At 60.6% G+C, this 56,790-nt stretch carries 56 protein-coding genes and 1 tRNA gene (2 of these 57 cut by a window edge); 27 read left to right on the top strand and 30 right to left on the bottom strand.

The window, feature by feature from the left end; all coding sequences use genetic code 11:
* Positions 1-2,282: the 5' portion of a DNA topoisomerase (ATP-hydrolyzing) subunit B gene (gene gyrB, locus K3166_RS11760; RefSeq protein ID WP_221422395.1), read on the bottom strand. 259 nt of this gene lie to the left of the window's left edge; the window shows 2,282 of its 2,541 coding nt (coding positions 1-2,282); the start codon lies at positions 2,280-2,282; its stop codon lies beyond the left edge, outside the window.
* Positions 2,283-2,410: 128 nt separating this feature from the next.
* On the opposite strand from gyrB, the gene K3166_RS11755 reads away from it, so the two are divergent.
* Complete coding sequence (locus K3166_RS11755) at positions 2,411-3,796, top strand: L-serine ammonia-lyase (RefSeq protein ID WP_221422394.1); 1,386 nt, start codon at positions 2,411-2,413, stop codon at positions 3,794-3,796.
* 1 nt (position 3,797) lies between these two features.
* Here the strand turns inward: K3166_RS11755 and K3166_RS11750 are convergent, their stop codons facing one another.
* Positions 3,798-4,691 carry an alpha/beta fold hydrolase gene (locus K3166_RS11750; RefSeq protein ID WP_247714640.1) on the bottom strand — a complete coding sequence of 298 codons (894 nt, stop codon included), beginning with the start codon at positions 4,689-4,691 and terminating at the stop codon, positions 3,798-3,800.
* Positions 4,692-4,881: 190 nt separating this feature from the next.
* Between K3166_RS11750 and K3166_RS11745 the strand changes: the two genes are divergently transcribed.
* A complete protein-coding gene (locus K3166_RS11745; RefSeq protein ID WP_221422393.1) occupies positions 4,882-5,250 on the top strand; it encodes a PilZ domain-containing protein in 369 nt (122 codons plus the stop codon).
* On the opposite strand, the gene nadB is transcribed toward K3166_RS11745, so the two are convergent.
* Positions 5,251-6,828 carry an L-aspartate oxidase gene (gene nadB / locus K3166_RS11740; RefSeq protein WP_247714639.1) on the bottom strand — a complete coding sequence of 526 codons (1,578 nt, stop codon included), beginning with the start codon at positions 6,826-6,828 and terminating at the stop codon, positions 5,251-5,253. It abuts the gene before it with no gap.
* A gap of 356 nt (positions 6,829-7,184) precedes the next feature.
* Positions 7,185-8,123, bottom strand: coding sequence for an ABC transporter ATP-binding protein (locus tag K3166_RS11735; RefSeq protein ID WP_221422391.1), 939 nt, complete (start codon positions 8,121-8,123; stop codon positions 7,185-7,187).
* 54 nt (positions 8,124-8,177) lie between these two features.
* Here K3166_RS11735 and K3166_RS11730 point away from each other — a divergent pair, with 54 nt between their 5' ends.
* From K3166_RS11730 to K3166_RS11715, 4 genes are all read left to right on the top strand, one after another.
* Complete coding sequence (locus tag K3166_RS11730; protein WP_221422390.1) at positions 8,178-8,438, top strand: zinc-finger domain-containing protein; 261 nt, start codon at positions 8,178-8,180, stop codon at positions 8,436-8,438.
* Positions 8,439-8,491: 53 nt separating this feature from the next.
* Positions 8,492-9,916 carry a metalloprotease TldD gene (gene tldD, locus K3166_RS11725; protein ID WP_221422389.1) on the top strand — a complete coding sequence of 475 codons (1,425 nt, stop codon included), beginning with the start codon at positions 8,492-8,494 and terminating at the stop codon, positions 9,914-9,916.
* 73 nt (positions 9,917-9,989) lie between these two features.
* Entirely contained in the window at positions 9,990-10,403 is a 414-nt protein-coding gene (locus K3166_RS11720; RefSeq protein ID WP_247714638.1) for a hypothetical protein, read from the top strand.
* Positions 10,404-10,416: 13 nt separating this feature from the next.
* Positions 10,417-10,968, top strand: coding sequence for a DUF924 family protein (locus K3166_RS11715; RefSeq protein WP_221422388.1), 552 nt, complete (start codon positions 10,417-10,419; stop codon positions 10,966-10,968).
* Here the strand turns inward: K3166_RS11715 and K3166_RS11710 are convergent.
* The 7 genes from K3166_RS11710 to K3166_RS11680 all read right to left on the bottom strand — a co-directional run bounded on the left by K3166_RS11710 (position 10,958) and on the right by K3166_RS11680 (position 19,196).
* Positions 10,958-11,653 carry an endonuclease III domain-containing protein gene (locus tag K3166_RS11710; protein WP_247714637.1) on the bottom strand — a complete coding sequence of 232 codons (696 nt, stop codon included), beginning with the start codon at positions 11,651-11,653 and terminating at the stop codon, positions 10,958-10,960. The genes K3166_RS11715 and K3166_RS11710 overlap by 11 nt on opposite strands.
* On the bottom strand, positions 11,617-12,342 hold the full coding sequence (locus K3166_RS11705) for an endonuclease III domain-containing protein (RefSeq protein WP_247714636.1): 726 nt from the start codon (positions 12,340-12,342) through the stop codon (positions 11,617-11,619). Before K3166_RS11705 ends, K3166_RS11710 begins: the two co-directional genes overlap by 37 nt.
* A 55-nt stretch (positions 12,343-12,397) precedes the next feature.
* The gene (locus tag K3166_RS11700) at positions 12,398-12,850 is read right to left on the bottom strand and encodes a CHRD domain-containing protein (protein WP_221422387.1); all 453 of its coding nucleotides are present in this window, start codon (positions 12,848-12,850) and stop codon (positions 12,398-12,400) included.
* 80 nt (positions 12,851-12,930) lie between these two features.
* Complete coding sequence (gene guaA / locus K3166_RS11695; RefSeq protein ID WP_221422386.1) at positions 12,931-14,505, bottom strand: glutamine-hydrolyzing GMP synthase; 1,575 nt, start codon at positions 14,503-14,505, stop codon at positions 12,931-12,933.
* Between the two features lie 115 nt (positions 14,506-14,620).
* Positions 14,621-15,103: a hypothetical protein gene (locus tag K3166_RS11690; RefSeq protein WP_221422385.1), complete on the bottom strand. Its 483-nt coding sequence runs from the start codon at positions 15,101-15,103 to the stop codon at positions 14,621-14,623.
* Between the two features lie 38 nt (positions 15,104-15,141).
* Entirely contained in the window at positions 15,142-17,178 is a 2,037-nt protein-coding gene (locus tag K3166_RS11685) for a toll/interleukin-1 receptor domain-containing protein (protein WP_221422384.1), read from the bottom strand.
* 461 nt (positions 17,179-17,639) lie between these two features.
* Positions 17,640-19,196 carry a class I adenylate-forming enzyme family protein gene (locus K3166_RS11680; protein ID WP_221422383.1) on the bottom strand — a complete coding sequence of 519 codons (1,557 nt, stop codon included), beginning with the start codon at positions 19,194-19,196 and terminating at the stop codon, positions 17,640-17,642.
* 519 nt (positions 19,197-19,715) lie between these two features.
* Between K3166_RS11680 and K3166_RS11675 the strand changes: the two genes are divergently transcribed.
* From K3166_RS11675 to K3166_RS11665, 3 genes are all read left to right on the top strand, one after another.
* On the top strand, positions 19,716-20,216 hold the full coding sequence (locus K3166_RS11675) for an energy transducer TonB (protein WP_221422382.1): 501 nt from the start codon (positions 19,716-19,718) through the stop codon (positions 20,214-20,216).
* 586 nt (positions 20,217-20,802) lie between these two features.
* The gene (locus tag K3166_RS11670; protein ID WP_221422381.1) at positions 20,803-22,848 is read left to right on the top strand and encodes a ribonucleoside-diphosphate reductase subunit alpha; all 2,046 of its coding nucleotides are present in this window, start codon (positions 20,803-20,805) and stop codon (positions 22,846-22,848) included.
* 297 nt (positions 22,849-23,145) lie between these two features.
* Positions 23,146-24,417 carry a glycosyltransferase gene (locus tag K3166_RS11665; protein WP_221422380.1) on the top strand — a complete coding sequence of 424 codons (1,272 nt, stop codon included), beginning with the start codon at positions 23,146-23,148 and terminating at the stop codon, positions 24,415-24,417.
* An 87-nt stretch (positions 24,418-24,504) separates the two neighbouring features.
* Here K3166_RS11665 and K3166_RS11660 read toward each other — a convergent pair whose 3' ends face one another.
* Complete coding sequence (locus K3166_RS11660) at positions 24,505-24,750, bottom strand: DUF2171 domain-containing protein (protein WP_221422379.1); 246 nt, start codon at positions 24,748-24,750, stop codon at positions 24,505-24,507.
* Positions 24,751-25,246: 496 nt separating this feature from the next.
* Here K3166_RS11660 and K3166_RS11655 point away from each other — a divergent pair, with 496 nt between their 5' ends.
* Both K3166_RS11655 and K3166_RS11650 read left to right on the top strand, forming a co-directional pair.
* Positions 25,247-26,311, top strand: a complete 1,065-nt coding sequence (locus K3166_RS11655) for a ribonucleotide-diphosphate reductase subunit beta (protein WP_221422378.1) — start codon at positions 25,247-25,249, stop codon at positions 26,309-26,311.
* 6 nt (positions 26,312-26,317) lie between these two features.
* Complete coding sequence (locus tag K3166_RS11650; RefSeq protein ID WP_221422377.1) at positions 26,318-27,043, top strand: toll/interleukin-1 receptor domain-containing protein; 726 nt, start codon at positions 26,318-26,320, stop codon at positions 27,041-27,043.
* A gap of 160 nt (positions 27,044-27,203) precedes the next feature.
* On the opposite strand, the gene K3166_RS11645 is transcribed toward K3166_RS11650, so the two are convergent.
* Positions 27,204-27,524, bottom strand: a complete 321-nt coding sequence (locus K3166_RS11645; RefSeq protein WP_221422376.1) for an HNH endonuclease — start codon at positions 27,522-27,524, stop codon at positions 27,204-27,206.
* Positions 27,525-27,551: 27 nt separating this feature from the next.
* The gene (locus K3166_RS11640) at positions 27,552-28,043 is read right to left on the bottom strand and encodes a thermonuclease family protein (RefSeq protein WP_221422375.1); all 492 of its coding nucleotides are present in this window, start codon (positions 28,041-28,043) and stop codon (positions 27,552-27,554) included.
* 121 nt (positions 28,044-28,164) lie between these two features.
* Here K3166_RS11640 and K3166_RS13470 point away from each other — a divergent pair, with 121 nt between their 5' ends.
* From K3166_RS13470 to K3166_RS11615, 4 genes are all read left to right on the top strand, one after another.
* Positions 28,165-28,629, top strand: a complete 465-nt coding sequence (locus K3166_RS13470; protein WP_247714635.1) for a DUF1294 domain-containing protein — start codon at positions 28,165-28,167, stop codon at positions 28,627-28,629.
* Positions 28,630-28,721: 92 nt separating this feature from the next.
* Entirely contained in the window at positions 28,722-28,988 is a 267-nt protein-coding gene (locus K3166_RS11625; protein WP_221422374.1) for an HP1242/YdcH family protein, read from the top strand.
* Positions 28,969-29,292 carry a hypothetical protein gene (locus K3166_RS11620; protein WP_247714634.1) on the top strand — a complete coding sequence of 108 codons (324 nt, stop codon included), beginning with the start codon at positions 28,969-28,971 and terminating at the stop codon, positions 29,290-29,292. The genes K3166_RS11625 and K3166_RS11620 overlap by 20 nt, the downstream gene beginning before the upstream one ends.
* A 117-nt stretch (positions 29,293-29,409) precedes the next feature.
* The gene (locus tag K3166_RS11615; protein WP_221422373.1) at positions 29,410-30,324 is read left to right on the top strand and encodes a sulfotransferase domain-containing protein; all 915 of its coding nucleotides are present in this window, start codon (positions 29,410-29,412) and stop codon (positions 30,322-30,324) included.
* A gap of 40 nt (positions 30,325-30,364) precedes the next feature.
* On the opposite strand, the gene K3166_RS11610 is transcribed toward K3166_RS11615, so the two are convergent.
* A complete protein-coding gene (locus K3166_RS11610; protein WP_247714633.1) occupies positions 30,365-31,003 on the bottom strand; it encodes a hypothetical protein in 639 nt (212 codons plus the stop codon).
* Positions 31,004-31,127: 124 nt separating this feature from the next.
* Between K3166_RS11610 and argB the strand changes: the two genes are divergently transcribed.
* The 5 genes from argB to K3166_RS11585 all read left to right on the top strand — a co-directional run bounded on the left by argB (position 31,128) and on the right by K3166_RS11585 (position 34,641).
* A complete protein-coding gene (argB, locus tag K3166_RS11605) occupies positions 31,128-32,012 on the top strand; it encodes an acetylglutamate kinase (RefSeq protein WP_221424092.1) in 885 nt (294 codons plus the stop codon).
* Between the two features lie 73 nt (positions 32,013-32,085).
* Positions 32,086-32,382, top strand: a complete 297-nt coding sequence (locus K3166_RS11600) for a YggT family protein (RefSeq protein WP_221422372.1) — start codon at positions 32,086-32,088, stop codon at positions 32,380-32,382.
* Entirely contained in the window at positions 32,379-33,272 is an 894-nt protein-coding gene (folD, locus tag K3166_RS11595; RefSeq protein WP_221422371.1) for a bifunctional methylenetetrahydrofolate dehydrogenase/methenyltetrahydrofolate cyclohydrolase FolD, read from the top strand. The genes K3166_RS11600 and folD overlap by 4 nt, the downstream gene beginning before the upstream one ends.
* Positions 33,269-34,015, top strand: a complete 747-nt coding sequence (locus tag K3166_RS11590) for a hypothetical protein (RefSeq protein ID WP_221422370.1) — start codon at positions 33,269-33,271, stop codon at positions 34,013-34,015. The genes folD and K3166_RS11590 overlap by 4 nt, the downstream gene beginning before the upstream one ends.
* Positions 34,016-34,017: 2 nt before the next feature.
* Positions 34,018-34,641, top strand: coding sequence for a MarC family protein (locus K3166_RS11585; RefSeq protein WP_221422369.1), 624 nt, complete (start codon positions 34,018-34,020; stop codon positions 34,639-34,641).
* Positions 34,642-34,644: 3 nt separating this feature from the next.
* Here the strand turns inward: K3166_RS11585 and K3166_RS11580 are convergent, their stop codons facing one another.
* Positions 34,645-35,256 carry an LON peptidase substrate-binding domain-containing protein gene (locus K3166_RS11580; protein ID WP_221422368.1) on the bottom strand — a complete coding sequence of 204 codons (612 nt, stop codon included), beginning with the start codon at positions 35,254-35,256 and terminating at the stop codon, positions 34,645-34,647.
* 4 nt (positions 35,257-35,260) lie between these two features.
* Entirely contained in the window at positions 35,261-36,184 is a 924-nt protein-coding gene (locus tag K3166_RS11575; protein WP_221424091.1) for a tetratricopeptide repeat protein, read from the bottom strand.
* A 197-nt stretch (positions 36,185-36,381) separates the two neighbouring features.
* Between K3166_RS11575 and K3166_RS11570 the strand changes: the two genes are divergently transcribed.
* Positions 36,382-36,456 (top strand) — tRNA-Gly (locus tag K3166_RS11570).
* A gap of 192 nt (positions 36,457-36,648) precedes the next feature.
* A complete protein-coding gene (locus tag K3166_RS11565) occupies positions 36,649-38,763 on the top strand; it encodes a TonB-dependent receptor (RefSeq protein ID WP_345719133.1) in 2,115 nt (704 codons plus the stop codon).
* Between the two features lie 5 nt (positions 38,764-38,768).
* Here the strand turns inward: K3166_RS11565 and K3166_RS11560 are convergent, their stop codons facing one another.
* The 4 genes from K3166_RS11560 to K3166_RS11545 form a co-directional block, all read right to left on the bottom strand.
* Positions 38,769-39,944 (bottom strand): saccharopine dehydrogenase family protein, encoded by a 1,176-nt coding sequence (locus K3166_RS11560; protein ID WP_221422366.1) that lies wholly within the window; start codon positions 39,942-39,944, stop codon positions 38,769-38,771.
* 88 nt (positions 39,945-40,032) lie between these two features.
* On the bottom strand, positions 40,033-40,587 hold the full coding sequence (gene dcd, locus K3166_RS11555; protein ID WP_221422365.1) for a dCTP deaminase: 555 nt from the start codon (positions 40,585-40,587) through the stop codon (positions 40,033-40,035).
* An 81-nt stretch (positions 40,588-40,668) separates the two neighbouring features.
* Complete coding sequence (locus K3166_RS11550) at positions 40,669-42,621, bottom strand: hypothetical protein (protein ID WP_221422364.1); 1,953 nt, start codon at positions 42,619-42,621, stop codon at positions 40,669-40,671.
* A complete protein-coding gene (locus K3166_RS11545) occupies positions 42,618-43,049 on the bottom strand; it encodes a hypothetical protein (protein ID WP_221422363.1) in 432 nt (143 codons plus the stop codon). The genes K3166_RS11550 and K3166_RS11545 overlap by 4 nt, the downstream gene beginning before the upstream one ends.
* Before the next feature lie 104 nt (positions 43,050-43,153).
* Here K3166_RS11545 and K3166_RS11540 point away from each other — a divergent pair, with 104 nt between their 5' ends.
* Positions 43,154-44,395 (top strand): glycosyltransferase family 4 protein, encoded by a 1,242-nt coding sequence (locus K3166_RS11540; RefSeq protein WP_221422362.1) that lies wholly within the window; start codon positions 43,154-43,156, stop codon positions 44,393-44,395.
* Here K3166_RS11540 and K3166_RS11535 read toward each other — a convergent pair.
* The 7 genes from K3166_RS11535 to K3166_RS11505 are packed head-to-tail and all read right to left on the bottom strand — an operon-like array spanning position 44,392 to position 50,883.
* The gene (locus K3166_RS11535) at positions 44,392-45,621 is read right to left on the bottom strand and encodes a WcaI family glycosyltransferase (RefSeq protein WP_221422361.1); all 1,230 of its coding nucleotides are present in this window, start codon (positions 45,619-45,621) and stop codon (positions 44,392-44,394) included. The genes K3166_RS11540 and K3166_RS11535 overlap by 4 nt on opposite strands.
* Entirely contained in the window at positions 45,618-46,277 is a 660-nt protein-coding gene (locus tag K3166_RS11530) for a hypothetical protein (RefSeq protein WP_247714632.1), read from the bottom strand. The genes K3166_RS11535 and K3166_RS11530 overlap by 4 nt, the downstream gene beginning before the upstream one ends.
* 56 nt (positions 46,278-46,333) lie before the next feature.
* Positions 46,334-47,131 carry a DUF1295 domain-containing protein gene (locus K3166_RS11525; RefSeq protein WP_221422360.1) on the bottom strand — a complete coding sequence of 266 codons (798 nt, stop codon included), beginning with the start codon at positions 47,129-47,131 and terminating at the stop codon, positions 46,334-46,336.
* The gene (locus K3166_RS11520) at positions 47,128-47,754 is read right to left on the bottom strand and encodes a 1-acyl-sn-glycerol-3-phosphate acyltransferase (protein ID WP_221422359.1); all 627 of its coding nucleotides are present in this window, start codon (positions 47,752-47,754) and stop codon (positions 47,128-47,130) included. The genes K3166_RS11525 and K3166_RS11520 overlap by 4 nt, the downstream gene beginning before the upstream one ends.
* Before the next feature lie 47 nt (positions 47,755-47,801).
* Positions 47,802-49,412, bottom strand: a complete 1,611-nt coding sequence (locus K3166_RS11515) for a carboxyl transferase domain-containing protein (protein ID WP_221422358.1) — start codon at positions 49,410-49,412, stop codon at positions 47,802-47,804.
* Positions 49,409-49,714: a DUF1330 domain-containing protein gene (locus K3166_RS11510; protein WP_221422357.1), complete on the bottom strand. Its 306-nt coding sequence runs from the start codon at positions 49,712-49,714 to the stop codon at positions 49,409-49,411. The genes K3166_RS11515 and K3166_RS11510 overlap by 4 nt, the downstream gene beginning before the upstream one ends.
* On the bottom strand, positions 49,714-50,883 hold the full coding sequence (locus tag K3166_RS11505; RefSeq protein ID WP_221422356.1) for an isovaleryl-CoA dehydrogenase: 1,170 nt from the start codon (positions 50,881-50,883) through the stop codon (positions 49,714-49,716). The genes K3166_RS11510 and K3166_RS11505 overlap by 1 nt, the downstream gene beginning before the upstream one ends.
* A gap of 158 nt (positions 50,884-51,041) precedes the next feature.
* Between K3166_RS11505 and K3166_RS11500 the strand changes: the two genes are divergently transcribed.
* The 4 genes from K3166_RS11500 to K3166_RS11485 are packed head-to-tail and all read left to right on the top strand — an operon-like array spanning position 51,042 to position 55,402.
* A complete protein-coding gene (locus K3166_RS11500) occupies positions 51,042-52,571 on the top strand; it encodes a sensor histidine kinase (protein WP_221422355.1) in 1,530 nt (509 codons plus the stop codon).
* Between the two features lie 46 nt (positions 52,572-52,617).
* Complete coding sequence (locus K3166_RS11495; RefSeq protein ID WP_221422354.1) at positions 52,618-53,106, top strand: hypothetical protein; 489 nt, start codon at positions 52,618-52,620, stop codon at positions 53,104-53,106.
* Complete coding sequence (locus K3166_RS11490) at positions 53,103-53,870, top strand: ATP-binding cassette domain-containing protein (protein WP_221422353.1); 768 nt, start codon at positions 53,103-53,105, stop codon at positions 53,868-53,870. Before K3166_RS11495 ends, K3166_RS11490 begins: the two co-directional genes overlap by 4 nt.
* A complete protein-coding gene (locus K3166_RS11485; protein WP_221422352.1) occupies positions 53,867-55,402 on the top strand; it encodes an ABC transporter permease/substrate-binding protein in 1,536 nt (511 codons plus the stop codon). The genes K3166_RS11490 and K3166_RS11485 overlap by 4 nt, the downstream gene beginning before the upstream one ends.
* A gap of 1 nt (position 55,403) precedes the next feature.
* On the opposite strand, the gene K3166_RS11480 is transcribed toward K3166_RS11485, so the two are convergent.
* Both K3166_RS11480 and K3166_RS11475 read right to left on the bottom strand, forming a co-directional pair.
* The gene (locus K3166_RS11480) at positions 55,404-55,814 is read right to left on the bottom strand and encodes a DUF2147 domain-containing protein (RefSeq protein WP_221422351.1); all 411 of its coding nucleotides are present in this window, start codon (positions 55,812-55,814) and stop codon (positions 55,404-55,406) included.
* A gap of 74 nt (positions 55,815-55,888) precedes the next feature.
* Positions 55,889-56,790, bottom strand: the 3' portion of a protein-coding gene (locus K3166_RS11475; RefSeq protein ID WP_247714631.1) for a class I SAM-dependent methyltransferase. The gene runs 154 nt beyond the window's last position; 902 of the gene's 1,056 nt are visible here — the last part of the coding sequence; its start codon lies off the right edge, out of view; the stop codon is at positions 55,889-55,891.

Genomic DNA, 56,790 nt, shown 5'->3' with positions numbered 1-56,790 from the left:
GGCAGGGTGATTGCACTGTCGTCGGCAAAAGCTGGCGCATCGGCATCCGTTTCATCCGCGCTGTCGGGATCAATCGGCTCTTCTTCTCCGCTTTCACCCTTCAGGAGATGTACCGGCGCACCATACACTTCTGCGTGTTCGGATGCGATCCGGTGCAGTTTGCGGGCTTCGGCGCTGTCCATGAATGTGGCTTCGATTTCGTGGACGTCCGTGACGCCGCGCCAGACGCGGAAGAAGCGGACTACGCCGTCGTCGCCTTGCTCGGCTGACCACTTGGCCTCGGGATCACCCATGTGGAGGTGCTTTGCAGCACGTTCGAGACCTTCCTTGTGATCGGCATCGGGATTGAACGCCCCGGCAATCGCCATCGCTTCGATCAGGTCGAGCTTGTACTTGCGCGGCACGAAGGCCAGCAGGTTACGCATTCTCAGGCCATGTTCGACCAACTGGCCCATGCCGGTGGCCGGGATGCTGCCTTCCCTGGTTTCAAGGCGGTGGCCGGAAAGCCCCTGATCGATCAGGTAGCGGTCATAGGCTGCCTGGTCCTTCAGGTAGACTTCGCTCTTGCCGCGCGCCACCTTGTAGAGCGGCGGCTGCGCAATGAAGAGGTGCCCCGCCTTCACGATTTCCGGCATCTGCCGGTGGAAGAAAGTAAGCAACAGCGTGCGGATATGTGCGCCATCGACGTCGGCGTCAGTCATGATCACGATCTTGTGATAGCGCAGCTTTTCGAGGTTGAACTCATCGCGCAGGCCGGTGCCCATCGCCTGGATCAGCGTTCCGACTTCCTTGGACGAGATGATCCGGTCGAAACGCGCACGCTCGACGTTGAGGATCTTGCCCTTGAGCGGAAGGATCGCCTGGGTTTTCCGGTCGCGGCCCTGCTTGGCTGAGCCGCCTGCGGAATCGCCCTCGACCAGGAAGAGTTCGCAATTCTCGGGATTGCGGTCCTGGCAATCGGCCAGTTTACCCGGAAGCGAGGCGACGCTCATCGCGCCCTTGCGGCTCATCTCGCGGGCACGGCGTGCGGCTTCGCGGGCAGCGGCCGCATCGATGACCTTCTGGATGATCAGTTTCGCATCATTGGGATTTTCTTCGAGCCACTCGCTCATCTTCTCGCCCATCAGGCTTTCGAGCGGCTGTCGCACTTCGGAAGACACCAGCTTGTCCTTGGTCTGGCTGCCGAACTTGGGGTCGGGCAGCTTGACGGATACGATTGCGGTCAGGCCTTCGCGCATATCTTCGCCCGACAGCGTGACCTTTTCTTTCTTCATCAGGCCCGATGAAGTGGCGTAATTGTTGAGCGTGCGAGTCAGCGCGGCGCGGAATGCAGCCAGATGGGTGCCGCCATCGCGCTGCGGGATGTTGTTCGTGAAACACAGGACGTTTTCATAATAGCTGTCGTTCCACTCCAGCGCGACGTCGATGCCGATCCCTTCCTTTTCCGCGCTCACGGAAATGGGTTCAGGGACCAGCGCCTGCTTGTTGCGGTCAAGATACTTCACGAACGCCGCAATGCCGCCCTCGTAAAACAGGTCGTGTTCCAGCACTTCTTCCCGACGCTTGTCGCGCAGCAGGATGCGAACACCTGAATTCAGGAATGCCAGTTCGCGGTACCGATGTTCAAGCTTGTCGAAATCAAACTCGGTGACGTTCTTGAACGTGTCTTCGGACGCCATGAAAGTGACGCGCGTGCCCTTTTTCAGGCCATTGTCATCGCCGTTCGAGGCGACTGGCGGCGCATCGCCAGTGACGCGCAGGCTTTCGACTGCATTGCCATGTTCGAACCGCATCCAATGGGTCTGGCCGTCGCGCCAGATTTCCAGTTCGAGCCATTCGGACAGTGCGTTCACTACTGAAACGCCCACGCCGTGGAGGCCGCCAGAGACCTTGTAGGCGTTGTCGTCAGAGGTGTTTTCGAACTTACCGCCAGCGTGCAGCTGGGTCATGATGACCTCGGCTGCCGAGACGCCTTCTCCCTTGTGCATTCCCACGGGAATGCCGCGCCCGTTATCCTCGACCGAAACCGATCCATCGGCGTTAAGTTCGATCAGGACCAGATCGCAGTGTCCGGCCAGCGCTTCGTCGATGGCGTTGTCCGACACCTCGAAAACCATGTGATGCAGGCCCGATCCGTCATCGGTATCACCGATATACATGCCAGGCCGCTTGCGCACCGCATCCAGGCCCTTGAGGACCTTGATGGAATCAGCGCCATATTCGTTGGAATTGCGGGCTTGTTTGCCCATTTCGGGCGCGCCGTCAGAAGTGTTCTCGTTCATGCTGATTATATAGGCGCTGTGGGGCAGAAAACCAAAGTTTCCGTGACCTTTTTACCCACAGACAAAAGGCCGGACGGTTTCAACTGCAACCGGTTGATTTCATCGGCCGTAAGGCGCATTCGTGAGCCATGCTTTCTGTGCTCGACATCTTCCGGATCGGGATCGGCCCGTCGTCCTCTCATACCGTCGGTCCGATGCGGATCGGAGTGTTGTTCGTGCGGGCATTGGCCAAGGCGGGAAAGCTCGATCGCACGGCGCGTATCACGGTCGAATTGCAGGGCTCGCTGGCGCTTACCGGCATTGGGCATGGGACCATTGATGCGAGTATTCTCGGGCTGGCCGGGTTCGCGCCGGAACGCACTTGCCCTGACGAAGCTGCCGCAGCTTTGCGCGCAATCCGCGAGAGCCAGACGATCCTGCTTGGCGGCAAACGCGAAATTTCTTTCGACCAGCAGCGCGATATCGACCTTGCCGGCCACATTATCCCTGATCTGCACCCCAACGGGATGAAGCTGCAGGCGCTGGATGCGCAAGGCGAAGTGGTCCTGGAGCGTACCTATTACTCCACCGGCGGCGGCTTCGTGGCGTCTGAGGCGCAACTCAAGCGCAAGCCAAAGAACGATCGGATCGGGGCAGGAACACTTGCGCCATTCGATTTCGGGTCGGCAGAAGAACTGCTTGGAACCTGCAAGGCGACCGGAATGTCCATCGCGGACCTGGTCCTCGCCAACGAAGACGCCTTTCGACCGAGAGACAAGACGCTCGCCGGAATAGACAAGATTGCGAAGGCGATGGACCAATGCATCGACCGGGGACTGTCGCAGCGCGGTATCCTGCCGGGCGGATTGAAGGTCGAACGCCGGGCGCCGGACTTGTGGGACAAGCTTTCCGCCAATCCCCAATCAAACGAGCGTGAACAATTGTTCGACTGGCTCAACTGCTTTGCCATGGCGGTGAACGAGGAGAATGCGGCTGGCGGGCGGGTCGTTACCGCGCCCACCAACGGAGCGGCTGGCATAATTCCCGCGGTCATCCGGTTCTATTGCGTCACCGCAGACGAGGATCCGTGCAGCGATGCACGCCGGACCTTCCTGCTCACGGCTGGCGCAATCGGCCTGCTTTATAAACAGCGCGCGAGCATTTCGGGCGCGGAAATGGGCTGTCAGGGTGAAGTCGGCGTGGCTTGCTCGATGGCGGCGGGCGGCCTGGCGGCACTATGGGGCGCCAGTCCCGACCAGATCGCCAGCGCAGCGGAAATCGGGATGGAACACAATCTAGGCCTGACGTGCGATCCGGTAGGCGGGCTGGTCCAAGTGCCTTGCATCGAACGCAATGCCATCGGCGCGGTCAAGGCGGTGAACGCTGCACGTCTCGCGCTTCATCGCACCGGCGCCGAGGGCTGCGTCAGCCTGGATCAGGTGATCGAGACCATGCGCCAGACCGGGCTCGATATGTCGAGCAAATACAAGGAAACCAGCCAGGGCGGACTGGCGGTCAACGTCATCGAATGTTGATCTAGGCCGCGGCGCTGGCCTGGGCGTGTCCGGCAATCTCTCCGGCAATCTCGTCAACCAGTTCCAACGGCAGGTCATGGCCCCATCCGGGAATGGTCTTGAGCTTGGCGTTCGGAATACACTCAGCTGTATGACGTCCGCCGTCACACGGGACGAGCGGATCGTCTTCGCCATGTAGAACCAGCGTCGGCACGGAAATATCGCGCAGCATTTCGCTGCGATTACCGTCTGCGACAATGGCCGAGAGGTGGCGGGTCGGCCCTTCGGGATAGAAGCTGCGCCGAATACTGGTGCGCGCTCGGTCGCGGAGGCGGTCTTCGGGTGAAGGGTATCTGGGGGAACCGATAGTGCGGGCCAGCATAACGCCGTGATCGACCAAGGCATCTTCTTCGCTGCTTGCCGGGCGAGTGACGAGCGCCTTGAGCGCCTCTTTCTTCGCGGCGGGAAGCTTGGGGTCGCCGGTTGTCGAGAAAACCTGCGTGAATGACAGGCAGCGTTCGGGATGTTTCGCCGCCACGTGCTGTGCGATCATTCCGCCCATGCTGGCGCCGACGATGTGGGCTTTCTCGATCCCCAGCGCGTCGAGCAGTCCGATGCCGTCCGCGGCCATATCGGCCAGCGTATAGGGGACGCGCGGGGTGAGACCGATCTTGCTCATCAGGGTCATCTTGATCAGTCCGGGCGCTTTGACGCCATCGAACTTGTGGCTCAGGCCAATATCGCGGTTGTCATAGCGGATCACGCGGAAGCCGCGGCCGACCAAATCTTCGACGAGTTCATCGGGCCACAAGGTCAATTGCGCACCGAAACCCATGATCAGCAACATCGCCGGATCGGAGGCTTTGCCATGCTCTTCGTAGTGGATTTCAATTCCATTGGCGGTTGCTGCCGGCACGCGTCGCTCTCCCTGTGAAATGACTTCACTGTAGTGTGTGGACGCAAACCTGCACCCGTGTCCATCAGCAAACTTCACACTGGCGGTTGCCCCGGTCCAGGTTCGAATCGGCGGTCAGTCGCATTCATACAAGTCATTTCGCGGCTTTGTGGTATTACTCGCCGAGTACTGACTGGGGGTCATACCTTAAATGGAACGCCGTGATGCCGAACGCTTTGATGCTTCGGCCACAATAAAATTCAGAAGCGGCGCGAATAGCGGCACAGTCGAGTTGCGCGATATTTCCGTGGGCGGATGCCGCCTTGCCGATTTGCATGAAGACGTTGTGCAGGGTGACGACGTAACTCTCACTTTACTCGAAGGTATTGTAACGGGTGGTTTTGTTCATTGGCGAACCGAAGAATTGGCAGGCGTCAGTTTCGACCAGCCGATCGACGATACTACTCTGAACTATTTCCGTTTCGCCGCCGGGATCGTTGCTGCGGACGACATCAACGTCGACCAGTTTGGCCGTCCGCTGCCGCCGATCAACGGGCGCGCTGGCTCGCGCCGGAACTGATTACGGTACCAGCACGGTATCGCGGGCAACCGGATCGGTTTCCGGATAATCCAGGATAAAATGCAGCCCGCGGCTTTCGTGGCGTTTCAAGGCGCTGTTCACGATGAGGTCCGCGCAATCGAGCAGGTTGCGTAGCTCGATCAGGTCGGTTGTGACCCGGAAATGGCCGTAATAATCCTCGACCTCTTCACGCAGGAGGCGGATGCGGTGCGCGGCGCGCTCGAGCCGCTTGGTGGTGCGAACGATCCCGACATAATTCCACATGAACCGGCGAATTTCAGTCCAGTTTTGCTTGATGATGACCTCTTCATCGGAATCGGTGACGCGGCTTTCGTCCCACGGCAGGATTTCCGGCGGATCGTCCAGCTCGTCCCAGCAGGCGAGGATGTCGTCGGCCGCAGCTTCTCCAAAGACAAAGCATTCGAGCAGGCTGTTGGATGCCAGGCGATTGGCACCGTGCAAGCCGCTTTCGGTGCATTCGCCGGCGGCCCACAGCCCCGGTAGGTCCGTACGGGCATCGAGGCCGACTTTAACCCCGCCGCAGGTGTAATGCTGTGCAGGCACGACCGGGATCGGGTCCGTCGTCATGTCGATGCCAAGGCCCAGCAGTTTCTCGTGGATCGTGGGGAAATGTTCCTTCACGAATTCGGGCGGCTGGTGACTGATGTCGAGATGGACATAGTCGAGGCCGTGGCGCTTGATCTGGTCGTCATTGGCGCGGGCCACGATATCGCGCGGAGCCAGCTCCATCCGCTCGGCGTCGTATTTTTCCATGTAGCGTTCGCCGGTGGCGGGATTGAACAATCGCCCGCCTTCGCCGCGTACGGCTTCTGTAATGAGGAAGTTCTTGACCTCGAGATTATAGAGGCAGGTCGGGTGGAACTGCATCATCTCCATGTTGGAAACGCGTGCGCCTGCACGCCAAGCCATGGCAATGCCGTCACCCGTTGCGCCGCGCGGTGCAGTCGAGAACAGGTAAACGCGCCCTGCGCCGCCAGCGGCCATCACGGTTGCGCGGGCGAGGTGGGTGACCACTTTGCCGCTTTTCTCGTCGAGGGCATAAGCTCCCCAGACCCGGCCCGATCCAGAGTATTCCTTCTGGTTGCGGCCCGTTACCAGGTCGATGCAACTTTGACCCGGCAGCAAGGTGATGTTCGGGTTTTCCTCCGCCGCCTTCAGCAGGGCCGCCTGCACGGCCCAGCCGGTTGCATCGTCGACATGGACGATGCGGCGATGGGAATGTCCGCCTTCGCGGGTGAGATGAAGATCGCCTTCGGTGCGGTTGAACGGGACGCCCAGTTCGCACAGCCGGTCGATGGCCTTGGGTGCGCGCTCGATAACGAATTCGACTGTCTCGAGGTCGTTGAGCCCTGCGCCGGCCACCATCGTATCACGAATATGATCTTCGAAGGTGTCGCCTGCATCCAGGACAGCCGCGATACCGCCCTGCGCCCAGGCGGTCGATCCGCTGGTGAGCTTGCCCTTGGCGAGAACGAGCACTTTCTTGTGCTCCGCCAATTCAAGCGCTGCGGTAAGGCCGGCGGCGCCGGATCCGATGACGAGTACGTCGTGATTCATGCCCCGTCTCATGCCCATGCATTCGCCATGCGGCAAGAACAGAACGACTCGCCGAAAACAGGGTTAATCTTCGCGCCGGTCAGAGATATGCGCCGAATCGACAGGGGTCGGGCCAACGGAGGGTCGCAATAAAAATGAAAATGGGATTGCTCGCCTGTGCATTCGGGCGTCATCGGGTCGATGCGGATAAAGTCCGCCACATCCACGGAAGCAATGTAGGCCGCTGCCGGTGCTGTTCCACACCGATGGAGGAGGTCGAACCTCACACCTGGCAGGTGCAGCAAGTGCACGATGCAGGCTTGGGGCCGCGCAACTTCATCTGATGGCGGTTTAAATTCGAATAATGCTGCCGGCGCCTAACCCGCGCCGGTTAGCTGCACGAACACGTCTTCAAGATCCGCCTCGCGGGTGGTGACATCCTCGATGCCGTAGCCATGCGACTGCACGATCGCGAGCACTTGGCCCGCGCTTGTCTGGTCGCGGTTATACGTGATGTCCAAACGCCTTGGCTCGACGACTTCGGCCTTGAGAAAGGCCTCTTCCATCACCGGGCCTGCCAGGTCCTTGTCGACCGACACGGAGACTATCTTCTCGCGCGCCATGCCGATGAGGTCCTTGGTCGGCTTGTTGGCGATCAATTCGCCGTGGTTGATGATGGCGATCTGGTCGCACAGTTCCTCGGCTTCTTCGAGGTAATGCGTGGTCAGCACGACGGTCACGCCCTCGGCGTTCATTTCGCCCACCAGCTCCCATAATTGACGGCGCAGCTCGACATCGACGCCCGCAGTCGGCTCGTCCAGAACGAGGATCGGCGGTGAGTGGACCATCGCCTTGGCGATCAGCAGGCGGCGCTTCATTCCGCCCGAAAGCGAGCGAGCATATGCATTGCGCTTGTCGGACAAATGGACAGCGGCCAGCAGCTCCTCGCTGCGGCGATCTCGCTTGGGGATCCCGTAGAAGCCGCCCTGGTTTTCCAGCACCTCGAAGGGTGTAAAGAAGGGATCGAACACGATCTCCTGCGGCACGATCCCGATGGACCGCTTCGCATTGCGCGGGTTTTCGTCGATGTCGAAACCCCAGATATTCGCGCTTCCGCCGGTTTTGCGCACCAGTCCTGCCAGGATGTTGATGATGGTCGACTTGCCCGCGCCATTGGGGCCGAGAAGGCCGAACACGCCGCCTTGCGGAACATCGAAACTCACCCCCTTCAGGGCAAGCTTGCCTTCTTCGCCGGGACCGCTTGGGTCATAGCGTTTGACGAGGTTGTCGATGCGAATTGCCGGCGGTGTACTCATGCCAATGCCTCTAGGCGCTTGAGGCCTGCATAAAAACCCATTATCGCGCGCTCCATGAGCCTACCCCCTCCTGAAGTGTCCATGGTCACCACGCGCCGCGTGTGGTGCGACGGTGCAACCGACATCCGTAGCGGTGAAAATTACAAGCCGATCGCGCTTGGCCACCCCAAGGTTTATCTCGAGATCGACGAGCATGGCTATGTCGACTGCGGATACTGCGACCGGCGTTTCGTGCTCGAAGGCGGCCCCGCCGACGGGGTCGACCAGTCGACGCTGATGGATATTTCCGAAGGCGGCGATCCCGGACATCGCTGAGCTGCGCCGCTTAGCCCCTCGCTAATCGCGGGCGTCGTGCCTACATTGATGGCATGACAACAGCTCTCGATCCGCAAGCACTCATCTATGGCCACAAGCTCTCGCCCGACGAGGCGCAGGCGCTGACAAGGAAACTCCTGTCGTCCTGCGACGATGGCGAGCTTTACATGCAGTTCATCGCCTCCGAGGCGTTCGGCTTCGATGACGGCCGGTTGAAGACAGCGGACTACAGCCGCGACTCGGGCTTCGGCCTGCGCGGCGTATCCGGCGAAACGACCGGGTTTGCCCACGCGAACGAGATCAGCGGTGCTGCAATCATGCGCGCCGGCGAGACGCTGCAATTGCTGGATGCGACAAAGAGCCCGCTGGCTGCGCCGCCGGAGCGGACCAATCGCCACCTCTACACCGATGCCTGCCCGCTCGACCTCGTGCCGTTCGCGGAGAAGGTGGCGTTGCTGGAAAAGATCGACGCGGTGGCACGCGCTAAGGATCCGCGCGTCGCACAGGTTTCCGCAAGCCTGCTGGCCAATTGGAGCGTGGTCGAGATCGTCCGCCCCGATGGATACGTGGCGCGCGACATCCGCCCGCTGGTCCGGTTGAATATCCAGATCGTGGCCGAACAGAACGGACGCCGCGAAACCGGCTCATTCGGTCTTGGCGGGCGTTATCTTTATGACCAATTGTTCGATGAAGGCGCTTGGATGCGCGCTATCGACGAAGCTGTGAGGCAGGCATTGGTCAATCTCGACAGCGTTGCCGCCCCCGCTGGCGAAACAACCGTCCTGCTTGGCTCTGGCTGGCCCGGCATCCTGCTGCACGAAGCAGTTGGGCACGGCCTCGAAGGTGATTTCAACCGCAAGGGCACCAGCGCTTTCTCAGGCCGCGTCGGCGAACGGGTCGCCGTGCCCGGTGTGACCGTGATCGATGACGGCAGCATCGCGCAGCGACGCGGGTCGCTCAGCATCGATGACGAAGGCACGCCGACGCGTGAAACCGTGCTCATCGAAGACGGCATCCTCAAAGGCTATATGCAGGACCGGCTCAATGCGCGCCTCATGGGTGTGGAGCCGACCGGCAACGGTCGCCGTGAAAGTTACCAGCACGCACCGATGGTGCGCATGACCAACACTTTCATGCAGAGCGGTCAGGATGATCCGGACGAATTGCTGAGCCGGGTCGATGACGGCATCTACGCCACCAGCTTCGGCGGCGGACAGGTCGACATCACCAGCGGCAAGTTCGTCTTCGCCTGCACCGAGGCTTACAAGGTCGAGAAGGGCAAGATCGTCGCCCCGATCAAGGGCGCTACACTGATCGGTGACGGCCCAACTGTGCTTACGCGCCTCAAGGGTATCGGCAACGACATGGCGCTCGATGAAGGCATCGGCATGTGCGGCAAGGGCGGACAGAGCGTGCCGGCAGGCGTGGGTCAGCCAACCTTGCTGATCGATGGCCTGACAGTCGGCGGCACCGGATAATCGCAAACAGCGGGCGGCTCATCGCGGGTTCAGACGTATTGTGATACACAATTCCATTCTGAGGAGAATCTCCATGATGAAACGCTTCGCCCTCGCAACTGCCGCCCTCGGCCTTCTGGCCGCACCAATCGTCCATGCGGACGAACAGGTCGAAATGACCAAGGGTGAGAAGCGACTGTCCAAGATGATCGAAGGCCGCGTTGCCGGAAAGCCTGAAAGCTGCATCACCATGGTCGGATCGCGATCGCTTACGCGGATTAACGATACGGCCCTCGTTTACAAATCGGGCAACACGGTCTGGGTGAATTACACCAAGACACCCGATGCAATCGATAACCGAGATTACCTGGTGATCCGCAAGTTCAGCGGATCGCAGCTGTGCCGGACGGATAACATCACCTTGCGCGATCGGTTCTCCAACATGTTCAGCGGCATTATCTTCCTTGATGATTTCGTGCCTTACCGCCTGCCGGAAGGCGAAGGATAAGGTTCTTCGGGCAGTGACCGGAGAGGCGCGCGCGTGGGTCAGCAGCCTTTTGCGCACTTGGTTCGACGAGCTCTCCAGCTCAGACTGGTACAATTCTTCTCCCAAACTCGACCAGATGCTGCGAGACCGCTTCGGGGATGAGCTGGACCGCCAAGGCGGGAATCCGCCAGATGACCTCCTCGACGACCCCGAAACCGCGCTGGCGGGCATCTTGTTGTTCGACCAGATCCCGCGCAACATCCACCGCGGCACTGCCAAGGCCTTTGCGTGGGACGAGCAGGCCCGAGCGCTGACGAATGGCATGATCGAGCGTGGATGGCTCGATGATCTCGACAGTTCGCGGTGTCAGTTTGCGCTCATGCCGCTGATGCATAGCGAGCATTTGTCCGACCAGGATTTCTCGATCGAGATGTTTTCACAATACGCCCCCGGCGCGCTCGACTTTGCGAAATCGCACCGCGAGATGATTGCGCGGTTCGGCCGTTTCCCGCACCGCAATGAAGTCCTGGGCCGTGAGACGACCGAGGAAGAAGCCGCTGCCATCGCCGAAGGGTTTAGCTGGTAGAGGCCGCGTAATATTCGCAAAGATCGCTGACCGGGCATCGCTCGCACTTTGGCGCGCGCGAAGTGCAGACGCGTTTGCCGAATTGGATCAGCCAGAAGTGCCCGTCCCGCAATGCCCAATCCGGGCTGCGTTCCGCCAGTTGCTGCGCCGTCTTGTCGGCCGTCTTCGCGGCGGTGAGACCGATCCGATTGCAGACCCTGTGAACATGCGTGTCGACAGCAATCACGTCCTTGCCGAACGTGAAGCTGAGGACGATGTCGGCGCATTTGCGGCCAATGCCGGGCAGGCTCAACAGACCTTCGCGCGTGCTGGGAACAACGCCGCCGTGCTCCTCAAGCAAAGCCGAACAGAAGGCGCGGATATTGCGCGTTTTCATGTTGTAGAGGCCGCAGGGCTTGATCGCACTGGCGATCTGCTCGTCGTCCAGCGCCAGCATCTCCTCGGGCGTGGTCGCGAGCGCGAACAGTGCGCGGCTGGCCTTGGCAGTATTACGGTCGAGCGATTGCGCCGACAGCATGCACGAAATGCACGAGCGGAAGGCGTCCGGCTGGCCCTTTGGCCCCTTCGCGTCCGGCGTACGACCAGGCATCGCGTCTGCCAGGCGGCGATAGACTTCTTCGGTTTCGGAAAGCGACAGCATCGCCTCATCTAGCGGGTGGCGGCGCGCTTGGTTCCGGTCACGCATAGCGACTGGGCCGGGCAGCTCTCGCAGTCCGGTGCGGAGGGCCGGCACCATGTCTGGCCCAGCTTCTTCATCAGCAAGTGATGTTCGTCAAAATCCGCCGCGCTCCAATCCTGCGGCATGGCGGGCATTATCGCATCGAAAGCGCGGTCCGTATTCGCCTTGGGCGGGACGAGGCCCATGCGCTGAAGAATGCGCGCGTGATGGCTGTCCAGAACGATCGCGCGCCGGTCGAGCGTGCTGGCATTCATCACCCCGGCTGCGATCTTGCGCCCGATCCCGGGCAGCTGTTCAAGCCAGCGCATGGCCTCGCCGGTTTCCATTTCGGCAAGATGCGAGAGATCCACTGACCCGCGAAGTCTGACGAGCGCAGTCAGGCTCGCCTTGAGCCGCTCGGCAGCGATATTGGGATAGGTCTGGGTGACCAGTTCGGCCTGCAATTCATCCAGCGGAGCGTCGGCCACCGCCTCCCAAGAACCATAGCGCGATCTTATCCGTTCGGTCGCCTCGTTCGATACTTCGGATTTGGTGCGTGCACCAATCACGCCTTGCACCAGCACCCACTCCGGCAGCCGCCATTCCGCCGCTGCCCGCTCGATCCGACCGAAGCGCTGGACCAGCAGAGCCTGCAGGCGTTGTAGTGTTTCAGTGCGCGGATCGGGGCCTAGGGAGAGTTGAATCGTCTGCTCCATCTAGTGGAAGGCCCGGCCTACATCGTAAGCCGGGCCTCCTAACTACTGGCGTTTTCTAGCGGCGGAGCTGCCCGCGGATGGCACCGTTGGGATACTCCGCAGTGTGGACATTGACATAGAAGGCTTCCGGATTGCCGGCGATGCGGTCCTGTGTCCATTCCGAACCATCTGCGCAGCCCTTGTAACCGCCCTCATTGGCCTTGCGCAGTGTGAATACCGGCGGGCCATTGGTCCCGGCGGCACCCACGTGGATATGCGCGGCAGTAATCTGGCCAATATTCGAGATGTCATTCAGGTCCCAGCAGACCTGCCCGAATTCGTCGGAGATCGAGATTTCGGCTTTACCTGCCCCATCGGTGTCACCGCCGCCAACTTCCTGTGCGCCGGTCAAGGTCGCATAGTACGTTTCCGCAGTTTCTTCGGCGATAGTTTCTTCAAGCGTGGCGCAGCCCGCTAGGGCAACGCACCCAGCCAAGGTCGCAAGCATGGGAAGGTTCTGAATTTTCATGGTATTTCCTCTTGGTTTTTGATGCAAAATAGCATCCCACCTGGAGGATAAAGCGATGAGCTGCCGCTAGTGTTCCCCTGTCACTCCCACTCGATCGTGCCGGGCGGCTTGCTCGTATAGTCATAGACCACCCTGTTGATGCCTTGGACCTCGTTGACGATGCGCGTGGCGCAGCCGGTCAGGAAGCTGGCGTCGAAGGGATAGACATCGGCGGTCATGCCGTCGGTGCTGGTCACCGCGCGCAGGCCGCAAACGCTGTCATAGGTGCGGTGATCGCCCATCACGCCAACGGTCTTCACCGGCAACAGCACGGCAAAGGCCTGCCAGATCGCGTCGTAGAGGCCGGCCTTGCGGATCTCGTCGAGATAGATCGCGTCGGCCTTGCGCAGGATGTCGCAGCGTTCCTTGGTCACTTCGCCAGGGATGCGGATGGCAAGGCCGGGTCCGGGGAAGGGGTGACGGCCCACGAACATGTCGGGCAGGCCCAGCTCGCGGCCCAACTCGCGCACCTCGTCCTTGAACAGTTCGCGAAGCGGTTCGACCAGTTTCATGTTCATGCGTTCGGGCAGGCCGCCGACATTGTGGTGGCTCTTGATCGTGACCGAAGGTCCGCCAGTGAAACTGACGCTTTCGATCACGTCGGGATAAAGCGTGCCCTGGGCGAGGAAATCAGCACCGCCGACGTTCTTGGCCTCGGCATCGAACACGTCGATGAAGGTTTTGCCGATGAACTTGCGCTTGGCTTCGGGGTCGGTAACCCCGGCGAGGCCGTCCATGAACATCTCTTCGGCGTCCACCACGACAAGCGGGATGTTGTAGTGGTCGCGGAACATGGTTTCGACCTGTTCACGCTCGTTCTGACGCAGCAGGCCGTGATCGACGAAAACGCAGGTCAGCTGGTCGCCAATCGCTTCGTGGATGAGGATTGCGGCAACCGAACTGTCGACCCCGCCCGACAGGCCGCAGATGACCTTCTTGTCGCCCACCTGCTCGCGGATTTCGCGAACCTTGGTTTCGCGGTAGGCGGCCATGGTCCAGTCGCCGGCAAGCCCGCAGACATGGCGCACGAAATTGGCGATCAGCTTGCCGCCGTCCGGAGTGTGCACAACTTCAGGGTGGAACTGCGTGCCATAGAACTTGCGCTTTTCGTCAGCGATGACCGCGAAAGGTGCGCCGTCTGAAATGGCGACAATCTCGAAGCCGGGAGCAAACTTGGTGACCTTGTCGCCGTGGCTCATCCAGACCTGGTGGCGCTCGCCCTCTTTCCAGAGACCGTCGAACAGCGCGCATTCCTTGGTGACGGTGAGAAACGCGCGGCCGAACTCGCCGCCTTCGCCGGTTTCATGGCCCGGGCGAACTTCTCCGCCGAGCTGGTGACTCATCACCTGCTGGCCGTAGCAAATGCCGAGGATCGGGATGCCCGCCTCGAACAGCAGTTCCGGCGCGCGCGGACTGCCTTCCTCGGGAACGCCAGCGGGCGAACCGGACAGGATGATGCCCTTGGGCTTGAGGCGGTGAAACGCCTCTTCGGCCTGCGTGAAGGGCGCGATCTCGGAATAGACCCCTGCCTCGCGTACGCGGCGCGCGATCAGCTGGGTGACCTGGCTGCCGAAATCGACAATGAGGATGGAATCGGGAAGGTGCGTGTCGTCCATGCGCAAGCGGTTAGGGTTGCCCGCCCCCGGTGTCCAGATGGAGGCGGGCATCGCAACCTAAATTCCGCGCACTTCCTAGCCCGACCGCACGAGCCTGGATGGCCGCGAAATGCAATCAGTCGGGGCGATTGTAGATTTTCGGGTCGTCGATGATCTGGCCGCCGCCTGGAACATTGACATAGGCCGCCATGCAATAGGCGTACTTTTTAAGATCCGAGTTCTTGTCTTTCAGGGTGAAGTCGGCCGGCGTGGGGGCCATGTCGACCGTGAATTCATCATCACCCGAAAGCGGCGGATTTTTCCCCTTCGTGCGCGGATCGCTATCCTTGCCTTCGGCGATGATGATATTCAGCCCGGTTTGATCGCCGTAATAGTAACTCGCGGCATAGTCTTGCCCGTCGATTGTCACTTCTGGTGAGCCCCATTGAAATGTGATGTCCGCTTCGCCGCTGACATCCTTGAGATCGATGTTGCCCTTTGAATCGATAATATCGGGCGTTCCGGAAGTCTGCTCGTACGAGAAGTCACCCTTGTAGGTTGAGCCCTTGTCTTTCTTCACATCGTCAACAGTAACGTTGACTACAAATTCAGTACTCATGCGCTTACTCCTCTTGCTCTGGTTCGTACGGGGGTGCTTCAGGGCAGGCGGTCGTCGATCACCGGATCGACTTCCAGCTCAGCCAGTTTCTTGTTCATTCTCGCAGCGATCTTCGCTTGTCCTGCTTTCTCGGCAGCCTTCGCCCTCAATGCGATGGCATTAAGGTCTATTCTCTCTCCCTTCGTTTCAGGGACCGTTGCGGCATTTCGGAAGGACTCCCGGGCCGCTTTGAAATTGTTTTCTCGCTCGTAGGCGAACCCATCAATCAGCGAAGCTGCGACAAGCATCCATTCGCTTTCACGGTCAGCCTTGCGGGCGATATCGCGAGAATTGCCGGTCATTCGGCGCAAGCTTTCCGGAGGGGCCTGGCTTCGGTCGGTAAGAGCTCTTTTGAGTTCGAGGTTGGCGGGGTCGGCAATGTTCCATTGGTAATTCTTTGGGTCGCGGCGCCGCAGATCGTTTTGCAATCGCTCAAGTCGGTCGAAGTTTCTGGTGGCGAGCGCGTGGTCGCCCTGAGACCATGCGAGCATAGCCCGATGGGAGATGCCGCCGCGTGTCAGCTCGTGCAGCAGTGTATTATCCGGATCACTTGCGATGAGCCTGTCGGCTTCGGTGATCGAGCTATCGAGATGAGACCTCGCATCTGACTTGTTACCCTGGAGCATCAGCATTTGCCCAAGCCCCGATGCTGCGAATATACGGCCTTTTCTCGCCTCATTATTTGCCGGGTCGGCAGCAATGATCGTGTCGTAGATTGCGAGCTCATCCCGCCGCACGTCGATCGCTTCGGAAATGCGGCCCAATTGCTTGAGGGTAGTGGCAATCCAGGAAAGGCATCCTGCCAGTTCGATCTGCCGCGCATCTGGCCGGCCCTCTGCCAGGGCCACCCTGTCGGTATCTTCGGCACTGCGCTCGAAGTAACGCAGCGCCCGGGATAGTTCGCCGTCATCTACGGCCATCGTGCCAAGATTGCTCAGCGAGTACGCTTCCTCCATCTGCCATTCGAGGTTGGACCGATCCATGGCCGCCAATCGCGTCGAGATATCGGCATATGCCTCCATGGCTCGTTTCGCTTCGTCCATCTGGCCGTGTTGCCAAGCGATATAGCCCACCCAGAACAGGCTCTGGCCATGATTGAACATGGCCTCGGGATTGTCGGGGTCGCGGGCGAGTAATTCCTCGGTGGTCCGGGCCGCCTGGCGGAAGGCAGGCAGCGCTTCCTCGTTGTTGCCGCGCAGGTTCTGCACTTCTGCGACCAATTGCACTGCGCGCACCCGCCGGCCCAATTCGGTCGCCGAAAGATCCGCGAGCTTCTGGCGGGCGTAATAGTCCATCGCCCTTTTCCCGACACCGTCGAGCAATTCCAGCCTTCCGACCGGCTCCAGCTGTTCACGCAGATCGGTGAGCATGTATTCGATAAGCCCGTCAGCCTCCGCCCGCTGTTCGCGGGCCTCGTTGCGCTGGTCGATGGCATAAAGCGCGAGGCCGGATGTACCGACCATGCCGAACACAGAGGCCGCAGCGACCATGGCCAGCCTTTTCTGCCGCCGTGCAGAATCGCGCTGGACCAGAGTGTCGAGGTCGACATGGGCGAGGCCGGCGACAAGCTTTAGTTTGGCCAGTTTCTTCCCATCCCCCTCCGGCCGCAAATCGGCGGCGATAGGTTCGGACTTCGCTTCGGTAGGCTGCCCATCCTCATAGTGGACAAGAAGCGGGGCCGGGAAATTGTCCGGTGGTTCACCATCGACGATTACCGGGAAGACCCCGCGATCTCCGTTCAGCCGTTTGTAGAGATCAATTTCGCGCGCGATCCATGGCGATTTGGCGGCGGCAGGAGAGCATAGGACGATGAGGGCGTCGCTGGATTCGATGGCCAGGGCGATGGCATCACCGAGGCTGTCGGCAGCGGGCAATTCTTCCCGGTCTTTGAAAATGGGGTGAAGTCGTTCGGCCTTGCCCGAATCGAGCAGGTGCTTGGGCAATCGGTAGGTTTCAAGCGCACGATGCAACCATCCCGCAATCGCCTTGTCGCGATGCGAATAGCTGATGAATGCCTTGTATCGACGCTCGGCCAAGCTTCCCCTCCGGATGCGACCCCGGATACGACTCGGCAACCCCTATTTTTTCAATTACTTGTAACATTCTGCGGATTCTTGCAACTGAGCCGCAGGACACACGCCAGAATGGCATGCCGGCTGACCGTTGCGCAAAACGCAACAAGTCCTGACGTTTTCTCACTTTCGTTCGCAAGCCCGCAACATTATTACACGACCCACAGCCGGCGACGGGACAGTTCTCCCAACCCTCCCGACCGGCACAGAGATGGCGTCAGGCTTTTCCGAATTGGAACCTGTCGTCGCCTTCCTCGCACGGAACCGCATGGCGAAATGCCCACGCGTCTCCTAGCGCAGAGCCCTTCCGGCGCGAGGTGATATGGCAGCGAGTAGAGACGCGGCCGCCCACACTCCCTCTCCCCCCTCCCCCCGTGTCGGCGCCGCGTCTCGAACGCGTTTGCCACCGATCAGGGCGAGGTCGTTTAATCCGGCGCGCCGCCCTGCGCCGCCAGATCCCGAAGCTCTGTCTTGAGCAGTTTGCCGATATGGCTACGCGGCATTTCATCAATCGTGTGCAGCTGGGCGATGCGCTGCGTCTTGCCCAGCCGGGCATTGACCGCCTCGCGGATTTCCTCGGCACCGCGCGCGTCGGCGCTAACCATGACGAAGCCCACTGGTGTCTCGCCCCACTTTCGTGATGGCATTCCGATGACGGCCGCCTCCGTCACATCGCTTTCCCTGAGCAGCTCGTTCTCGAGGTCGACGGGATAGATGTTGAAGCCGCCAGAGATGATCATGTCCTTCGCGCGCCCGACCAATTCGACGAAGCCTTCATCATCGACGCGTCCGATGTCGCCCATGCGCTGCCAGGTCTCGCCGCTATCGGGATCGGTCCAATATCCCTCGCGCGTCTGGTCGGGGCGGTTCTTGTAGCCGCTCATCATCGTATGGCTGCGGCCCACGAGATTACCGGGAGTGCCTGGCGGGACCTCGCGGTCCTCGTCATCAAGCACCCTCAGTTCGCTGCCCGGAGCAGGGCGTCCCACCGTGTGCAGCTTGTCCGGGAATTTGTGCGCTTCGAGCAGGCAGACAACGCCCCCTTCGGTCATAGAATAGATTTCGATCAGCGCGCCCGGCATGCGCTCCAGCACCTCGCGCTTCAATTCCGCGGAGAACGGGGCAGAGGTGCAATATTTCAAGGTGAGCGATGACAGGTCGAAATCGCCAAACCGCGGTTCGTCCATCAGTCTCTGATACTGTACCGGCACGAGCATCGTGATCGTCGTGCGGTCGGCCTCTGCGTGAGTGAGCCACCCGAGGGTATCGAACTTGCCCATGATGCGAACCGTGCCGCCGGCGAGCAATGCGGGAAGGAAAGCGACCATCGTCGTGTTCGAATAAAGCGGCGTCGAGGCGAGGGTGCGGACAGGCAGTCCGGCCTCCAGCCAGCTACCGGCGGTCGCTGCGAATTGGCGCCACCGCATTTGGTGCGAATGAACGATGCCTTTGGGCGTGCCGGTCGTGCCGGAAGAATAGATGATGTTGAACGGATCGCCTGGCCCCGGCGTGATGTCTGGTGCGCGAGTGCCCTCTGGCCCCATCCAGTCATCAAGCTGTTCGTCCAGGACTATGACATCAAGCGATGCAAAGGCCTCCGGTCCAAGTTCATCGAGTTTCGCCCGAGTTACGAAGATGTGCTGCGCACCCGAATCCCTGGCCATCGCTTCAAGCTGATCTGCGCTTGCGCTGGTGGTTAGAGGCGCTGCAACCCAGCCTGCACGCACGGCGGCGAGGAAGACGATTGCATAGGGGATGGAGGAAGCCCCGAGGATCGCGACCGCTTGCCCGCGTTCAAGCCCTGTACCGACAAGGCGCGCAGCGGTTCGCTCGACACGGTCGTGAAGCGCGGACCACGACAAGCTGGACTGTTCATCGCGCAGTGCGATCGCGTCAGGTTGCCGCTCCGCCCAATCAGCAAGAACCTGCGAGAAATTGCCGAACGGTGCGGCCAAGGCGGATTGCGGTGCGATATCTCCCATTGGCGGCAAACTAGGGCCATTCCGCCCGCTGTCCAGCTTGAGATATTGGCGCGCAAAACGCGTATCTCCAGCTCCACCGCCCGGATTCGGCGGTCGGCGGAGGCCACCAAATGCAGTTCGTAGGTGCGTGCAGGCAGTTTATCGGGCCGCAACCGTAGCTTATCGATCAAAGTGGTTTTTTCGCAATATTGCAGGCGAAATTATCCGGTGCGCGGGACGCTTCATCGATTGCCTGACCGTATGCAATCGTTCTTTGCGCAAGACCTGAAGCGTTAACCATTGGCGTATGATTGTACGACGAATAGTAATTAAGTTACGCGTAAATGTGTCACAATCGACCACATAATTCACCGCGTTGACATATTGTGGAATGAGGCTAGGGTTCGGGTCGCTCGGAATGTCCCGCAGACCTTTTCGAGTCGGATCGACCATAGACCGTCATCGCATACAACACACAGTCGCACCTTTGTGTGATACTCTCTGCGGCCGGTCATCCCGCCTAACGAAAGGATGATCACCATGTTTAAACCAACGATATTGATACTTTCTACCGCTGCGGCAGCGTCCATGCTCGCCGTTCCCTTGTCATCGCAGGAAATCATCGTGTCTCCGCAAAGCGAGAAGACATTTGTTGAAGAGGTGACAAAGGACCTCGACACCCAGCTCCGCCGCATGCGCCTTGATCCGCGCTGGACGCCTTCCGGCATCGTGAAGGTGCGCTTCCACGCAGAAGCAGACGGAACGCCGCGCGATCTCGTGACGTACGAATCCTCGGGTAGTCGCCGGCTGGACCGGGAAGTGATGAGAGCTGTCAGCAAGCTCGATTCGCTCGCACCGCTGCCGGCCAGCGCGGGGTATGATCCCATAATCCAGGCAAATGTCATCGTTGCCGACAGCAAGTCAGAGCTCGAACATTTGAGTAAAGATCTCGCCGAATCGGAAGCGAGGCGACTTGCCTCGGGCGATGCCGGGGAGCGGGCCGTTCTCGCTCTCAATATGACGCCTCGACCCAGTTCCTGACCCTCCCCCCAGGGTAGGAGCCGTCTCGGCGTGGGGCGGTGTCTGTCTGCGGGGTGCCGCCCCCGCGTCGGGACTGTTGAAAGCAAAAGGGCTCCGCTTGGTGCGGGGCCCTTTTCGCTTCCTGGGGATTCGAAAATTGCGCGTCCGGATTCGGTTCGTACGCAATGACCGGAAGCCACATTTGCCCGCAAAAATTTTTTCGCAGATTCATTTTGGGGCTTGCGCGCTGGCAAAGTCCAGCTTGGTCCACGCGTCGCTGCGTTGCATCAACATCATACACCGCTTCAAAAGGCCGTTTTGCATCGTTAAAAATTCATTGACCCTCTTGCGCCGGACACACGTCTGATTCACTATCTAGTAGTCGGTCACCGGGGGGTACCCACAAGACCTAGCGAATTTGGCATTCGATCCTATATCGGGTGAGTGCCGCTTTCGCCTTGGTCCTGTGGGGAAAAACTGGATAAGTTTTCACCCCGATGGCCTGCGAAATTGCTAGGCAGGCACATACCGTTTGCCGAATCGAGAACGAGCCGAATGGGCAAGCGGGACACGCCCGCTATTTAAGAAAATGAGAGTGGGGCACGACATGGATTTCAAGAGCGGGGATGAAGAGACGATGGGACTGGATCTGGATATGCAGGACAGCGTTGAAGACACCGCCCCCGCCGCGAAGTCGGCCAAAAAGCCGGAAAAGGCAGTAGAAATGAAAAGCCAGGACAAGGGCTCCGAAGAGCTGGTCGCCGAAGCCGCGGGCGAAGCGATGGCCGGAGCCATGGCTGAAGTTGCCAAGGCTACTGTCGAGAAAGAGGATTCCAAGAAGATCCTCGATCGCCGGTTCGATGTGAAGACCGATAGCTCGCGCGATGAATTGCTGACAGTGTTCGGCAAGGAAACGCTGGAAGACCGCTATTTGCTGCCCGGCGAAAGCTACCAGGACCTGTTTGCCCGCGTTGCCGACGCCTATGCCGACGATGCAGAGCATGCGCAGCGCCTTTATGATTACATCTCGCGCCTGTGGTTCATGCCCGCCACTCCCGTTCTTTCGAACGGCGGCACGCATCGCGGCCTGCCGATCTCCTGCTACCTCAATTCCGTGTCCGACAGCCTTGATGGCATCGTGAACACCTGGAACGAGAATGTCTGGCTCGCCTCCAAGGGCGGCGGCATCGGCACTTACTGGGGCAATGTTCGCGGTATCGGCGAGCCGGTCGGCCTCAACGGCAAGACCAGCGGCATCATTCCCTTTGTGCGTGTGATGGACAGCCTTACTCTCGCCATCAGCCAGGGTTCGCTGCGCCGCGGTTCTGCCGCATGCTACATCGACGTGCATCACCCCGAGATCGACGAATTCCTCGAAATTCGCAAACCTTCAGGCGACTTCAACCGCAAGGCGCTGAACCTGCACCACGGCGTGCTGCTGACCGACGCCTTTATGGAAGCAGTCCGCAATGGCGAGGAATTCGACCTCATCAGCCCCAAGGACGGCAGCGTTCGCAAGACGGTTGACGCGCGCGGCCTGTTCCAGAAGCTGGTTGAAACCCGCCTTGCCACGGGCGAGCCTTACATCGTCTTCTCAGACACTGTGAACCGCATGATGCCCAAGCATCACCGCGAACTGGGCCTCAAGGTCTCGACCTCGAACCTGTGTGCGGAAATTACGCTGCCAACCGGTGTCGACCATCTCGGCAACGACCGTACAGCCGTATGCTGCCTCTCCTCGCTCAACATCGAGAAGTGGGACGAATGGAACGCGGACAAGCGGTTCATCGAGGACATCATGCGTTTCCTCGACAACGTCCTGCAGGACTATATCGACCGCGCGCCAGAAGAGATGGCCCGCGCGAAATATTCGGCCATGCGCGAACGCAGCGTCGGCCTGGGCGTGATGGGTTTCCACTCCTTCCTCCAGCAGAAGGGCATCGGCTTTGAAAGCCCGATGGCCAAGGTCTGGAACCTGAAGATGTTCAAGCACATCCAGGGCAAGGCCTCCGAAGCTTCGATGGTGCTGGCGCAGGAACGCGGCGCATGTCCAGATGCAGAAGAAATGGGCGCGATGGAGCGTTTCAGCTGCAAGATGGCGATCGCGCCGACCGCGTCGATCAGCATCATCTGCGGCGGCACCAGCGCCTGCATCGAGCCGATCCCGGCCAATATCTACACGCACAAGACGCTGTCGGGCAGCTTCATCGTGAAGAACCCCTATCTGGAAAAGCTGCTCGACAAGAAGAGCAAGAATTCCAACGCGATCTGGAATTCGATCCTGGAAAAGGGCGGCAGCGTCCAGCACCTCGACTTCCTGACGCCGGAAGAAAAGGCCGCGTACAAGACCAGCTTCGAAATCGACCAGCGCTGGCTGCTCGAATTTGCTGCCGACCGCGCGCCCTACATCGATCAGGCTCAGTCGCTGAACCTGTTCATCCCGGCCGATGTCGACAAGTGGGACCTGATGATGCTGCACTTCCAGGCTTGGGAGAAGGGCATCAAGTCGCTTTACTATCTCCGCTCCAAGTCGGTGCAGCGCGCCGGTTTCGCTGGCGGAGTGGAAGCGGACAACACCGCTGACGCTGCCAAAATCGAACTGATGGCGGGCGCAGAACAGACTGACTACGAGGAATGCCTCGCCTGTCAGTAGAAGACGGTCACGATAAGCCCAAAGGCACCGCCGCACCCGTCAATCGATGGACCCTGCTGGCGGTGCCTTTGGCTTTTCTGGCCTGGGCGATCATCGACGCAATCATCGACTGATTGCCATCCCGGTTTGCAAATTTACCTGCGCCAACTCGAAACCTTGGCGGTCTTGTTTCTTATCTGGATGAGACGCGCGTTTCGTCAGAAGATCGCCGAGCATTAGCCGCAAATCCTTTAGCGGTTCGCGCATCGCTCCATCCCAGCTTGCCCTTTGCCCGTAGTAGCGGCACTTATGCGGGCAATGGGGTCGCAGCGCATTCTCTTCATCACGCCCAACTTCCCGCCCTTCGCGCAAGCAGGGGCGGCGCGGACCGGTGCGCTTGCGCTACATTGGGCACAGCAGGGTCATGAGGTGACCGTGCTTGGCGCAAGGATTGGCGCGGCCACGGGTATCCATTCCGAACTGGACCACCCGAACCTGACCACGATCATGCTGGCCGTGGACAAGGAGGGGGAGGATGCCCGGCCTGCTGCTCCGGCAAAGAGCGATCCTGCGAAACCCGCGGCGCGGCCCGGCAAGTTGAAGCGCTGGTTGTGGTTGCTGCGGCAGATGCCCGACCGCTTCCGTGCGCACTGGGTACCGCGAGCCGTAGCCAAGGCACGCAAGTTGGGCGGGGCGGATGCGTTCGACCTGATCTATTCTTCGGGTCCGCCGCATTCGGCTCATATCGCGGCGCAAGAGATCGCCCAGGAAACCGGCCTCAAGTGGGTCTGCGAGCAGCGCGATCTGTGGGTCGAAAATCCCTACATTGAGCGCCATCCGTTTCTCACCGTGATCTACGAACGGCAGGGCAGGCGCGTACAGCAGCATGCCTCTGCGATCGTCGCGGTCACGAGAGGTGCTGCGCGTGAACTGGAGAGACAGACCGGCAAACCGGTAACCCTGGCGCGCAATGGCTGGGAGGAAAGCGATTTTGCGCATCTGCAGGACGCCGCCAAGCCACTCGATCCGGAGCGGTTGACCATTATCCATGCCGGGCTGATCTATGCCGAGCGCCGCGATCCCAAGGCCTTGTTCGAAGCCATCGCCCTGCTTGGCGAGGACCGCAGGCACATCCGCGCGATCTTCTATCACGACGAATACGGCTTCTTGGGCCAACGCATCGCGCAGTACGGCGTAGAAGACTGCGTCGAGGTGCAGGATTTCCTGCCGCGCAGCGAGATATTGCGTATCGAGCGGCAGGCCGATGTCCTGCTCATGTGCCGGTGGCCCGATCCAGCCGAAGATGCGGTAATCCCGGGCAAGTTGTTCGAATATATCGGCGCGCGGCGCCCGATACTGGCGACGGGCCTGGACACGGGCGAGGCTGCAGAAATCGTGCGTGAAGGCGAGTTCGGCATCGCAACACAAGACGCCGCGCTGATTGCCGAGCGTCTGCGCGAATGGATCGCGCAAAAACAGGCCGGCGGCGGTCGCATTGCTGATCTGCCCGCAGCGCCTGCGCGTGCGTATACCCGCGACACCGCTTTCGCCGCAGTCGACAAGGTGATCGAGGGATTGGGCCAGGAATAGGCCGGGCCACGAAAAACGCCCCCGCTACACGTAGTAGCGAGGGCGTGTTTTCCGGACCGAGTTTCCGATCCGATAATTTGGCGACGGTTACGCGTCTTGTGCCACGGCCTTGTTGCCGAGACCTTCGGGAATACGTGCGCCTTCCTTGAGGTAGATGCGGTTGTCATCGATCTTCTCGACGTCATCCAGGCTCAGGAAATGGTGCATGTCATCGCCGCTGTCCGACTTGGTCAGCTTAATGGCGTCGTCCTGTACGGCGTCGACTGTGCCGACGTGCAGGCCTTCGCAATTGGTGACTTCCATGTGTTCCTTGATGCGGATCTTCTCAAACATACTTTGCTTTCTGCCCGAATTGTCGAGCGTTTTTAATTACTTATACCTTACCAACGGGCGGTCAGCGGATTAGGTCCACGCTTCACCGCCTCTCAGGCACGGCTCATTGGATGGACCTTCAAAAGCGCCTGCTACGGGCCAAAAGCCGGCGCGGAGGGCATTGCGGCGTGACAAACAATTGACGCCCCAACCTCCGGGGAGGTGGGGCGTCGGGGATGCGCGGCCTAAGCCCGCAAAAGGGGAAACCGGACTAGGCCCGCTTGTCCCCGAAACTGGTTTTGCCCGGCGCTTCGCCAATCCCTGAAGCGCCTTGCTGAAAGCATGTCGGCTGCTTTCATGTCACTAACTCGCATCACCCCTGACGCGTTCCTGCGGTTAACCGCGTGGTGAGAACTTTTTCCCGTGCTTATCCCCGCTAAATCATTTGCACTTGCTATCGAATCAGAGGCATGATTCCCTATATAGGAAGTTCAGCTGCAAACCGGAGAGACACAAGATGTCGTTGCTCGAAGCCCGCAAGACCTACAAGCCGTTCGAATACCCGTGGGCTTACGACTTCTGGAAACGCCAGCAGCAGATCCACTGGATGCCGGAAGAAGTTCCGCTGGGCGAAGACTGCCGCGACTGGGCGCAGAAGCTGTCCGAGCACGAGCGGAACCTGCTCACGCAGATCTTCCGTTTCTTCACCCAGGCCGATGTCGAGGTGCAGGATTGCTACCACGACAAATACGCCCGCGTGTTCAAGCCGACCGAGATCAAGATGATGCTCACCGCCTTCTCCAACATGGAGACGGTGCACATCGCGGCCTACAGCCATCTGCTCGACACGATCGGCATGCCGGAAAGCGAATATTCCGCCTTCCTCGATTACGAGGAAATGGCCGACAAGCATAATTACATGCAGAATTTCGGCGTCGACAATGACGAAGACATTGCCCGCACGCTCGCCATGTTCGGCGGATTTACCGAAGGCATGCAGCTGTTCGCCAGCTTCGCGATGCTGATGAACTTCCCGCGCTTCAACAAGATGAAGGGCATGGGGCAGATCGTCAGCTGGTCGATCCGCGATGAAAGCCTGCACTGCGAAGGCATCATCCGTATGTTCCACGAATTCGTTCGTGAACGCGATTGCCTGACCAAGGCGGTCAAGGAAGACATCATCGATATCTGCCAGAAGACCGTGCGTCTGGAAGACAACTTCATCGACCTCGCGTTTGAAATGGGCCCCGTGTCTGGCATGACGCCCAAGGATATCAAGAAGTACATCCGCTACATCGCCGACTGGCGCCTGGGCCAGCTGGGCTTCCAGCCGATCTACATGGTCGACGATCACCCGCTGCCGTGGCTCGCCCCGCTGATCAACGGCGTGGAGCACGCCAACTTCTTCGAACAGCGCGCCACCGAATACTCCAAGGGCGCCACCACGGGCGACTGGAACACGGTCTGGTCCACCTTCGACAAACGCGGCAGCGCCAAGGCCGCGAATGAGGAAGTGGCCGTGGACGATGGTCCGGGCCTGTTTGGGGACGAAGGCGGCAAAGGAGCTGTCGCGGCGGAGTGATGTACTTTGAAGGTCTCTGAGAGACTTGGCCTCAATCGACAAATCGCTGATGAACTAGCCAATCGATATGCTTGGGATGAAGTCGATCAGTTCCTGACTGCCTTCGGGCTAACGACAAGTATTAGTGGAAGCTGGGACAGCGATGCCGAATTTTATCGGTTGGTACTTTCTCGCGCGCCACTGAATGCCCTTGCAGAAATTGTGGAAGACCTAGGTCTTCCCGCCTTTTCTGACGCCGCACCGATAAGACAACTTCCGAGAGTTTGGGAGGCTACTGAAGACCTACGAGTGTTTGTCAGCCACCTCAGTGCGGAAAAAGAAAAGGCGGCGCGAATGCGTGACTGTCTTAGTGCGCATCATATGAGCGCGTTTGTGGCTCATGATGATATCGAACCGACACTAGAGTGGCAGGTGCAGATTGAGCGAGCGCTGACGAATTGTGAGCTATTTATTTCAATGCACACTCCCGGTTTCTCCAAGAGCCATTGGACGCAGCAGGAGGTCGGGTATGCTGTAGGCCGTGGAGTCAAGATTATCGCCGTACATATGGGCGAAGATCCCACTGGTTTCATTCAGAAGAATCAAGCACTGTCACGAGGCATTAAGACTGCAGAAGTGTTGTCGTCCGAGGTGGCGGAGCTGGTCAAAAGTGATGAAAGATTGAAGAGTCGGTACGCAGAGTTAAACAAAGTTGACCAGTTCGGTGACCTTGATGACGATATCCCGTTTTAAGATCAAGGCTCCTTTTACTACTTCCAACGGCGCTTCGGCACCGCGTAGCTATCAATCCGCCGCTCCGGCTTTTCGTGCCACTGAACATTGACCCACCATAGGGTCGGAAAGAAATAGAGCGATCCGTAGTCACGAATCGAAACGTCGATCGGCTCTTGCATCATCGCTTCTTGACTGTTTTTTCCAGCAGATGTGCTCGCGTTGCGACTTTGTGCCATTTGGAGCGCATCTTCAATTTATCGGCGATCGGTCGAACCCCCAGATGACCGTTGCAATGTTGATGACAGAGCACAAGGTTGTCCAGATCGTCGGTGCCACCCTCGCTTCTCGCTTTTAGGTGTTCCAAACTAATCCGCTTGTTGTGCTTTTTGGGCGGCTGAGTCATCGGAAGCCCGCAAAGCCAGCATGAAAACCCATCGCGTTCCAACAGACGCGCAATCATCGTTTTCTTCCATTTTGATGTGCGATTCCAACGGGCCATTGGATCCTTGAGTAGCAAATGTTTGCCTCAACACCACATTTTCTTCTCAGCGCCCCAGCCACTCCCCTCGGCCAGCCCTGCGCCGATCATGTGATCCGCCAGCGCCTCGCCGCCGCGTGAGGCTTCGCGGAGTTCTCGGCCATATTGGTCGCGGGGCGGCTCGGTGCCGCCGGTCCAAGTGAAGCGGCCCTCGGCGAGCCAGGTGTGGAGGGCTGTGCGGGCTTCGCGTGCTTTCACCCGTTCGGCTTCGCAGGCACCGTCCATCTCCGGCGCGTCATAGCCGGTCAGGCGCACGCGGCGCTGGCCGATGGCCACCGTGTCCCCGTCGATCACGCAGGCGGCCCAGTTGTCTCCGCAAAGCCCGAAGCTCAGCGTCACTTCGCTCACCGGCTCGGGCGGGTTCAGCCTGTCCCTGTACAAGAAGGAGGCACCGACCAGCACCGCCGCAATCGCAATCCAGCGCATTTCGCGCAGGCGGCTTCGGCGGCGTTTCGTATGGAAGCGTGGGGGCTTTGGCATGGAGTGACACTACCAGCACACAGACTTGGCGCAATCGCCTTCAGGCTTGGCAATTCTTTAATGAAAACAGGTGCAAAAAGCTGCTACGCTGCCCCAAGCCAACTTGTTGCCGGACTTGCTGATGACACCCTGGATGCCCCTGCTCGAGATGCTGGTCTATTACCTGATCGCCATGAATCTGGCGGCTTTTTCCGCATTCGGGATCGACAAGTCGCTGGCGGAAAACGGGCAGTGGCGGATCAGCGAGGCGACCTTAATCCTCTTCGCCACGTTTGGCGGAATGCCCGGCGCGCTGGCAGGCCGATCACTATTCCGGCACAAGACCAGAAAGCGCAGCTTCAACGAGAAGCTGCTGGCATCCGGGCTTATGCAAGTTGCCGCTGTTGGCGGCATCGCCTTCCTCTACATCACGCGCGAAACTCCCGAAGATGTGGCTGCGCGCAAGGCCGTGGAACGGTCGGTATATTATTCCGGTTGCAACAGCGTGCGCGCTGCGGGGAGGGCACCGCTTCTTCGCGGAGAGCCGGGCTACCGTTCCGAAATGGACGGAGATGGCGACGGGATTGCGTGCGAACCCGTTTATTGATGGCAGCTTTCTGCACCCGAAATTGATCCATCGCAAAGACGCAGCCCCGCACTTGGCTACGACTGGTTCCCACGCAATGAGGAACCCCGAGCATGTCGCAGCACACACCCAATGAACTGACCACGATCTTCGCCCGCGACCGCGAGCTTGTCACGCGCCTGAAGCAGGACAATGCGCACTATGCCCGACTGGCCGACGAATATCACGAGGTGAACCGCGAGGTGCACCGCATCGAGGCAGAGGCAGATGCCGCCAGCGACGAACGTGTGGAGGCACTCAAGAAAAAGCGCCTCGGCCTGCTCGACGAAATCTCCGCGATCGTGACCGAGGCGCGGACGCTTGGCGAAATCCAGCCCTGAGGCTTGCTCGCGCCGCCTCCGTCCCGGCGCGATGCTGCAAGGCAGGACGGCCAATGCTGTTGAGGAAAACCGCGCCATGAACCCGATCAAATTTGCCCCCATTGCCCTTATCGCGCTGGCGGCGTGCGCCCAGGAACCCGAAGAAAAGACCTATGAAGCCGATGTCGAGGATGTCGGCGGCGGCGAGCTGATTGTCACGCAGGAAGATCCCGATGCCGTGCCGGTCGACCTTCCCGAAACTCCGATGACCCCGGTGCCGGTAGATGGTGAGGACGCCAGCGCCGAAGAGCCGCCAGCAGAATAGGCGCGCCGGGACCAGGCTGCGGGATGGCTGGCTGGTAAAACGCGCAGGTGCCTTTCCCCTCGGCTGATCCCTTGCTAGGCCTGCTGCAAGCGGGTCGCGCTCGTGAGGGGATTTTGGATGAGCCAGGCCGCCGGCCGCCGTGCGCGGAATATCGAGGAATTCGGGGCGAACATGGGCGCGCTCGCCGCGGCCGAACCTCAGCCGCACCACACGATCGTTCCTCAGCCGGGCGATATCTTCATCACCAGCTGGGCCAAGAGCGGCACCACCATGACGCAGCAGATGTTCCATCAGCTGCGCATGATCGCCGCCACCGGCAAGAGCGACATGGACTTCGACGACATCAGCCGGATGACGCCGTGGGAAGATACCGCGCTGATTCTCGACATGGACATGAACGCCCCCCAGCGCGCCGCGCCGCGCGGGTTCAAGAGCCACCGGGCATACGAAGGACTGCCGGACGGCGCGCGCTACATCATCACCCTGCGCGATCCGCATGAGACGTATGTTTCGATGCACCGTTTCTTCGATGGCTGGCATCTGGAAGCCGGGGCCATGTCACTGGAAGATTTCCTGCCGCTATGGCTGGGCGGAGGGCCGGGCGGTTGCGATTATTACGCCCATCTGCTGAGCTGGTACGCGCGCCGCGAGGAACCTGATACGCTGCTGGCGACCTATCGCTGGGCGGCGAAAAACCAGCCCGCTATGATCCGCAAGATGGCCGCATTCCTGGGGATTGAGGTTACCGAGGACCAGGTCGATGCGGTGGCGCACTGCACTTCGCGCAGCTTCATGCATGACCACAAGGACCGCTTCGACGATGCGATGATATGCGCCGTGATGGAAGAACGGCTCGGCATTCCCGCCGCCAGCGATTCTACCAAGGTCCAAGCTGCGGGCAGCGATGGGAGCATTGTGCCTGCATCGATCTCCAGCGAGATCGACCGGTTATGGGCCGAACGGATCGAACCGGTAACCGGACACAAGGACTACGCCTCGCTCGCAGCGGAAATCGACCAGCGCATGGGGTAGGCGATTATCCGGGGCCGCGCGCAAGACCGACTTTAAAGGCTTATTCCCAGCCCCATGCAGCGGGCGGGGCAGCGACCGGATCACTGGCATCGAATTCGACCCGGAACAGCCGGGTCGGATCGTTGCGGCGGGTGAGCTGATAGGCAAATCGAGCGCCGCTGTCGTTCGCTCGGTCGACCTCAACGCGCCATACATTCGTCAGCGATGCCTCCAGTCCTTCGCGTTCGAACAGGGCGATGGAGAAGGCGTCCACGGGGAAGTCTTGCACGCGCGCTGTTCCGGCGGACAGCGTATCGCCGCCATACTGCGTCACGGCGTCTACGGAGCCATCTTCGTGCCGGTGGTCGTGCTTGAGGCGCAGGCCGTCACTGGTGCGAGTGACAACCCAAGTGCGCGACCGGTTCCAGCCGCCTGGCGCTTGAGCGTCCGCGACGTGGAAGGCCACGGCGACGCGCGTGTCCGAACAGTCAGCCCAATGAGCTATCATCTGCTTGCCTGCCCAGTCGGCATCGCGCTCATCGCTGCTGGCGAGGCTGCCTTCATACGCGTTGCCGCAATGGCTGGAGAGCGCTTGCCAGAAACGCTCCTGCGATTGCGGCAGAGCCGGGGCGTCGGGCGCGCTGGCGCAAGCGGCCAATGGCAGGAGGAGGGGCAGGGCGAGCGTTCTGGTCATGATCATGAAGCCGGTGATGGCAGCGTGCGGCCTGACCGGCAAGCGGCACGCCGATCAAGCCTCTTTCACCCCGGCCATCCACCAGCTAATGCCCCTTGCCATGAAAACCAGCGAAGAACCCGACCAGCCGATGCACGAAGCAAGCACCAAGGCGCAAACGCTGATCGAAGCGCTGCCCTATTTCCAGCGCTATGCAGGACGCAGCTTTGTCGTGAAATACGGCGGCAACGCGATGGGCGATGAAGACGCGGAGCGGGAGTTTGCCGAAGACGTGGTCCTGCTCAAGGCGGTCGGCATCAATCCGGTGGTGGTCCACGGGGGCGGCCCGCAGATCGGGGCCATGCTCAAGAAGCTGGGCGTGGAAAGCACCTTCGTCGACGGGCTGCGGGTGACCGACAAGCAGACGGCGGAAATCGCTGAAATGGTCCTGTCGGGCGCGATCAACAAGGCGCTGGTATCGTCCATCGCGCGGGCAGGGGGCAAGGCTGTCGGCCTGTCCGGCAAGGATGGCAATCTCGTGACGGCGCGCAAGGTGGAGCGCACCACCAAAGACCCCGAAAGCAATATCGAGAAGGTGCTCGATCTCGGCTTCGTGGGCGAACCTTGCGCGGTCGACACCGCGATTATCGAGACAGCCACTGCGGCAGGCATGATCCCCATCATCGCACCCATCGGTTCGGGCGAAGATGGTCACACCTACAATATCAACGCAGACACCATGGCAGGCGCATTGGCATCGGCTCTTGGCGCTGCCCGGTTGCTGCTGCTGACCGATGTGCCGGGGGTGCTGGGCAAGGACGGTTCGCTGCTCACGGACCTGACGCCGGCCGACATCGCTGCCCTGCGCGCGGATGGCACCATCAGCGGCGGGATGATCCCGAAGCTGGAGACCTGCGTCGATGCGGTCGAGGCCGGATGCGAGGCCGCAGTTGTGCTTGATGGGCGTGTGCCCCACGCAATGCTGCTCGAATTCTTCACCGCGAGAGGTGCAGGCACCTTGATAAGCGCGGGATAGAGTGATCTTCGGTTGAGTCGTATCGCGAGGGGTCTTACATGCCTCAAACGGGTTGAGGTAACAGGCAGAACACATGGCATTTTTAGACGCGATTATTCAGATGGTGGGGATCGTTACGCGGGTCCTGATAACGCTAGTTATCGTCCAGTTCGTGATTGGCCTCCTTTTTGCATTCAACGTGGTGAACCACCGCAACCAGTTCCTGTCATCGGTATACGATGCAATAAATCGCCTTTTGGATCCGCTCTTCCGTCCGATGAGGAGGTTTCTTCCGAACACTGGCGCCATCGATTTTTCGCCCCTCGTGCTAATCATACTGCTCCAGTTTGTTATGATCCTTCTAGACGCGTTAAGAAGTAGCATCGGATGACTGCTGAACGGATCGACGGAAAAGCCTTTGCTGCCCTCCTGCGGGAGCGTGTTGGCGCGCTCGCAGGACAGTTCTCAAACAAGACTGGTCGCAAGGCGGGGCTTGCTGTGGTGCTGGTGGGCGAAGACCCGGCCAGCCAGGTCTACGTGCGTTCCAAGCACAAGGCGACCCTGGCCGCCGGGATGGAGAGTTTCGAGCATCGGCTGCCTGCAGATACGACCGACAGCGACCTGCTCGCACTGATCCAACAGCTCAACAAGGACGATGCCGTAGACGGCATTCTGGTCCAGTTGCCTCTGCCGGACCATCTCGACGAGCAGACTGTCATCGCAAGCATCAGTCCGGACAAGGATGTCGATGGCTTTCACGTGACCAATGCCGGACGACTGGCAGTGGGTCAGCGCGGGTTCGTGCCGTGCACGCCGCTTGGCTGCATGATGCTGCTGACCGACAGACTGGGCGATTTGTCCGGCCTTGAAGCCGTGGTTATCGGCCGTTCCAATATCGTCGGCAAACCGATGGCCCAGCTCCTGCTCGATGCCAACGCCACCGTCACCATCGCCCATAGCCGGACCAAGGATTTGCCGAGCGTGGTCAAGCGCGCTGACATCGTGGTTGCAGCCGTTGGCCGCGCCGAAATGGTCAAGGCCGAATGGCTCAAGGACGGCGCGACAGTGGTCGACGTTGGCATCAACCGCCTGCCGCCTGCCGAAGGCGAGGAAAAGGGGCGACTGGTCGGCGATGTCGACTATGCCGGCGCACAAGGCGTTGCTTCCGCAATTACGCCGGTACCGGGCGGTGTCGGCCCGATGACGATCGCCGTGCTCCTGCGCAACACGCTGGTTGCCGCATACCGCAACGCCGGTCTCGAAGTGCCGGAGAGCTTGTGATCCTTCGCATGATCGGCCTGACCGCCGCGGCACTCGCTCTTGTGGGCTGCGCTTCGGGACCGAGGTTTCCGCGTGAACGCTATGCGCGCGCGCTCGCTGCGGCTCCCGGCGCCGCGCAGCCAAGCCGTATCGTCGCTCGGGAAATCGAATTTCTCAAGGCTGCCGAGGCGCAGGGCCACTATGCGGCCGCCCGTGAATTTGCGGCCCCGCAGGCCAGCGCACTAACCAGCACTGGCGAGACTGCCGCAACTACCTGGGGGTCGGCGTTAGACGATCAGGAAGAGGTTGGACCCTGGTCCCCCACGATAGTCTGGATGAGCTGCGATGGCCGTCTTGCGGTGAGCGAGGGCCGCTTCGAGAACCGCCAGAAACTGGTGGGCAGTTATCTCACCGTCTGGCAGCGGGATCGCAAAGGCGACTATGAGTGGTTGCACAATGCTGCTGCGCTCGACGATCCGCAGCCGCCTGCAAAGACCGCTCCCGGCGATCCGGGACCCGGCGCGATCGTGGTCCCCGGCCTGGTGTCGATCGACGGTAATGTCACGGATTGCAAAATCGGCGAGGCTGGCGCGCTTCCCGCAGAGCCGGGCTATAAACAGGTTCTGTCGCCCGATCAGACGCTGGCATGGCGCTGGGCCTATATTGGCGACACCAGAATTTTCGAGGTCCACGCTCTGACCGATGGCGAATGGAAACGCGTCATCGAGAAACGCTGGCCTGCCAACGTTGGCGAAGGCAACTGACGATGACCCAGCTTTTCATCTCTGCATTCATCACGCTTTTCGTGGTGATCGACCCGCCAGGCTGCGCGCCGATCTATGCGGGTCTGACAAAGGGGGCAACGCCAGCCCAGCGCCGCAACATGGCGATCCGTGCGTGTTTCATCGCGGCGATCATCCTGCTGATTTTCGCGTTGTTCGGCGAGGATCTCCTCGGGGCACTCCACATCGAACTCGACAGCTTCCGTATCGCTGGCGGGTTCATGTTGTTCTGGATCGCATTTGAAATGGTCTTCGAAAAGCGCACCCAGCGCCGCGAAGACCGCGCGCAAAAAGTCGCCTCGACGCCTGAAGTCGAAGACGTGTCGGTCTTCCCGATGGCCATGCCGATGCTGGCGGGACCGGGTGCGATCGCTGCAATCATGCTGCTGATGAATGAAGCCACCGGTCTTGAGCAGAGCCTGGTGGTGTTGGGCGCGCTTGGTACGGTTCTGGTGCTGACGATGCTTGCACTGATCGCGGCCGGGCCGCTGATGAAGCTGTTCGGCGACCGGGTCGAAGCGGTGATCACGCGGCTTCTCGGCGTGTTGTTGGCCGCCCTGGCCGCACAATATGTCATCGATGGGCTGAAGGGCAGTTTCGGGATCTAGTCCCTACTGCAGGGTCACGATCTCGTCGTCATCGTCACGCAGCGCGAAGAACTGCATCAACTGGATCATCAGCTCGCAGCGGTCCGAAAGGGTGGGCGCCTCGAGAAGCGCCTGCTTGGCCGCTGAATCAAACGGGATGATCTGCGCAACGCCGTTGATCAGCGTTTCATCGTCCAGCCGTTCGACCGATTCCCAATCCACTTTGTATCCTTGCATCGCTGCGAAACGCTTGGCCTCGAATTCGAAGCCTGCTCGCTCAACGCTTGCGAGGAATTGCTCCGGCGGATCTTCGAGCAAATCTGCTTCGACCTGGCGGAAGGCGGTGTTCACATCGAGTTCGCGCAGGACGCGGAAGCGCGCTTCGCCTTCCAGCACGATGTTGTAACGCCCATCCTCAAGCGCTTCGACATCGCCGATCCTGCCAAGGCAACCAACGTCGTAAAGCGGAGCGTTGGTCACCGACGTCTGCGGCTGGATGATGCCGATCAACCGGTCTTTGGCAAGCGCGCTGCCAACGAGCTCGCGGTAACGTGGCTCGAATATGTGCAGCGGCAATTGCAGGCCCGGGAACAGGATCGCTTCCGGCAACGGAAAGATGGAAATTTTGCGGGTCAATGGTTCATCCAAACAGCAACCTCGAAAGCTTGCGCCTTGTCTCCACGACCCACGGATCTTCCAATCCGACAGCGCTGAAAATCTCAACGAGCTTGGTCCGCGCTGCACCCTCGTTCCACTCGCGGTCGGCTTCAACCATGGCGAGCAATTCCGCTGCCGATGCATCGCGCTCACCTGCAGCGAAGGCAGCTTCGGCGTATGCGAGGCGGGCATCCATGTCCTGCGGATTGGCCGATGCTTTCTCGCGCAGTCCGACGAGTTCGCTGTCGTCGACCTTGCTGCCTGCAAGATCGAGCGCGCTTGCGGCGGTCTCGATTGCGGGATCGGCGGCAATTGCGGGATTGGCCCTGGCCGCTTCGAGGACCTTTTTCGCTTCTTCGACCTGTTCGGCCTGAATCAGCGCGCGGATCAATCCGGCATGCGCTGGCGCGTTATCGGGAGCCATTTCCGTCACCTGTGCAAAGATGCCTGCTGCCCGCGCTGCGTCGCCGCCAGCGAGAATTTCCTCGCCCATTGCCACGAATTGTTCGGCCTGTTCGGCAGCCTGTGCCTGAGGATCGCCAGCGTCCCCGGCCTGGATCGGCACCTGCGCAAGGATCTGGTCGAGCGTCTGCTTCAACTGCGATTCGCTGCGGGCGTTTGTCAGGTCGGCGACGGGCTGACCCTGGAACATGGCATAGACAGTCGGAATGGATTGCACCTGGAACTGCGACGCGATGAATTTTTCCTTGTCGACGTCGACCTTCTTCAGGACCACGCCTTTATCGGCATATTCGGCGGCGACCTTTTCCAGCATCGGTGCCAGCGCCTTGCAGGGTCCGCACCAGTCAGCATAAAAATCGAGAATGACGAGCTTCGTCATCGAAGGCTCTACGACATCCGTCTTGAACCGCTCGACCGCCTTTTGCTCGTCGATATTCAACCCCATGCTCGCCACTGAAACCGCCTTTCCATCCTTGGATTACTGTTGCCCCCCATGTGGGCCTTCCTGTGCAAATGTGAAGGACCCATGATTAGTGCACAAGAGCGAGAAAAAAGCTGAACTTTTTCTCTTGCGGGACTCAGGCCGCGTTGCTAACTGCGCGCCTCCCCACCGGACCTTGCGGTTCGGTAGAGCGTCAGTGAGCGGGCGTAGCTCAGGGGTAGAGCACAACCTTGCCAAGGTTGGGGTCGGGCGTTCGAATCGCCTCGCCCGCTCCATTTCTCCGAAAAATCCGATAATGCGGGTGGCAGGCATGTCGTCTGTCGTGCCGCGTGCACATTTGGCGGATTGCGCTTGCAATGCGTAAAGCTGATGCTAATTCGCAGGTTATGTTGTATCACACCTTTCGCGCTCGACGTCCGCTAATCAGCTCCCTTTCCGTAATCGCTATCGCAGCCGCATCGCCTGCGGTGGCGCAGAACAGCGATCCTGAGGAGGTCAGCGCTGCTCAAGAGGGAGAGGTTGAGCCGGTAGCCGACGATTTGCACGACCGCAGGCTCGATTCACGCGGGACTATCATCGTCACCGCAGAAGGCCTGCGCCAATTCGACCTGCTTGCCGGCACGAGCGTGATGGAGGGCGATAATCTCGATCGCAATCTCGACGGCCAACTTGGCGAGGTGCTCGCAAGCATTCCCGGGGTCACGGCTACCGGATTTGCGCCCGGAGCATCGCGACCCATCCTGCGCGGTTTCTCCGGAGAGCGTGTAAAGGTGCTGGTCGATGGTATCGGCGCGATCGATGTTTCAAACACGTCTGCAGACCATGCAGTTTCCATCGATCCATTGACGGCCGAGAGCATCGAAGTCCTGCGCGGCCCAGCCGTCCTGCTATACGGCAGCCAGGCAATCGGCGGCGCGGTCAATGTCATCGACAAGCGCATTCCGCGGCGCGTCCCGAACGAAGCCATCCATGTCGATGCGATCCTGCGGGCCAACACCGCCAGCGACCTTCGCGAAGGCGGGGCATCGGTCGATATTCCTCTGGGCGGCGGCTTCGTTTCCCATTTTGACGGGTCTTACCGCAAAACGGATGATCTCGAGATTGCCGGATTCGTCCTCGCCCCGACGCTACGAGCTGAACTGCTCGAAACCGCAGCAGAGGAAGAAGCGGAGGGCGAGCTGGAGGAAGCTGCAGAACTGCGTGAAGCTGCGAACGCCAGCGGCGTGCTGTTCAACAGCGGCACTGAAACATGGACGGCCAATGCCGGTGTTGCCTTCTTCCGCGATCGATCGAACCTCGGTGTTTCCATCGGTGTTTATGACACTTTCTACGGCGTTCCGATTGCGCCGGGCGCCGGACACCACGAAGGTGAAGAAGAGGGCGGCGCAGAAGAGTCCGAGGAAGAAGGTCCGGAAACCGTCAACATCGGCCTGCGCCAATACCGCGCCGATATGCGCGGCGATATCTACCTCGGCGAGGGCGTGTTCGAGAAACTCAAGATCCGGGCAGGCTATTCCGATTACACCCACACCGAATTCGAAGGCGACGAAGTAGGCACCGTTTTCGATGTGCAGGGCATGGAAGCCCGCGCCGAACTGGTGCAGAATCCCAATGGACGCTGGCGCGGCTCGCTGGGCCTGCAGTATTATTTTCGCGATTTCTTCGCCGAGGGCGAGGAGGCTTATGTTGCCCCGAACCGCACCGAACAGGCCGCGATCTTCGCATTGCAGGAATATGGCGATGGGCCGATCCAGCTCGAAGGCGCGGCGCGTTTCGAAACCACCACGGTGGATTCGGTGCCGCTCGGGATCGAGCGTGACTTCAACGCTGTCTCAGGTGCTATCGGCCTAGCCTATGATGGCCCCGATGCGTTCCGGGCCGGCGTGAACATTTCCCGCGTGGCCCGCGCGCCCAGCGCCGAAGAGCTTTTCTCCAACGGCCCCCACATTGCGACGCAGCAGTTCGAAATCGGTGATGCGGATCTTGGGCTGGAGCGGGCATGGGGCGCAGAACTTTTCGCCCGTGGGCGTGTCGGCGACCTCGATTTCACCCTGGCCGCCTTCAAGAATTGGTTCGACGATTACATCTACCTGTCCGAAACCGGAGCGGAAGAGGATGAACTGCCAGTCTTCATCTATCTCCAGCAGGACGCCACCTATCAAGGCCTCGAAGGGGAGGTGCTGTGGCGCTTCCTCGACACCGGGAACTTTGCTTTGACGGCCGATTTGCGCGGCGAATATGTCGAGGCCGAGCTGTCCGATGGATCGGCAGTTCCGCGCATCCCGCCCATCAGCCTGCTGGGCGCACTCGAAGCGTCGACACCGGCGCTCGATCTGCGCGGCGAAGTCGAATGGTATGATGGTCAGGACGACGTTGCCGAGTTCGAAACCGCAACCGAAAGCTTCACCTTCGTCAACGCGATCGCAACGTGGCGCCCGATCCGGACGGAACCGTCGCTAAGCGTAATCCTCAAGGCCGAAAACATCTTCGATGTCAGCGGCCGACGTCACGCCAGCTTCACTAAGGACTTCGTCCCGCTGGCCGGCCGCAACTTCAGCGCTGCGGTCCGGTTCAGCTACTGACCTGATCAATCCTCGAGGGCGAAGGTAAGGTTGGCGCGCTCGCGCAGTCGCTTTACCAACGCTTCGCCCAAGAACGATCCGGGGGTGCCAACGCCGCCCTCGGCATTGCTTTCGAGCAGGGCCATGCCGGTTTCGCCCAGCATCCGGCTGGTCGAACCGTAACCCGGATCGTACTTTCCTTTTACGCCGTACTTGATGCGCTTGCCGTCGGGCCATTCGCCGATGAAAAGCACGTCGTAAAAGCCGTTCTCACGTTCTTCCGGTGTGGGTCCTTCGCCGGGCTTGGGCGGCTTTGCCCCGAACGGGTTCTTGGCCAGTTCGACCATGGCATTGGCCGCGGCCTTGCCCGCTTCGCCGGGGCTGGTGAGCACCATTTCGTCATAGCGAAAATCCTCGCCATACGGGTGACCGAGCAGGAAGTTGGTGCGGTGCACATTCTTGGTATTGATCGGTGCCATGACGAAAGGTGCGGCCCATTTGCCGACCTCTTCTTCGTAATGCGGGATCATTCCTGATGGCTGGTCGGGCCCGTCGAAACCCGGCGCAAGGGCGAAGGGATCGCGGATTACGCCGATCACCTTGGGGTCCTTCATCGCGGCCTTCATCGTCGCGCCGAGGCTTGCCGCAGTGCCCCCAGAGAATGTGCCCTGCATTGCGCGGACACGGCCTTTGACGCGCGGTGCGGGCGATCCGTGCATTGCCTTGGCTTCCTTTTGCAGCATCATCACGCCAAGGTCGAAAGGAATGGAGTCGAAGCCGGAGGAGAAGCATATCCGCGCGCCGCTCTTCTTCGCGGCCTCGTGGTGTTTGGCAATCTGCTGCGCCATCCAGGCAGGTTCGCCGCACAGATCGGCATAGTCGGTGCCGGTTTTTACACAGGCTTCGACCAGCGCATCGCCATAAAGCTGATATGGGCCGACAGTGGTCAGCACGACCTTGGTGCGCTTGCACATTGCCTCGAGGCTGGCGGGATCTGAAGCATCTGCAACGATCATCGGAGTGGTCGAAGGCGCTCCGATTTCATCGCGAACGGCGGTCAGCTTGTCTTCGCTGCGCCCTGCCATCGCCCACTTGGGACCATCGCTGCTGTCGCCATATTCCCGCACGAAATGTTCAGCGACGAGACGTCCGGTATATCCGGTTGCGCCATAGATCACGATGTCGAATTCGGTGTCGGCCATATCACTCTCCTCTATTCGAAGAAGATGTGGGCCGCGCGGGCGTCAGAGTCAAAGACGCAGCGTCAGGGCCGCGTTGATCGGATGTGGATCAGAGGCGAGGCAGCGTTACGCCGCGCTGGCCCATGTATTTGCCTGCGCGGTCCCGGTAGCTCGTCTCGCAGCGTTCGTTGCCCTTCAGGAACAGGAACTGACACGCGCCTTCATTGGCGTAGATCTTCGCCGGAAGCGGGGTGGTGTTCGAAAACTCCAGTGTGACATGGCCTTCCCAGCCCGGTTCGAGCGGCGTCACATTCACGATGATGCCGCACCGTGCGTAGGTGCTCTTCCCGAGACAGATTACCAGCACGTCTTCAGGCACGCGGAAGTATTCGACCGTACGCGCAAGGGCAAAACTGTTGGGCGGGATGATGCAGCAATCGGTCTTGCGATCGACGAAGCTGTTGGCGGCGAAATCCTTGGGGTCGACAATCGCACTGTCGACATTCGTAAAGATCTTGAATTCATCGGCCACGCGCGCGTCATAGCCATATGAGGACAAGCCGTAGCTGATGGTGCCATCGCGGCGCTGGCTTTCGACGAAGGGCTCGATCATGCCTTCGGTGGTTGCCTTGTCGCGGATCCATTTGTCGGAGAGAATCGCCATGCGTCTGTGATTCCCGACCAACGCTGCGCGGGCAAGCGGGAGGGGCATTTAATCCCCTCCCTTCTGTTTGAGCCCGAGATATCAGCTATCCGAGAAGAAGCCGCTTTCCTCCCAGCGCTGCCAGTCCCGGTTGTAAGCGAATTCGATCCAGTCATAGGCATTCGCCAGCACCCGCGTCTCGCAAACCGCGAAGGACGGTGATGCGCCTTTTCCGAACCTGAGCGAGCCGGTCGCACCTTCCTTGGTGATGCGAACTGTCTGGCCGTCTGCATAGCCATATTCGATCCCGCCGGACGGGGTCCGCGACAGGGAGATGTCGGCGATGATCCCGCTTCCAAGACCGAGGGTCATGAACGGGGCGGCAATCGCCACTTCGCCCGAACCGTTCAGTGAAGCGGGGCGATACCAGCCTCGCGGCCAGTAATTGGTAGTTGCTTCACCCGCGGTGTAGCTGACGCGGGGCATGGAGACAGGGGTGTCGCCGCCATTGGGAAGGCGCCCTCCTGCACAATCGCCCGTCACGGCGATCTGGCAACTGCGGTCGATATATCCGGTCCAGTAGCTGCCGATCCATTGGCGGTTATTCTCCTGAGCCAACCTGGTGCGGTGGTGGGCGAGGCGGATGCGCACATTGGATGGGGCCAGCTTGAAGGTGCCTGCGGGTGCGCCCGGCACCTGTTCTGTCAAACTGGACACCCCTTCGAAGCTGAGAGCGTGGATCGCATTCTTCCGATCGAGCCACGATTCAATGGCCAGATCGGTGTCGCGCATCGCCATCGCGGTTCCGCCCGGCAGGGTGATGGAAGTATCGATGGCCCTGATTGTCCCGCGCACATAGCTCATGAATCGCACCACGTTGATGTCGCGAAACTCGCAGTTTTCCAGCAATGTCATGGGCGGCGCTGCAGCGTCATCGCGGGTCGGCCATGCCTGGTTGTACAACAGCCCATCCGTCGCCCCGCTGCCCAGTGCCATGTGGTCGCAATCATACCAGCTGCAGCCGCGATAGACCGCGCGGGTTTTCGATACGTCTTCCTGCGCTTGGAAGCAGTCGCCGAAAGAACAATCGACAGCCAGGATCTCGGCATCGCAGCTTGGATTGATCGCGCTGCCGTTGGTGGTGGCAAATTTGCAGCGGGTCAGTTCCACGCGTTCGACTGCATTGGCTGCGCCGCCCAGATAGAAAATCTCGCCTTTCCAGCCCACCATGTCGGTGTCGCGGCAGACAATTTCACCGACATAGCAATCCTGAACCCACAGCGCCTTGTCGGTAATGTCCCAGCCATCGCCTGTGGCCGGATCGGCCGGCCAGACATAAGCTCCGCTATGCTGCCGGTTGCCCCGGAGGATCAGCCGGTCGAGTCCGAGCCGGGCAATAGCGCGCTGGCCTTCTCCGGGATCGGCCACGTCGCCTTGCAGGAAAATGCCTCCGCCGCGCCAGACGGACAGAGCGGGGTCGCTCAAGGAGGTTGGCACCAATTGCCAGTCGCTCTCCGGATCATTGCCGTCGAGCGCGCGGAAATCGAGCACTGTTCTACGGGCAGCCTTGCCGGTGAGAAGCAGTGATTTCCTCACGACGAGCGGGTGGCCGTCCTCTGCCCGGGTGTCCTGCGAAGGCGAGGTTCGCAGCGGGCAATCGACGCGGTAATGTTCGGCTTCGAAACAGACTTCCTGCACGCCGACAGCATGCGCGTAGTCGATTGCGGCCTGAATGGCAGGCTGGTCATTTACCGCGCCGCCGCCAACTGCGCCGCCTTGTTCCACGCTTAATGATGCGCGATCGGGAAGCAGGCGGAAGATGCGCGAATTGGCCGTTTGGAAGACGAAGCGAGGGTGCGCTGTCAGCAATTCCGCTTCGCAAAGCGCATCGGAAATATAAGTGGCAGCCCCGCGCGCGTTCTCGCTGTGGCCAGTGGATTCGAGGCGAACGATATCGAACGAGGGACTGCGCGCCGCAAGATCGGCAAACAGGGCGGGCAGGGCCTGGGCGGATTTCGCGGCGAGGCCCAGTGCGGGCAGAGCGAGCGCGTTCATTGGGCGAGCCTGTAGGTGAGGGTGCCCGAGGTCACTTCGCAATTGAGCCACAGCGTCGCCCCCACTTCGCTTTCCTGCCAGACAGGTTCACAAGCCGGTCCGGAAAAAGCGCCCCACTGGGCACCGGCTGCTGTGAGCGGGTGCAGCGTGGCTCCGCCGTCGGTTGACCGCATGACTTTCACACTCCCGGTAAAATCACCCGAGAGCGTGCAGAATACCGGTGTGAAGGGAACAGGCTCGAACGGACCGGCAACAAGATCACCTTGGGTCTCACCTCCCAGCGCGGGCGGCGCTGCGGGGGCGGTGGTTTGAACGGGCAGGGGCGCGGCAGTGGTGACGACAGCAAGGTTTCCCGTGCCATCATCAAGGCCAAGCGCCACGACGGGTGCAAAACCGCCAGGCGTCTGCAACGGAACGGGATCGCTCATCTTTCAGGTTCCTCTATGGAATTTGACGAGCCAAACCGGTTAATCAGGGGATTGAGTGTAGGAAAATGGTTTTTGCCTGCGCGCTTTCGCGGCAAGCGGGTGAAATGAAGGTCGCCGTTTTCCATCCGGGCACGCAGCACAGCCGCCAGACCGCGCTCGCCTTGCAGCAGCTTGGGCAGCTTGCCTTCCTTGCCACTGGCCTGTTCGACAGGCCCGGCGGGCGGCTGCGCAGGCTGGCAAAGCTGCTGCCAGGAGCTGCGGGCCAAGCGTTGGTCGGGGAACTGAACCGCTTTGCGAGTCCGCTGCTCGATCCTCAGCTGGTGCGCAGTTTTGCGCGCTACGAATTGCCGGAGCGGGTCCTTGCTCGTTCCGGATTCGGCAGCGTTGCGTCAATGTTCGACGCATTTGCGAATGACTGGTTCGCCCGGCGGATTGCCAAGATGGCTTCGGCCGAGGGGCCGTTTGCCTTGTGGGGCTATGACAATTCGTCACTGACCGCTTTCAGCCATTTAGCCGCTGCAAAAGTTCCAAAGATCCTCGACCGGACAATCGCTGACTGGCGGGAATGGAATGCGGCGATTGACCGGATTGCGGTCCGCCATGGCGATTGGCTTGGCCCGCAAGTGCGCCCTGCGTCCGCCAGCCTGATCGATCGCAGCGATGCCGAATACCAGCTAGCCGACCACGTGGTGTGTGGCAGCCCGTTCGTTATCGACAGTGTAATGCGGCACTCCGGCGTTCCTCAAATTGAGCACAAGCTACACCTGCTCCCATACGGGTTCGACCCTGCATTGTTCGGGAATGCGCCCGCCCCGGAGGCGCGACCTGAAGGCGAGCCGGTGCGCTTTCTGTTCGCCGGACAGCTATCGGCCCGCAAGGGGATCCAGCACGTGCTCGAAGCCATCCAGGATTTCAGCCCCGAAGAGGCCAGTCTTACCTGCGTGGGCAGCATCCATGTTCCTGAAGCCCGTCTTTCCACCTTGCGCAGCCGCGTTGATTTCCGCGGCCCGTTGGCGCGCGCTGAAATGCCCGCCTTAATGCAGGCGCACGATGTGCTGGTCCTGCCGAGCTATTTCGAAGGCTCTGCAGTTGTCCTGCTCGAGGCGCTTGCATCGGGCATGGCGATCATCAGCACTCCCCAGGCGGGTCTGGGGCCATCGCCGTCCAGCGGCGTGATGATCGACAAACCTGATACCGCCTTGCTCGGCGCTGCAATGGAGCGGCTCACAAGCGACCGCGACCTGCTTCTTTCGATGCGCCGTGCAGCAATTACCGATGCGGCGGAATATAACCACGATGCCTACCGCCGGAACATCGCAGCCTTCCTCGCTGGGATCGGTATCTAGCCGAGCAGGTCCTGCATCGCGGCTTCAAACCGGTCAATTATCATGCCCTTCGACCAGCGTTCGACCGCCGCGTGCCGCGCGCCTTCGCCCAGCCTTGCGCGTGAAGCAGGGTCGTCAGCCAACCGCTCCATCGCCCAGGCAAGCGCTTGGGGGTCTCCTGGTGGAACGATCGCTCCTGCACCCTCTACCTCGCTGGCAATCCCACTCCCGCGATGCGCCGTCGCCAGAACCGGACGGCCCGATGAGAGCATATTGCCAAGTTTGGACGGCAGCACGAGATCTTCGGCCTCGGCAAGTTGGGGCAGGAGATGCAGGTCCGCCATCTGGAGCAAGTCACCGACATCCTCGGCTGGCTGAAGATCGTGAAATTGAACATTTGCCAGACCCTGCGCCAGCTCTTCGAGCCGCAACCTGTTCGGCCCCTCGCCGCAAATGATGATCCGAATGTCTTCGCGGTGGGAGAGAAGCCGTGCAGCCTCGATCACGATCTCCAGCCCCTGCTTGTTCGCGATATTGCCCGAATAGAGCGCGACGAACTTTTCACCGAGGTTCCATTCCCCACGGTAATCACGGTCGCCCGCCGGGGCAGGGTGATTGGCCCAATTGCGCAATTCGAAGATGTTCGCGGGATCGACGCCTTTTTCGGCCAGCAGGTGCCGCATCGGTTCGCTGATAGTCGAGACCACGTTCGCTGATGCAAGCGCTCTTCGTTCGAAGCGCAGTGCGGCATCGGCAACCCGGCCTGCGCCAAGCAGACCCATCGCCCGCGCAGCTCCGACCTCGAAATCCTGCACATGCAGCCACAGCGGCACGCCTGCGCGCCGTGCCATCCGGGCAGCGACCGGCGCCGAAATGAGCGATGGCGCAACCGTCATCACCAGGTCCGGCTTCAGCTCTCGGCGTGCTTGCCGGGCTGCAGGATAGGCGCTGCTGGCGAAGCTCATGTGGTGCGCCATCCGGCGCCGCCCGGTAGGATTGGCCGGTATGTAATGCGGGCAGCGCGTAATCGTGACGCCGTTTTCGTGTGCTGTGTTCCAGCGCCCGCGAAGCAGGTCGTGCATCTTCCAGTCCGGATAATAGGGCTGGCCAACGATGGCCCGGACCTCGTGCCCCCGTTCGGCCAAGGCTTCGAGCAGACCGGCGCTGTAGGGTCCGATGCCGATCGGTTCGGGGGCGTAGTTCAATCCGATGAAAAGAATGCGCCGATTGCGTCCGGCAGCGCTCACGCGGAGCGCAGGCCGCTCAGGCCGGAGGCCCCGCCATCGCTGGCAGAAAGGCCGGCGAATATTGTGTCGATGATGGCGGCAAGTTTATCTTCCGCCAGCCGATCGTCGACCATGATCAGGAGATCGGGCATCGTATAGGCGATCGTCATCTGGTTGATCAGCGTCAGTGCGCGGTCGATCTCGAGGCCGGCGAAATATCCTTCCGCCTGGGCTTCGGCAATGAGGCCGCAAAGGTAATGGTCGGCCAGGTCGACATAGGATCTCACCTGTTCGAACCGCCGCGCGCCCAAATCGCACAGGACGGCAAAGGCGGCCGGATCCCGGCGGTATTCGTCCCGATTGTGACGGAACCGGCGGGCATAGAATTCATAGAACTTGCGATTGACGGGCAGATCGCTGTCGACGACCTCTTCCATGATCGCGCCATGCGGAGCGAACCAGAGTTCGGTGACCGCATCGAACAGGTCAGCTTCGCTGGGGAAGATCGCCGCGACCTTCGCGCGCGAAATGCCGGATTCTGCCGCCAGCGCTTCAGGCGTAATTTCGGCACCGCGGCGGCCGGTAAGCTCCATCGCAAGCGTGGCCAGCTGTTCGCGCTGGGTCTCGGGTTCGAGCCTGGTCACAGCCTGATCGATCTCGCGTAGGTCATCCGTCAATTGATAGAGGCCAGCGCGCGCCTATTCCAGAGCAATCGTACGCGTAATGCGCGTTTTCAGCCGGAAGTTTTGGGCGGCATCGGAATGAAGGCCGAGGTGCGGCGCTTGTATTCCTCGTACCCTGGACGCGAATGCTTCATGCCTTTTTCCAGCAGTGCTGCGCCCGACCATTTGACCAGTGTGAACGTCAGGAAGATCGGTCCCGCAACGGTCCACAGCGCGATATCCCAGCCCGCGCTCGCAGCTGCCAGCCAGATACCCCACCAGGCGCAAGCATCGCCGAAATAGTTGGGATGCCGGGTGTAGCGCCATAGCCCCTTGTCCATGACCTCGCCCTTGTTGGCCGGATCGGCCTTGAACTTGGAGAGTTGCCAGTCGCCTACCCACTCGAAGAATATCCCGGTGAGGAACAGCGCCAGGCCGGCCCAGGCAAGTCCGGTGATCGGTGCAGGTTCGCTGCTGGACAAAATACCGAGCTGCGCAGGCGAACTGACAAGGAACAGCAAGAGCGCTTGGCCAAGCCAGATCTTGGTCAGCGCAGCAAAGGCAAAGCGGCCTTTTTCGCGGTCCTTGCGCAGCATCCGCTCGTACCGCTTGTCCTCGCCTTCTGCGCGCCAACGACGAAACAGGTAGATGCCCAGGCGCAGCCCCCATGCGGCTGTCATCGCGAGGATCAGCGTCGCGAGTGCGCCGGGCTGTCCCAGCTGCATCCAGCTCGTGAATGCCATCAGCGCCATTCCGGTGCCCCAGAACGCGTCGATGAATGAGACATCGTCAATCTGGACCGAAATGACCCACAGGATGAGAACCACTCCGATCAGTATGGCAGCATTCGCCAGCAGGGCGTCAATCATCGTGCTTCCCCTTCTTCGATTAGGCGCAGAGCTTGTGCTTCGAGAACCTTGTACCGATGGTAATCCGGTCGTTTCTCCAGAAGATACTCGGCAATAGTCATGAGATCCCTGGGATAATTTCCGGTGGGATAAATGGGATCGCTGAAGCCAAGCTTGCGGTCCTTCCAGCTAACCCATGCAACGACGATCGGCACATTTGCTGCCTGCGCAATATGATAGAATCCGCTGCGCCATTCTCCATTGGAGCTGCGCGTGCCCTCGGCTGCGATAACCAGTGCCAGCTTGTCGGCTGCGGCGAAGGCATCTGCCACCTGTTCCACGTAGTTGGCGCGCTTGGTGCGATCCACCGGCACGCCGCCCATATCGAACATGAAGTTGCGCATCATGCCCTGGAATAGCGTGTGCTTGCCCATGAAGCTGGGCTCGACACCTTCTTCTGCCGTCGCGCCCGTAAAGAACACGAAGTCCCAGTTCGATGTATGGGGTGCGCCGGCGATGACGAATTTAGGTATGTCGGGCAGACCGCTCTCGATCTTCCAGCCTTGCAGCCGGTAAATCACCCAGATGATCCGCCGCACTATGCGCGACAGGATAGAGCGCTTGCGGCTCGTTGCTTGCGACATTTTCTCTCCCACGCGTTTGCCTAACACAAGTTAAGCGAATTGCGAGCCTACATCCTGAAGACGCCGAATTGCGGCCTGTCTGGGATCGGAGCTTCGAGCGTGGACGCGAAGGCCAGGCCGAGTACGTCGCGGGTTTGTGCGGGGTCGATCACCCCGTCATCCCACAGGCGGGCGGTGGCGTAGTAGGGGTTGCCTTCGTCCTCGTACTTCTGGCGTATCGGTGCCTTGAACTCTTCCTCTTGGTCTGGCGTCCAACTGTCCGCATCGCGGTGTACGGTTGCCAGGACCGATGCAGCCTGCTCGCCGCCCATCACGCTGATGCGGGCATTGGGCCAGGTGAACAGGAAGCGCGGAGAGTAAGCGCGGCCGCACATGCCGTAATTGCCTGCACCGAAGCTGCCGCCGATCACGACCGTGACCTTGGGGACGGTGGCGGTGGCAACGGCCGTCACCAGCTTGGCACCATGCTTGGCGATGCCTTCCGCTTCGTACTTCCCACCGACCATGAAGCCGGAGATGTTTTGCAGGAATAGCAGCGGAATGCGGCGCTGGCATGCAAGCTCGATAAAATGTGCGCCCTTTTGCGCACTTTCGGAAAACAGCACGCCGTTGTTGGCGAGGATCGCCACCGGCATGCCCCAGATATGCGCAAAGCCGCATACCAGAGTGCTGCCGTAGTGGTGCTTGAACTCGTGAAACTCGCTGCCGTCGACCAGCCGTGCGATGACTTCTTTCACGTCATAGGGTGCGCGGACATCATCGGGGATGAGTGCATAGAGATCGTCGGCATCAAATTTCGGCGGGCGGGGATCGCGCACCTCGACGCATCTGGCTTCGGCGTAATTGCCGCCTAGGTGGCTGACGATATCGCGCACGATGGTCAGCGCATGCTCGTCGTTTTCAGCGAGGTGATCGACTACACCGGATTTCTTGGCATGGAGATCGCCGCCGCCCAGATCCTCGGCAGTAATTTCCTCGCCCGTCGCAGCCTTGACCAGCGGAGGTCCGGCGAGGAAGATCGTGCCCTGTTCCCGGACGATTACTGTCTCGTCCGACATCGCGGGCACATAGGCGCCGCCCGCGGTGCAGCTGCCCATCACGCAAGCGATCTGCGGGATGCCCAGCGCACTCATGTTCGCCTGGTTGAAGAAGATGCGACCGAAGTGGTCGCGGTCGGGAAAGACCTCGGCCTGGTGCGGTAAATTCGCGCCACCGCTGTCGACGAGGTAGATGCACGGCAGGCGATTTTCCTGCGCGATTTCCTGCGCGCGCAGGTGCTTCTTCACCGTCATCGGGTAATAGGTGCCGCCCTTCACAGTGGCATCGTTGCACACGATCATCACCTGCCGGCCCGACACGCGGCCGATGCCTGCGATCATCCCCGCACCGTTGATCTCGTCCTTGCCATACATGCCATTGGCGGCGAGCTGGCCGATCTCGAGGAAGGGGCTGCCCGGATCGAGCAGGCGCTCGACACGTTCGCGCGGGAGAAGTTTGCCCCGCCCGACATGACGCTCGCGGCTGCCTTCGGAGCCGCCCAGCGCGGCGGCTGCGACGCTGGCGCGCAGGTCTGCGGCAAGCGACTTGTTATGCTCGAAACGCGCTTTTGCATCGGGCGCCTCGCGGTCGAGCGTAGATGTTAAAGCCGGTGCGGTCATTTGAACTCTCCCGGCTCAAGCCCTTTGACGATGATCGCATCTGCGGTGCTGCCCGCATCGCGGTACTTGCCGATTTCCTGATATTCGGGCGAAGTCAGCCAGGCGAAAAGCTGAGATTTGGTCGGAAATTCCATCAGCACCGAGCGCGTGGCTTTCCATTCTCCCGCGACGACCTGCGGCTCCTCATCCACACTGAGAAGCTTGCCGTCAAATTTGTCGAAGATATCCATGAAGCGTTCTTCGTATTTATCGTACTCCGCGCGATCATGGATCGTCATGCGCGAGATCATGTAGACTGCCATCAGCCAGCCGCTCCGATCAATTCGCGCCCAATCAGCATCCGCCGAATCTCGTTCGTCCCCGCGCCAATGTCGAGCAGCTTGGCATCGCGCATGTAGCGTTCTACCGGCCAGTCGAGCGTGTAGCCCGCGCCGCCGAGTGCCTGCACGCTTTCGGCAGCGACGCGGAAGGCGTTCTCGCTCGACAGCAGGATCACGCCAGCTGCATCGAAGCGCGTGGTCTGTTCATTGTCGCAGGCCTTGGCCACGGCATAGGTGTAGGCGCGCGCGGATTGCAGCGCGACATACATGTCGGCCACCTTCGCCTGCATCAGCTGGAAGCTGCCCAGCGGTTTGCCGAACTGGGTGCGTTCGCGAAGGTAGGGAATGACCGTGTCGAGGCACGCCTGCATGATGCCGAGCTGAATGCCCGAAAGCACGACGCGCTCGTAATCAAGCCCGCTCATCAAAACGCCGACGCCGCCGTTTTCCGGGCCCATCACGTTTTCGTCAGGCACGAAGCAATCGTCGAATACCAGCTCCGATGTGGGTGAGCCGCGCATACCGACTTTCTCGATCTTCTGGCCGATGGAAAACCCTTCGAAATCCTTCTCGATCAGGAAGGTGGTGATGCCGCGGCTGCCTGCTTCGGGCGATGTCTTGCCGTATACGACCAGCGTATCGGCATAGGGCGCATTGGTGATCCAGAACTTGGTGCCGTTGAGCACGTAGCCGCCATCAACCTTTTCGGCCTTCATCTTCATCGACACGACGTCCGAACCCGCGCCCGCTTCGCTCATCGCGAGGCTGCCGACGTGTTCGCCGCTGATCAGTTTCGGGAGGTATTTGGCTTTCTGCTGGTCATTGCCCCAGCGCGCGATCTGGTTGACGCACAAATTGGAATGCGCGCCGTAGCTCAGGCCGACAGACGCGCTTGCCCGGCTGACTTCTTCAACCGCAATCACGTGTTCGAGATAGCCCAGTCCAAGGCCGCCGTCAGCTTCGCTCACGGTAATCCCGTGCAGGCCGAGTTCGCCCATTGCAGGCCACAGTTCGGCCTTGGGGAACCAGTCCTCGCGGTCGACCTTCGCTGCAAGGGGTTCGATCTGCTCGTCCGCAAACCGCCCGACGCTTTCGCGGATCATGTCCGCGGCTTCGCCGAGCTGAAAATCGAAATCGGGGGTGGCGCGCATGTTGTCTCCTGATCGCCCGCTTCGGGGCCAATTCTCTCGCTGGCGCGATAGCGAAGGAATACCGCGCGGGCAAACCTGCATCGCGCGCGAGAGCGCGCGAAGGAGCGCTCGAACCCAAATTCTTGTAAAACAGGAAGATACGTTTAGACCGTTGCGCGATGAAAACCGACGTTACGAACAACTGGCCCCAGGGACGTGGGCCAAACCCTGCTTATTGCAGCGAGGATGAACGCCTTACGGTGATGGCATCCTATGGTGTCGACAAACTGATGGACGATGGCGAGTTGTCTGCGATCGTCCAGTTCGCGGCGAAGCTGTGCGGTGCGCCGGTTTCGCTTGTCAGCCTGGTGGAAGAACAGCGGCAGCGCTTTCTGGCGCGGGCCGGACTCGATACTACCGAAACACCTCGGCCCACCAGCTTCTGCGCTCATGCAATGATGGAGCGGGAACCCCTGGTAGTTCCGGATGCGATGTTGGACCCGCGATTCGAACGCAATCCGCTGGTCACGGGCGAACCGAAGATACGGTTCTACGCCGGCGTTCCATTGCTGTCGTCGGAAGGTGCCCCGCTGGGATCACTGTGCGTCATTGATACCGAACCGCGCACGGAAGGACTGACCGACTTCCAGCGCGAAGGCCTGGAAGTGTTGGCGGCATCCGTGATGCGGCGGCTTAATGCACGGCGTGAGTATCTGGCTGTACAGGAAAAACTGGTTCGCGAGAGCATGCGGCTGCGCAAAATGGCAGAACATATTCCGGTTCTGGCGTGGGCCGCCAACCCCGACGGATCGTTGGAATTCGGTAATGAAGCGCTCTACGAATATTTCGGTACCAACGATCTCAGCACGATTGATTTCGAAGATATGATCCACTCTTCCGATGCAGAGGCGGTGGAAACTGTCCGGGAAGCATCGCGGACCAAGGGGCAGCGATGGGAAGCGGAGGCCCGCGTCCGCCGCGCCGATGGGGAGTACCGCTGGATGGTGCTGCGCGCTTGGCCGATGCGTGATGCCAAGGGCGAGATCGAAACCTGGTTCGGGGCCGGCATCGATATCGATGAAACGCACAAATTATCTCAAAGCCGTGATCTGCTGGCTCGCGAATTGTCGCACAGGATCAAGAATATTTTCGCAGTTGTTTCGGGATTGCTCGCCATGCACGCGCGCGGGCTGCCCGATGTCCAGCCTTTCGCCGATAAGGTTAGCGGAGCAATTCGTTCGCTGGCGACAGCACACGATTATGTGCGGCCTGAAGATGGGACGAGCAGCGACAATCTGGGCGGACTGCTCGAAGGCCTGCTTGCCCCGTATGCCAAGACTGATAGCGACTTGGTGAAGGTATCCGGCGATGACGTGTTCCTTGGTGCGCGCGCTGCAACGCCGCTTGCCCTGATTTTCCATGAGCTTGCCACCAATTCTGCCAAATATGGCGCTCTCGCGAGCGAACGCGGCACGGTTCAGATCGAAGTGATCAAGGATTGCGACAAAAAGGGTAGCGTCTGCATCAACTGGCACGAGGAAGTGGCTGACTTCACTCCGCCGTCCACCGACATGGATGAAGGTTTCGGATCCCGCTTGCTACGCATGGCAATCGAAGGCCAGCTATCGGGCAGTTTCACCCGCGAATTTTCGGACAGCGGCTTGCAGGTGGAATTGATCATTCCGAAAAGCGCGATAAGCGCCAAGTGATGCCAAGGGGTCGCCAGCGCCGCCGCAAGCCAGTATGCCTTTGATTATGAGATACACCCCTGCCCTGATCGCCTTGCTTGGCCTGGCACTCCCGCTGGGTGCTTGCACCTCGCAAGAAGAAACCGCTGCCGAGCCAGCGGCCGAAACGCCTGCTGCGGAGCTAACGCCGGAACAAGAGGCGGCGGAAGAGGCGGAAGAACAGGCGCTGAGCGAGTTTGCGGAAACGGCTTGGCGGGTAACGGCCGAAGACGGCGCGCGATACGTCACTTACATCGATGCAGACGGGACTTACCGCGATCTGCGCAACGGCAATCCCTGGCAGCAGGGCAGCTGGAGTTTCGACAAGGCACCGGGTGATGGTGGGGACAGCGACCTGCTGTGCTTCATCCCCGACGCTGAAGATGCGCGTGAACGGTGCTGGGAACCTGGCCGCCTGCAGGACAACGAACTGGTCGTTACCTCCGGCGGCGCGCGCCGTGTCTCGCTGGAAAAGGTCACCTACGAAGCGCCCGAAGACGCAACCCCAGAAGAGTGAGCGGACCAACCCCGTCAGCACTTTTATTCGATAAGGTCGCCAAACGGTTCGGCGCTGTAACAGCCGTCGACGCCGTGTCGCTTGCGGTTGAAGACGGGCAATTCATTGCGCTTGTCGGCCAATCCGGTTCCGGAAAATCGACGCTGCTTAAGACCGTGAACCGGCTGGTCGAGCCCAGTGAAGGGGTTGTCCTGTTAGGGGGCGAGGACGTTGCCGGGCTCCCGCTTCCTGCCCTGCGCCGCAATATCGGCTATGTGTTCCAGTCTATCGGTCTGTTCCCGCACATGAATGTCGGCGAAAACATCGGGATAGGTGCGCAAATTTCGGGGGAAAGGCTGCCATCAGCGCGGGTTTCCGAATTGCTTGAAATGGTCGAGCTTGAACCTGCAATGGCCCTGCGCCAGCCGGATGAACTCAGCGGCGGCCAGCGTCAGCGGGTAGGCGTTGCGCGCGCACTGGCGAACGATCCCAAGCTCCTGCTTATGGATGAACCTTTCGGGGCGCTAGATCCGGTCACTCGCGACGCCTTGGGAATGCGCGTCCTCGATCTGCACAAGCGGCTGGGCCTGACGAGCGTCATGGTCACGCACGATATGTCGGAAGCGCTGCTTCTGGCAGATCGCGTATTGGTGATGGATCAGGGCCGGATTGTCGCGGACGAAACTCCGCAGGCGCTGGTCGCAGGCGAGGGCGGCGAGGTTGCGCAGGGGCTTGTGGCAGTGCCACGCCATCAGGCCGAACGTCTGGCGGAGCTGGCGCGGTGAACGATCTGTGGGAGGCCATATCCGGGCTCGGTGACCAGCTTGCGGCCCACGTCCTTCTATCCGCAGCTGCAATTGCGCTGGGCATCGTGGTAGCCTTGCCGCTCGCCGTTTGGGCCAGCCGCTCACCGGCGGTAGCGCGCGGCGCACTTGCCTTCGCCAGCCTGGTGCAGACCATTCCGGCACTGGCGCTCCTGGCGTTATTCTTCCCGATCCTGCTGAGCCTGCGCGCAGTCTTCGGAGAAGGTCTGCCGACGCTGGGCTTCCTTCCCGCCCTGCTGGCGCTGGCGCTCTATGCGCTGCTGCCGATCTTGCGCAACGCGGTCACCGCACAGGCCAATCTCGATCCCGGCGTCATCGAGGCGGCCCGAGGCGTAGGCATGAGCTTTCGCCAGCGCCTGCTGCTGGTAGAGGCTCCGCTGTCGGCACCTTACATCATGGCCGGTATCCGTACTGCTGCGGTCTGGACCATCGGCGCGGCGACCTTGGCCACCACCATCGGACAAAAAAGCCTGGGCGATCCGATCTTTGCCGGGCTGCAAACGCAAAACTGGGTTCTCGTGCTGGCCGGATGTTTTGCCAGCGCGGGCCTTGCCCTGCTGGCCGATACCTTGCTCGGTACCATCGAGCGCGGGTTCCGTGAACGCAAGCGAGGGCTCTGGCTGGGCGGGATGGCCGCCGTTCTGCTGGGTGTGGGCACCGCCTTGTTCGCCCAGTTCGGCGGCGAGGACGAAGATACGGTCGTGATCGGAGCCAAGGGTTTCTCGGAGCAATATATCCTCGCCCGCCTCATCGGGCAGCGGCTCGAGGCGGAAGGGTTCGCTGTCGAATACCGGGACGGCCTGGGCTCCGCGATCGCGCACAGCGCGGCAGCGAGCGGAGACGTTGATGTCTATGTCGACTACACCGGCACCATCTGGACGAACCAGATGAAGCGCATGGAAAACCCCTCCCGCGAAGAAATGTACGACGAGATCGTGAGGTGGGAGGATGAAAACACGGGCATGCGCGTGCTTGGCCGGCTCGGTTTCGAGAACGCATACGGCTTGGCAGTCCGGGCCGAAACATTTCACATGACCGGGGTCGAAACCATCGATGATCTTGCACGTGTGGCGTCGCAGATGACCGTGGGCGGGGACCCCGAATTTTTCGAGCGGCCCGAGTGGATTGCGGTGCGTGATGCCTATGGCCTGCGCTTTGCGGGGCAGCGCAATTTTTCGCCGACCTTCATGTACAATGCGCTGCAGTCAGGCGAGGCCGACGTGATCGGGGCCTACACTTCGGACGGCCGGATCGTTGCCGACAATCTGGTTATTCTCGACGATCCGCGCGGCGCATTTCCGAATTACGATGCGGTGCTCTTGCTGAGCCCTCAAGCGTCTGCGGACGCAGCATTGGTCAGCGCTCTAGAACCCTTGATCGATGCGATCGACGTGGGCGCGATGCGTGAGGCAAACTATTCAGTCGACCGAGAGGATGACAAGCTGAGCTTCGATGATGCCGCAAGAAAGCTGGCCGACCAAATCGGCCTCTAGCCTAGCGCGCCTTGGTCCAGACCTGTGTCTGGCAGAACGGGCCAATGCACCCCTTCACCTCGAGCTGGTTCGCACTCTTGCGGCGCACGATTGACCTGTATGTCTTGCCGCTTTTCGGATCGTAGATCTGACCTCGCCAAACATCGTCGTCTTTGCTGAAGCCGGTCAATACGGGCATTCCGAGAAGCTTGCGATTGCGCAGGCTTGCGTTGCTGTTGTTGACGTCACGTTGATCAGCGCCCTGCGGCGGAGGAACGAGGAAGCGCGTGATTTTGCCGCACAGCGAACTTCCGCAATCATCAATCGTGATAACCGCATCCTTCTCTGCGGTCATCCACCGGCCTTCGATAGGCTGGGCGGCGAGCAGCGGCGCGGCAGTGACAAGTGCAGCAAGGGCAAGCAGGCGCTTCATCGGCAATCCTTTTTCTCTCGCGAGGAGGTTCGTCTCCAAACGACGAATGGCCCATGCACTGGTTCCGATGAACCTTACCCGAAGCCTGCCCCTTCGGGCCAATCCGGCGCGTATACGGCCAGGACCTTGAACAGTTCGCCCATCTCGTCCTCCGCGGTGAGGCGCTGGAAGGCGTCCGACAATGCCTGCACGTGATCGGGGCTACGCCGGGCCAAGGCCTGAGCCCGGGCGCCCATGCCGAGCGCGGTAAGCCATGCGCCCTGCGTGGCGGCATTGGTGCTCAGCGATTTGTGCCGTGCGATCTCGGCCAAGACCGAAAAATCGACATGGGCGGTCAGGTCCATATCACCCGGCGCATCGAAAACGCCGACTTTCTCGTGATGCCGGATGGCTTGAAGCGTTTCACCGCTGCGAGGTTCGAGATATCCGTAGTCGATCAGCAATGCGGCTCCTCCTTGCTGTGCGAGACGGCTGGCGAGATCGCCAAACAGTGCCGCTGCAGCGGGGCAGGTTTCCACGATAGTGCCGTGGGGCTGGCTGCGCCGGTCCTGCGGCAAGACTTCGTCCATCGGATTGGGGCCAGCCGAAAAGACGAAATCTTCTCCGTCCAGGGCAACCATGCGTTCCCGCCACCCCTGCGGCGTATTCACCAATTGGCGAATGGGCAGCGCGTCGAGAAATTCGTTTCCCACTACCAGCAGCGGCACGTCGGCGGGAACCGTGTCCATCGACGCGTGGAATTGCGCGTCTGCCAGAGTGCCGCCCTGAATTTCGCGCAAGGCTTCCGATCCTTCGACGAGATGCACCTGGGGGGTGAGGCCCTGGCTTGCCATGGCGCGCAAGGCATCTTTGGCCAGGGTCCCGCGGCCCGGCCCCAGTTCGACATAGGCGCAATCAGGTTTGCCTGCGCGCACCCACAGGTCGGTGAGCCACAGGCCCACCATTTCGCCGAACATCTGGCTGATTTCCGGCGCGG

Source organism: Qipengyuania psychrotolerans, assembly GCF_019711355.1.
GTDB classification, from domain to species: Bacteria; Pseudomonadota; Alphaproteobacteria; order Sphingomonadales; family Sphingomonadaceae; genus Qipengyuania; species Qipengyuania psychrotolerans.
This window is presented reverse-complemented; position numbering and strand designations above follow the sequence as displayed.

Coding starts and splice junctions, on each gene's coding strand:
- K3166_RS11755 (WP_221422394.1), top strand. CDS start 2,411: ATGCTTTCTGTGCTCGACATCTTCCGGATCGGGATCGGCCCGTCGTCC.
- K3166_RS11745 (WP_221422393.1), top strand. CDS start 4,882: ATGGAACGCCGTGATGCCGAACGCTTTGATGCTTCGGCCACAATAAAA.
- nadB (WP_247714639.1), bottom strand. CDS start 6,828: ATGAATCACGACGTACTCGTCATCGGATCCGGCGCCGCCGGCCTTACC.
- K3166_RS11735 (WP_221422391.1), bottom strand. CDS start 8,123: ATGAGTACACCGCCGGCAATTCGCATCGACAACCTCGTCAAACGCTAT.
- K3166_RS11730 (WP_221422390.1), top strand. CDS start 8,178: ATGAGCCTACCCCCTCCTGAAGTGTCCATGGTCACCACGCGCCGCGTG.
- tldD (WP_221422389.1), top strand. CDS start 8,492: ATGACAACAGCTCTCGATCCGCAAGCACTCATCTATGGCCACAAGCTC.
- K3166_RS11720 (WP_247714638.1), top strand. CDS start 9,990: ATGATGAAACGCTTCGCCCTCGCAACTGCCGCCCTCGGCCTTCTGGCC.
- K3166_RS11710 (WP_247714637.1), bottom strand. CDS start 11,653: ATGCGTGACCGGAACCAAGCGCGCCGCCACCCGCTAGATGAGGCGATG.
- K3166_RS11705 (WP_247714636.1), bottom strand. CDS start 12,342: ATGGAGCAGACGATTCAACTCTCCCTAGGCCCCGATCCGCGCACTGAA.
- K3166_RS11700 (WP_221422387.1), bottom strand. CDS start 12,850: ATGAAAATTCAGAACCTTCCCATGCTTGCGACCTTGGCTGGGTGCGTT.
- guaA (WP_221422386.1), bottom strand. CDS start 14,505: ATGGACGACACGCACCTTCCCGATTCCATCCTCATTGTCGATTTCGGC.
- K3166_RS11690 (WP_221422385.1), bottom strand. CDS start 15,103: ATGAGTACTGAATTTGTAGTCAACGTTACTGTTGACGATGTGAAGAAA.
- K3166_RS11680 (WP_221422383.1), bottom strand. CDS start 19,196: ATGGGAGATATCGCACCGCAATCCGCCTTGGCCGCACCGTTCGGCAAT.
- K3166_RS11675 (WP_221422382.1), top strand. CDS start 19,716: ATGTTTAAACCAACGATATTGATACTTTCTACCGCTGCGGCAGCGTCC.
- K3166_RS11670 (WP_221422381.1), top strand. CDS start 20,803: ATGGATTTCAAGAGCGGGGATGAAGAGACGATGGGACTGGATCTGGAT.
- K3166_RS11665 (WP_221422380.1), top strand. CDS start 23,146: ATGGGGTCGCAGCGCATTCTCTTCATCACGCCCAACTTCCCGCCCTTC.
- K3166_RS11660 (WP_221422379.1), bottom strand. CDS start 24,750: ATGTTTGAGAAGATCCGCATCAAGGAACACATGGAAGTCACCAATTGC.
- K3166_RS11655 (WP_221422378.1), top strand. CDS start 25,247: ATGTCGTTGCTCGAAGCCCGCAAGACCTACAAGCCGTTCGAATACCCG.
- K3166_RS11645 (WP_221422376.1), bottom strand. CDS start 27,524: ATGGCCCGTTGGAATCGCACATCAAAATGGAAGAAAACGATGATTGCG.
- K3166_RS11640 (WP_221422375.1), bottom strand. CDS start 28,043: ATGCCAAAGCCCCCACGCTTCCATACGAAACGCCGCCGAAGCCGCCTG.
- K3166_RS13470 (WP_247714635.1), top strand. CDS start 28,165: ATGACACCCTGGATGCCCCTGCTCGAGATGCTGGTCTATTACCTGATC.
- K3166_RS11625 (WP_221422374.1), top strand. CDS start 28,722: ATGTCGCAGCACACACCCAATGAACTGACCACGATCTTCGCCCGCGAC.
- K3166_RS11615 (WP_221422373.1), top strand. CDS start 29,410: ATGAGCCAGGCCGCCGGCCGCCGTGCGCGGAATATCGAGGAATTCGGG.
- K3166_RS11610 (WP_247714633.1), bottom strand. CDS start 31,003: ATGATCATGACCAGAACGCTCGCCCTGCCCCTCCTCCTGCCATTGGCC.
- argB (WP_221424092.1), top strand. CDS start 31,128: ATGCACGAAGCAAGCACCAAGGCGCAAACGCTGATCGAAGCGCTGCCC.
- K3166_RS11600 (WP_221422372.1), top strand. CDS start 32,086: ATGGCATTTTTAGACGCGATTATTCAGATGGTGGGGATCGTTACGCGG.
- folD (WP_221422371.1), top strand. CDS start 32,379: ATGACTGCTGAACGGATCGACGGAAAAGCCTTTGCTGCCCTCCTGCGG.
- K3166_RS11585 (WP_221422369.1), top strand. CDS start 34,018: ATGACCCAGCTTTTCATCTCTGCATTCATCACGCTTTTCGTGGTGATC.
- K3166_RS11575 (WP_221424091.1), bottom strand. CDS start 36,184: ATGGGGTTGAATATCGACGAGCAAAAGGCGGTCGAGCGGTTCAAGACG.
- K3166_RS11560 (WP_221422366.1), bottom strand. CDS start 39,944: ATGGCCGACACCGAATTCGACATCGTGATCTATGGCGCAACCGGATAT.
- dcd (WP_221422365.1), bottom strand. CDS start 40,587: ATGGCGATTCTCTCCGACAAATGGATCCGCGACAAGGCAACCACCGAA.
- K3166_RS11550 (WP_221422364.1), bottom strand. CDS start 42,621: ATGAACGCGCTCGCTCTGCCCGCACTGGGCCTCGCCGCGAAATCCGCC.
- K3166_RS11545 (WP_221422363.1), bottom strand. CDS start 43,049: ATGAGCGATCCCGTTCCGTTGCAGACGCCTGGCGGTTTTGCACCCGTC.
- K3166_RS11540 (WP_221422362.1), top strand. CDS start 43,154: ATGAAGGTCGCCGTTTTCCATCCGGGCACGCAGCACAGCCGCCAGACC.
- K3166_RS11525 (WP_221422360.1), bottom strand. CDS start 47,131: ATGATTGACGCCCTGCTGGCGAATGCTGCCATACTGATCGGAGTGGTT.
- K3166_RS11520 (WP_221422359.1), bottom strand. CDS start 47,754: ATGTCGCAAGCAACGAGCCGCAAGCGCTCTATCCTGTCGCGCATAGTG.
- K3166_RS11515 (WP_221422358.1), bottom strand. CDS start 49,412: ATGACCGCACCGGCTTTAACATCTACGCTCGACCGCGAGGCGCCCGAT.
- K3166_RS11510 (WP_221422357.1), bottom strand. CDS start 49,714: ATGGCAGTCTACATGATCTCGCGCATGACGATCCATGATCGCGCGGAG.
- K3166_RS11505 (WP_221422356.1), bottom strand. CDS start 50,883: ATGCGCGCCACCCCCGATTTCGATTTTCAGCTCGGCGAAGCCGCGGAC.
- K3166_RS11500 (WP_221422355.1), top strand. CDS start 51,042: ATGAAAACCGACGTTACGAACAACTGGCCCCAGGGACGTGGGCCAAAC.
- K3166_RS11495 (WP_221422354.1), top strand. CDS start 52,618: ATGAGATACACCCCTGCCCTGATCGCCTTGCTTGGCCTGGCACTCCCG.
- K3166_RS11480 (WP_221422351.1), bottom strand. CDS start 55,814: ATGAAGCGCCTGCTTGCCCTTGCTGCACTTGTCACTGCCGCGCCGCTG.